This window comes from Curtobacterium sp. YR515, assembly GCF_900113095.1.
Lineage (GTDB): Bacteria > Actinomycetota > Actinomycetes > Actinomycetales > Microbacteriaceae > Curtobacterium.
Genome location: NZ_FOOD01000002.1, coordinates 169837 through 227507 on the forward strand (window position 1 = coordinate 169837; position 57671 = coordinate 227507).

Genomic DNA, 57671 nt, shown 5'->3' on the forward strand with positions numbered 1-57671 from the left:
CACGCGGACGCGACGTTCACGCCCTTCCTCGACTCCTGCCCCGAGGCAGCGGAGCTCGGGGTCACCCTGACGAGCGCGAGCAAGGCGTGGAACCTCGCGGGGACGAAGTGCGCCCTGATGGTCGGCGCCTCCGAGCGTGCCCGCGCCTGGTTCGACGGCATGCCCGGCGAGGTCGTCGAGCGCACCGGGATCCTCGGGTACACCGCGAGCGTGGCGGCGTTCAGCGAGGGCGGACCCTGGCTCGCGTCGCTGCTGACCGAGCTCGCCGCGAACCGCCGCACCCTGGCCGAGCGACTCGGTGACGTGCTGCCCGGCACCGGGTACCGGCAGCCGCAGGCGTCCTACCTGGCGTGGCTCGACCTGCGGGCGCTCCCGTGGGGTGACGACCCCGCAGCCCTGCTCGTCGACGAGGCGAAGGTCGCGCTCGGCAGCGGACCGGACTTCGGGCGCCAGGGGGTCGGGTTCGCGCGACTCAACTTCGGGTGCTCGGCGGAGACCCTCGACGACGGACTCGGCCGCCTGCACACCGCGTTCGAACGACGTGCAGGCGGCTGATCCGCGGCCCTACTCGAACAGCTGCCAGGCCGGCTTGTTCGCGTACGTGTACGTGTAGTAATCGGCGAGCTCGAGACCCGCCGCGGCTTCCTCGTCGACGACGACGGTGGCGTGCTCGTGCAGCTGCAGCGCGGACCCGGGGACGAACGACGACAGCGGCCCCTCGACCGCGGCGGCCACGGCGTCGGCCTTCGACGAGCCCTGGGCGACGAGGACGAGCTCGCGGGCCTCGAGGATGGTGCCGAGCCCCTGCGTCATGCAGTGCGTCGGGACCTGGTCGAGGCTGTCGAAGAACCGGGCGTTGGCCTCGCGCGTGGACGGGGCGAGCGTCTTGATGCGCGTGCGGGACGCGAACGACGACGTCGGCTCGTTGAACCCGATGTGCCCGTTCGCGCCGATCCCGAGGATCTGCACGTCGACCCCGCCGGCGGCACGGATCGCGGCGTCGTACTCCTTCGCCGCGAACTCGAGGTCGGACGCGCGGCCGTCCGGGACCCGGACGCGGGAGGGCTCGAACCCGAGCGGATCGATGACGTCGCGCTGGATCACCGAGGCGTACGACTCGGGGTGCTCGAGCGGGATGCCGACGTACTCGTCGAGGGCGAACGCGCGGGCCTCGGCGAACGAGATCTCCCCCGCGTCGACACGACGCTGCAGGTCGGCGTAGATGCCCTGCGGGCTGGACCCGGTGGCGACACCGACGACGGCGGACGGCTTCTTCGCGACGACGGAGGCGATCTTGGCCGCGGCGACGCGACCGACCTCAGCCGGCGTGGGCAGGATGATGATCTCCACGGTGACAGCCTACTGGTCATGACCAGTCCGCGACAGGGTCCCGTGTCGGTAGCGTGGCGGCATGCCCACGCCTGACTTCGTCCTGTCCCTCCGATCGAGGATCGGGAACGAGCCGCTCTGGCTCACCGGGGTCACCGCCGTCGTGACGCGCGGCGAGGGCCCGGACCGTGAGCTCCTCGTCGTGCGCCGGGCCGACAACCACGCGTTCACGCCGGTCACCGGCATCGTCGACCCCGGCGAGGAACCCGCGGTCGCCGCCGAACGCGAGGTCCTCGAGGAAGCCGACGTCGTCGCCGTCGCCGAGCGCCTCGCGTGGGTGCAGGTGCTGCCGGAGATGACGTACCCGAACGGCGACCGGGCGCAGTACCTCGACCTGGTGTTCGCCTGCCGGTACGTCTCCGGGGAGCCCTTCCCCGCCGACGGCGAGAACACCGAGGCCTTCTGGGCGCGGCTCGACGCGCTGCCGGAGATGCCCGCGACCATGCGGGCACGGATCGAGGCGGCCCTGTCCGACGACCCGGCCGCGCGCTTCCAGCGCTGACCCGACGGGACGGGAGGCGCGGTGCGGGCCCGCACCGCGCCTCCCGTCCGGCAGTTGGCGGCTACGCGAGCGGGGCGACCGCCACGGGCGCGCCGAGCAGGCGCACGGCGACGGCCTCGCCGGCCGCACGACGGTCGCCCACCTCGTGCTGCACCGTCACCACGGTGTCGTCGTCGAGCCGGACCGTGGTGCGCCGGATCGACCCGAGGAAGCTCGAGGCCACGACCGTGCCGCTGACGCCCTCCGAGGCGAAGGCGACGTCCTCCGGGCGGACGTAGGCGAGCACCGGGCCGTCCGGCACCGAGGCGTCGAGCGCCGGGACGCTGAACCCGTAGACGAACACGTCGCCCCCACGCAGGTCCCCGCGGAGCCGGTTCGACTGCCCGACGAAGTCCGCCGTGAACGCCGAGGACGGGGACCGGTAGAGCTCCTCGGGCGTGCCGATCTGCTCGATGTCGCCGGCGTTCATCACCGCGATGCGGTCCGAGACGGCGAGCGCCTCCTCCTGGTCGTGGGTGACGAACACGGTCGTGATGCCGAGGTCGCTCTGGATGCGGCGGATCTCGTCGCGGAGGGACACCCGCACCTTGGCGTCGAGCGCGGACAGCGGCTCGTCGAGCAGGAGCACGCGGGGGCGGGTGACCAGGGCCCGGGCGAGGGCGACGCGCTGCTGCTGGCCGCCGGAGAGCTGGTGCGGGTAGCGGTCGGCGAACTCGGCGAGGTGCACCATGTCGAGCGCGTCGATGACCTGCTCGCGGCGCGCGGCGGCGGGGACCCGGCGCATCTCCAGGCCGAACGCGACGTTCTGCCGCACCGTCATGTGCGGGAACAGCGAGTACTGCTGGAACACCATGCCGATGTCCCGCTTGTCCACCGGGGTGCCCGCGACGTCGACGCCGTCGATGCGGATGGAGCCGGCGTCGATGGCCTCGAGGCCGGCGAGCGCCCGGAGCGCGGTCGTCTTGCCGCAGCCCGAGGGCCCGAGCAGCGACACGAACTCGCCGGGCTCGATGCGGAGCGACAGGCCGGCGAGGGCACGGTGCGCGCCGTAGTGCTTCTCGACGCCGTGCAGCTCGACGGTCGCGCCGTCGGTGGCGAGCGATGCGGGGGCGGCGGGGGCGGTGACGGTCATGCGGACTCCTTCGGGGCACGGCGACGGCGGGAGCCGACCCGGCCGATGACGACGAGCAGCACGAATCCGAAGACGAGTGCGCCCAGCGAGAAGATCGCGGCGACGTAGGGGTCGGTCGACTGCACGAGCAGGAGCGCCGTCTGGAACGTCGTGCGGGAGAGGAACGAGGCGAGGGTGTACTCGCCGAGGACGACCGTGATGGTCAGGAAGCAGGCGGCGGTGATGCCGCGGCGGAGGTTCGGCAGGAGCACCCGCCACGTGACGGTCCACCACGACGCGCCGAGCGACCGGGCTGCCTCGGAGAGCACGGCCATGTCCATCGCGGTGATGGACGCGGCGATCGGTCGGAACGCGAAGGGCAGCGAGACGATGCCGATCGCGAACGACAGGGTCCACGCGCCCGAGCCGAAGACCTGGGCGACGACCTGGTACACGGGGATGAACCCGACGACGAGGACGACCACGGGGACGGTGATCGGCACGATGCACACGAACTCGAGGACCCGACGGAGCCGCGGGTACCGCAGGGCCGTGATGATCTGGGCCGGCAGCAGGACGAGCAGCACGATCCCCACGGTGATGAGCGCGATGAGCAGGGATGCCCCGAGTCCGTCGAACACCGGCTGGTAGGTCGCGGCGTTCACCGGGTCGACGAGTGCGCCGTAGTGCGCGAGCGTCAGGCTGCCGTCCGTCCCCTGGCGGAAGGTGAACTGCGCGAGGGCGACGAGCGGGACGGCGAACACGAGGCCGACCACGACGAGCACGATCGCGGCGGTGACCCGTGACGGGGCCGCGCCGAAGCGGCCGGGGCGAGCCGCGCCTCCTGGCCGACGACGGGACGACGGGCGCGACGGACGCGACTCACCCGACCCACGCGACGGACGCACCGGGGCGGCCGCGCTCATCGCTGCCACCTCGATGCCCGACGCTGCAGCAGCGAGTACGCGCCCATCACGACCGCCATGACGACGACCATGCCGAAGGCGAGCACACCGGCGACGTTCTGCAGCCCGATGATCGTCTCGCTCGTGAGCTGCGTGCGGATGGTGAGCGGCACGATCCCGCCCTGGGAGATCAGGGCCGCCGCGGTGGCGAACGACGAGAACCCGTTCGCGAAGAGGAGCAGCAGCGATCCCCAGAACGCCGGCGCGAGCACGGGCAGGCCGATGCGGCGCCAGTACGTCGCGCGGGAGGCGCCGAGGGTGGCGGCGGCTTCACCCCACTGGGTCTTGACGCCCTCGAGTGCGGGCATGAACGTGAGGACCATCAGCGGCACCTGGAAGTAGACGTAGGGGATGACGAGCCCGGGGACCGTGTAGAGGAAGGTGCCGTCGGCGTTGAGGTCGATGTGGAAGACGGACACCAACCACGTCGTGACGAGGCCCTGCGCGCCGATCGTGGCGATGAACGCGAACGCGAGCATGACGCCGCCGAACTGGGCGAGGACGCTCGCGGCGGAATCGATCACGGACCGGACGAGCCCGTCGGGTCGGAGCGCGGCGAGCGCCCAGCACACGATCGCCCCGACGACGGCACCGATCACGGCGGACACGGCCGACAGGGCGAACGAGCCGCCGAAGGCACGGATGACCGACGGGTCGGCGAACGCGGCGAGGTTGGCGAACGTGAACGCGCCGTCGCTCGTGAAGAAGCCGCTGCCGATCGCGACCACCGCGGGGACGGCCAGGAACAGCAGGACGTAGGCGGCGAACGGGGTGAGGCCGAGCCACGCGATGCCGCCGCGGCGCCGGACACGGGGTCCGGCGACGCGGCGGGCGGTGGCACCGGCCGGCTGCTCGCTCGTGACGAGCGTCGCCCCGGCGACCGGTGCCGATGCGGTCGTGCCCGCCGCGGGGGCGGGCACCCCCGGTGCCGATGCGGTGGTCATGCTGCTCAGGAGCCCATCGTCGAGGCCCACTTCGCCGACAGCACCTTCGCCGCGGCGGTGACCTGCTCGTCGGTCAGCTCGACGTAGTCCTTCGGCGCGCCACCGGCGGCGTCGAGGGCGTCCTGGTCGACCTTGCCCGACTTCTCGAGCGCGGCGAGGGTGGACGGGAAGGCGCCGGCCTGGAGGTACAGGTTCTGCACGTCCGGGCTGGCGATGTACTCCTGCCAGAGGCGCGCAGCCGCGGGGTGCGGGGCGTCCTTGTTGATCGCCTGCGAGTAGTACGAGCCGAGGGCCTGGCCCTCGGGGACGACGGTCTTCCAGTTCTTGTTCCCGCTCGCGCCGGCCGCCGGGCCCCACGCGAGGTTGTTGTAGGACCACTGGATCACGACGGGCGTCTCACCCGAGGCGACGGTCGCCTGCGACGGCAGCACGTTCTGGAAGTTGCCCGCCTGCTTCAGCTTGCCGAAGTAGTCGACGCCCTTCGTGATGTCGTCGGCCGAGCCGCCGTTCTCGAGCGCCGCGAGGTACACCGCCGACGCGGCCTGGTTCGCCTGGGTCGGGTCGCCCGCGATCGAGACCTTGCCCTTGTACTCGGAGCCGAGCAGGTCGTCCAGGTCCTTCGGGGCGTCCGTGATCTTCGACGAGTCGTAGCCGATCGACATCAGGCCCGTGTAGTCGCGGGTCCAGGCGCCGTCGGAGTCCTTCAGGTCCGAGGGGATGTCGCTCCAGTTCGCGACCTTGTAGTCGGTCAGCAGGTCGAGGTTCTGCTGCAGCACGGCGTTGCCGAGGTCGAGCACGTCCGGTGCCGTCGACTGGCCCTTCTGCGACTTCACCGCGGCGACCTCGTCGGCGCTCGAGCCGTTCGGGTTCGCGGAGGTGATCTTGATGCCGTACTTCTTGGTGAAGCCGTCGATGATCTTGCCGTAGTTGGCCCACGACGGCGGCAGCGCGATGACGTTGAGCTGCCCCTCCGCCTTGGCGGCCTTCACGAGGGCGTCCATGCCACCGGCGGACTCGGCGCTCGTGGCGGTCTTCCAGTCGGTGTCGTCCTTGGTCGTGCTGGCGGAGCTCGTGGCCGAGCAGCCGGCGAGGGTGACGATGGCGGCGGCGGCCAGGGCGATGCCGGCGAGGGTGCGCTTGTGCTGCACGGGGTGTGCCTTTCGGGTGCTGTGGTGCGTCGGGGTGGACCGGGGTCCGGGTCCTGGACGATCGTGGACGCGTCCGGTTTCCGGCCAGTGCTGCGGCGGTGAACGGCGGCGGAACAGCGGGTTCGCCTGTACGGTTTCGCTTGTCGGCACAGGCGCCGGCACCGGCGTCGGCCCGCATCGGGCCGGCCCGTCCAGCCCGGTCCAGTCCAGGAGGCACGGATGCAGTTCACGACGACCGTCCTGCAGGCGCGGAAGACGGCCACCGGCCTGCCGGTCCCGTCCGACGTGGTCGACGCGCTGGGCGCGGGGCGCCGCCCGCCCGTGGTCGTCACCCTGAACGGCGCCTACACGTACCGGTCGTCGATCGGCGTGATGAACGAGCAGTCCCTCGTCCCGCTGTCGGCGGAGCACCGTGCCGCCTCCGGGCTCGCGGCCGGCGACACCGTCGAGGTCACGATCGAGGTCGACACGCTGCCCCGCGTCGTCGACCTGCCGGAGGACCTCGCATCGGCGCTGCAGGAGGCCGGGGTCCGTGCGGCCTTCGACACGCTGTCGAACTCGCGGCAGCGGGCCCTCGCCGACCCGGTGGTGCAGGCGAAGTCCCCGGAGACCCGGCAGCGCCGCATCGACAAGGCCGTCGAGTCCCTGCGCTCCTCGACGCACTGAGGCGACCCGCGCCTCCCGGACGCAGCACGGCGCCGGACGGAACGCACCCGTGTCCCGTCCGGCGCCGCGGTCCTTCGCGCGCGAGCCCGCTGCCTCAGGCCCGACGCACCCGGAGGGTCACGATCTCGAAGGGCCGGAGCGTGAGCACGACCGGCTCCCCCGACTCCCACGAGTCCCCCAGCGGGCGTTCCAGCAGGTCCACCGCCGCCACCCCGGCGACGTCGAACCCGAAGTCGACGCCGACGTCGGCCGCGCGACCGCCCGACGCCTCGTAGAGCCGCACGACGACGTCGCCGGAGCGGTCCTCGGCGAGCTTCACCGCCTCGACGAACACCTGCGGCGACGACACCGTGACGAGCGGGTCGACCGTGGTCGTCCCCTCCACCGTGCGCACCGGCAGGTTGAGCCGGTACCCGGCATCGGCGGCGTCGAGCACCGAGGCGCCCACCCGCAGCACCGTCCGGAACACGTGGTGCCCCTGGTCGGCGTGCGGGTCCGGGAACGTCGGGGCCCGCAGCAGCGACTCCCGGACGAGCGTCGTGGTGCCGCCGTCGGCCCGGGTGCTCCGGGTGATGTCGTGTCCGTAGGTGGAGTCGTTGGCGACGGCGACGCCGAACCCCGGCTCGGCGACGTGCACCCAGCGGTGGGCGCTCGTCTCGAAGCGGGCCATGTCCCACGAGGTGTTCTGGTGGGTCGGGCGGTCGATGTGGCCGAACTGGATCTCGCTCGACGCCGACGCCGCGCGGACGTCGAGGGGGAACGCGAGCTTGAGGAGCTTCTGGCGCTCGTGCCAGTCGACCTCGGTCACGATCGTCAGCTCGGACTGGCCGGCGACGGCGGAGTACCGGGTGCTGATCGACGACGACCCGAAGGACCGCTGGACGACGAGTTCGTCGCCGGACACCTCGACCGAGGACGCCTCCAGCACCGTGCCGCTGCGCTGGTAGGCGCGGTCGATGTCCCACGCCTCCCACTGGTTCGGGGTGTCGCGGAACACGGTGTACTCCGCGGCGGCCGCACCTGGGGCGACGGCGTCGCGTCCGGACGCGTGGTCGACGAGCGACACGACGTGACCGGCCGCGTCGATGGTCGCCGTGACGACGCCGGTGTCGAACACGAAGCGGTCGCCGTTCCGGACGGGAGGCACGGCTCGCGGTTCGTCGCCGAGCGAACCACCCAGGGCGGTTGCGTCTCCCGCCGCGACCGGCGAGGCGTTGAAGCGCACGACGTTCCCGGTCGAGCCGCTGCCGCCGGCGGCGTCCGCCCCCGACGGCGCGTCCAGCAGGGCGCTGCCACCGCCGGACCGGGCGGTGGACGACGCCCCGACCCCGGCGAGCGCCGCGGCACCGCCGTTCGCGAGCGCCGTCGTGGCGTTGCCGATCAGGCCCTCGAGCACCCGGGCGACCTCGGCGTAGTTCGCCTCGGCGTTCTCGTAGACCCAGGCGATCGAGGAGCCGGGCAGGATGTCGTGGAACTGCTGCAGGAGCACGGTGTGCCAGGCCTGCTCGAGCTCCTCGTACGGGTAGTCGAGCCCGAGTCGCACGGCAGCGGTGGACGCCCAGAGCTCGGCCTCGCGGAGCAGGTGCTCGGAGCGCCGGTTGCCCTGCTTCGTGCGGATCTGGGACGTGTACGTGCCGCGGTGGAACTCGAGGTACATCTCGCCCGACCACACCGCCGGCGTCGGCAGTGCGGCCTCGATCTCCTCGAAGACCTGCGCCGGGGTGCCGAGGTCGACCCGGGGAGACCCGTCCAGGTCGTGCTGGCGTCGGGCGGCGGCGACCATCTCGCGGGTGGGTCCGCCGCCGCCGTCGCCGAAGCCGTAGAGCAGCATCGAGGTGTTCGCGACACCGCGCTCCTTGTTCTGCCGTTCGCCGCGGTGCAGGTCGGCGGGGGAGACGTCCGAGTTGTAGGTGTCCGCCGGGGGCAGGTGCGTGAGGACCCGGGAGCCGTCGATGCCCTCCCAGTGGAACGAGGTGTGCGGGATGACGTTCGTCTCGTTCCACGAGGGCTTCTGCGTGACGAACCACTTCGAGCCGGCGGCGCGGACGATCTGCGGCAGGGCTCCGGAGTACCCGAACGAGTCCGGGAGCCACGCCTCGGGGGTGTCGATGCCGAACTCCTCGAGGAAGAACCGCTTGCCGGCGACGAACTGCCGCGCGAGCGCCTCGCCACCGGGGAGGTTCGTGTCCGACTCGACCCACATGCCGCCGACCGGGATCCACCGGCCCTCGGCGACCCGTTGCTTGATGCGGGCCCAGATGGACGGGTAGCCGTCCCGGATCCAGGCGTACTGCTGCGCCGAGGAGCAGGCGAACGTGAAGTCGGGGTCGCGGTCCATCAGGTCGAGCACGTTCGAGAAGGTGCGGGCGCACTTCCGGACGGTCTCGCGCACCGGCCAGAGCCACGCCGAGTCGATGTGCGCGTGGCCGACGGCGATCGCCCGGTGCGCGGCGGCGCTGGCCGGCACGGCGAGGACGGGCGCGAGGACCGCCCGTGCGTCGGCGGCCGTCCCGGCGACGTCGTCCGGGTCGAGGGCGTCGGCGGCGCGTTCGAGCACGCGCAGGACGTCCGCGCCGCGGGTGCCGTCGGTGGGCAGCTCGGCCATCAGGCCCCGGAGGACCCAGAAGTCCTGCTGGAGCTCCCACACGGTGTCGTCCCGCTCGACGATCTCGAGCGCCTTCACCTTGTAGATCGGCTTCGTCCCGGCCGTGGAGCGCGACCCGAGCGGGGTCGCCCCCTGGAACGAGTCGCCGCCGATGTCCGGGTTCGCCGCGGCCTCGACGTAGAGCTCGAAGGACTCCCCTGGACCGACCTCGAGCGGGACGGTGTCGTTCTTCGGCTCGATGCCCTTGACGGTCGTGCCGTCCGGCCGCCACGCGAGTCCCTCGGCCTGGAACCCGGGGTGGCGCTTCGTGAAGCCGAGGTCGACCCGGAGCTCCGCCGTGGTGCCCGGCGCCGTCCCGAAGTCCTCGGGCACGGTGCCGCGGATCCGGAACCAGGTGGTCCCCCACGGTCGGCCGCCCCAGGAGCCGCCCACCGTGAACGGCTCGTAGTCGGCAGCCACCGCGACGTCGAACGGGACCGGTTCGTCCGGCACGGTCCAGGCGGCGATCTCCACCGGCGCGGACCGGCGCAGGACGGCGGGGTCGATGCGGTCCCGGACGAGCCGGGCGATGCGGGCTTCGACGAGGGGTTCGTCGTGGTGCATGGAGGTGGTTCCTTTCCAGCAGGGACGGGTGTCAGCCCTTGATGCCGCCGGCGAGGGCGTTGCCGCCGCCGAGGCCCCGGGACACGAGCACGTAGAGGGCTATGACGGGCACGGAGTACACGATCGAGAACGCGGCGAGCTGTCCGTACGCGACCGCCCCGTTCTGCCCGAAGAAGTTGAAGATGCTCACCGCGGCGGGCACCTTGTCGGGCGAGAGGAGCAGGACGAAGGGGACGAAGAAGTTCCCCCAGGCCTGGATGAACACGAAGATGAACACCACGGCGATCCCCGGGCGCATGAGCGGGATCACGATGCGGGTCAGGGTCGTCATCATCGAGGCACCGTCGGTCCACGCCGCTTCCTCGAGTGACACCGGGACCGAGTCCATGAAGTTCTTCGCCATCCAGATCGCCATCGGCAGCGAGGTGGCGGCGAGGAAGAAGATGCAGCCCCACACGTTGTCGATGAGGTTGAGCGACACGAACAGCGCGTAGACCGGCACCATCATGGCGGTGATCGGCAGACCGGTCCCGAACAGGATGGTGTACAGGAACGGCTTGTTGACCCGCATCTTGTAGCGGGACAGCGGGTAGGCGGCGAGCAGCGCGAACACCACGGTGACGACCGCGGTACCGCCGGAGAGCAGCAGGCTGTTCGCGAGCGGGATGAACGACAGCTCCGGCGTGAGCACCTTCGTGAAGTTGTCGAGCGTGAACTGCGTCGGCATCTTCACGGACAGCGACGCCTGGGTGTCGACCGAGGCGAGGACGAGCCAGAGCAGCGGGACCGCGAAGCACACCGCGATGACGAGCAGCACGACGTTCGACACCCAGCGCATCGTCCGACCCCGCGGGGAGGTCATGTGCAGCGAGCCCGGGGCGGTCACCGAACGGGTGGTGGTCTGGTCGAGGGACGGGGCAGTGATGGCCATCAGTCCACCTCCGGCTTCAGTGCCTTGATGTAGATGATCGAGAAGACCGCGCCGACCACGAGCAGGATCGTCGCGATCGCCGTCCCGAAGCCGAGCTGCGAGAACTTGAACGCCTCTTGGTAGGCGAGGATCGGCAGCGTCGACGAGTTGGTCCCGGGACCGCCGCCGGTCATGACGAAGATCAGCGTGAAGACCGACAGCGTCTGCAGCGTCGTCAGCATGAGGTTCGTCGAGATCGACCGGCGGATGACCGGCAGGGTGATGTAGACGAGGCGCTGCCAGCCGGCGGCTCCGTCCACCTCGGCGGACTCGGTGATCTCCTCGGGGACCTCCTGCACGGCGGCGGAGTAGACGAGCATCGAGAAGGCCGTACCGCGCCAGATGTTCGCCAGGATGACGGCGAGCATCGGGTACGTGTAGAGCCAGTTCGGGCCGCTGATCCCGATCGACCGCAGGAACTCGTTGAGTGTGCCCTCGTCGTTGAAGAACGCGTACGCGGCGAACGAGGCGACGATCTCGGGCAGGACCCACGCGGCGACGACGAACGTGCCCACGATCGCGCGGACGGCCTTGTTCGCCGAGCGCATGAGCAGGGCGAGCCCGAGCCCGAGCACGTTCTGGCCCACGACCGCGGACGCGAGCAGGAACACGATGGTGAGGATGACGGACTTCGGGAAGTCCGGGTCCTGGAACAGCTCGACGTAGTTCTGGAAGCCGACGAACTGCTGGTCGGCGGCGCCGACCCCGGTCAGCGCGGAGTTGGTGAACGACCCGTAGAACGACGAGATGACGGGGCCGAGCAGGAAGATGACGAGGAGGACGACGGCGGGGAGGAGCGGGACCGCTCGTCCCACGTTCCGCAGCGGCTTCCGCTTGCGCGGGACCGGCGGATCGGTGCGCTTCGGCGCACCGGGCGCCGACAGCGTCGGCGCGAGGGGAGTGCTGGACACGGTGGTTGCCTTCCGGGTGCGGAGAGGGGTTCCGAAGGTGGGTGGGGTCGGACGGGAGGCGCGGCGCACGACGCGAGCCGCGCCTCCAGTCCGTCAGGTGGTCACCGCAGCGATCAGCCGGAGACCGTGTTCTCCTTGCCGACCACCTGTTCGACGGCCTTGTCGTAGGCGGCGGCCGCCTGCTTCGGCGTCTGCTGCCCCGTCATCACCGCCTCCATCGCGACCTGGATCGCGTTGGACACCTGCGAGTAGTCACTCGTCGCCGGGCGGAAGTTGGTGTGCTCGACGAGCCCGGAGAAGAACTTGAACGTGGGGTTCGCGTCCGTGTAGGCGGTGTCCTCGGCGACGTCCTTGCGGACGGCGATCTGGCTGTTCTCGCTGTCGTACTTGAGCGACCCGTCCTTGTCGAGGAACTTCGCGATGAAGTCGAACGCGGCCTGGGGGTTCTTCGAGTTCTTGCCGACCGCGAGGGTCCAGCCACCGGACATCGAGTTGTAGCCGGGCTCCTGGCCGTTCTGGGTCGGCATCGGCGCCTGGCCCATCACGTCGTTCCACTCTGCCCACGGAGCCGTGCCGGACTTCAGCCACGTGCCGGACTGCCAGGACCCGTCGAGGTCGATGGCGAGCTTGCCCTGCGGGAGCCACGTCTGGGCGATGGTCGTCCCGACGTTCGTGTCGAGCGCCTGCTGCGGCGTGGGTCCGAGGTCACCCTGGTAGACGTCCTTGATGAACTGCAGCGAGTCCTCGAACTGCTTCGAGCCGGTGACCCACTTCTTGTCCTTGTAGAGCGTGTTGCCGGAGCCGTCCGCGCCGTACAGGAGCATCTCGAAGCCCTGCATCGTCGAGGCCTCGCCCTGCGCCTTGCCCGAGTAGATGTTGAACGGGATGATGTCGGGCTTCTTGTCCTTGATCGTCTTCGCGGCCGCGAGCACGTCGTCCCAGGTCTTGGGCTGCCACGGGACCGGCAGGCCGACCTCCTTGAAGATGTCCTTGTTGTACCAGAGGGCCCGGGTGTCGGTGCCCATCGGGACGCCGTAGATCTTGCCGTCGTCGCCCTGCCCGGCCTGCTTGGCGTTGTCGTAGAACTGGCTCCAGTCCTCCCACTTCGCCGTGTACTTGTCGAGCGGCAGGAGGTAGCCCGCCTCGGCATCGGCCTTGATGAGGAAGGTGTCCTCGTACATGACGTCCGGCGCGGTCGCCGGCGCCTTGTTCATGAGCGCGAGCTTCGTGTAGTAGTCGTTGCCCTGGGCCTGGATGGGGACGAGCGTGACCTTCTTGCCCGGGTTCTCCTTCTCGTACTCCTTCTTGACGACCTTCATCTGGGCGTCGAGCTGCTGGAAGGCACCGAACTTCTGGTACGCGATCTTGATGGTGTCGCTCGAGGCGGAGCCTGAGCTGGAACAACCAGCCAGACCGACCGCGGCGACTGCCACGGCTGCGAGTCCGGCGATGATTCGGGTGCGGCGTTTCATCGGTGCTCCTTTGCACGGGATGTTCGCGGGCTCCGTCACCCGCGCGCAGGATTACTCCACCGTATTGACTTATCCGTGTCAAGAGCTGTGGCGTGTCGATTCGGTCACGCTCGCGGACGGCTCAGACCGGAGTGGCACCGCCCGTGACCGTGATGCCGCCGGTCGCCGGGACGTCGACGAGCAGCACGCTCGGCCGTCCGACGTGGCGTCCCTGCCGGATCACCACGCGGTCGCCGGGCTGCACGGCCCCGATCTCGCGCAGGTACGCGCCGGTCGACGCCGCCGCCGAACCGGTCGCCGGGTCCTCGGTGATCCGGCCGGCCGGGAAGAGGTTGCGCGCCTCGTACTCCAGCGCGTCGGTGCGGTGCAGGACCGTGACCGTCCCCGCCCAGCCGGCATCTCGCTTCAGGGCCGCGAGGGGCTCCGGGGCGAAGCGGAACTGGTGGAACAGCTCGACGTCGGCGAGCACGACGACCGGGTGCCAGTTGCCGGCGAAGGACTCGAGCACCGGGAAGCCCGCCGCGACGTCGTCGACCGTCAGGCCGAGCAGGGCGAACAGGCGGTCGCGGAGGTCGGGGTCGAGCGGCCGGGACGCCGGCTGGACGCTCGTCATCGCGACCTGCACGCTGCCGTCCGGAGCGGTCGTGGCGTCGAGGGCGATCTCCCCCGCGGCGGTCGTGAACACCCGGCGCCCGAGGCCCTCGCGCTCGGCGAGCACCACGGCCGTGGCGATCGTGGCGTGGCCGCAGAACGGGACCTCGGCCGCCGGCGAGAAGTACCGCAGGCGCGGGCCCGTGGCGGTCTGCCCGGTGACGAAGGCGGTCTCGGGGTACCCGACCTCCTGCGCGATCGCGAGCATCTCGTCGTCGGAGAGGTCGGCCGCGTCGAGCACGATGCCGGCGGGGTTGCCGCCGCCCGGCTCGGCGGCGAAGGCGGTGTACCGGAGGATCTCGTTGTGCACCCTGCGACCGTACCGCCGCGGGCGTCGGGGCTCGCGGGCCGATCGCGGGCGCGTGGCCCGCGGGCGCCGGGGCCCGCGGGCGCGCGTTCGTGAGCAGGAATGGTCGGGTCCGCACCACGAACCCGACCATTCCTGCTCACCGGATCACTCCGAGGCGGGGGTCCCCCGGCGCCGACGGACCACGAGAACGCCCGCACCGGCAGCCAGGAGCAGGAACGCCGCCACGGCGCCGACCCCGAGCCCCTCGGCACCCGTGAACGCCAGCGCGCCGGTCACGGGGTCGATCGTGATCGTGGTCCAGCCCAGCACCGTGCCGTCCTCGGCGGTCACCACGATGCGGTGTTCGCCCGCGGGAGCGTCGGCCGGGATGGTCGCCGTGACCGTGCCGTCCGCCGCGACCGTGGCGGTCCCGAGCAGCGTCGGCGTGGAGAACATCCAGACGTGCACCTCCTGCCCGGCGTACCGGGTGCCGACGCCGATCGTGATCGTCTCGCCGGGGCGCGCCGTGGCCGGGGCGGTGAGCGTGCCGCGGTTCGCCTCGGTCAGGGACGACTCGGACGGTGCGGCGGGCGCTCCCGAGGGCGAGGCGCCCGCTCCGGGGGTGGAGCCACCGGGCGCGGTGCCACCCGGCGCGGGCGTCGACCCACCACCCGGCGTCGGCGTCGGCGTCGGCGTCGGCGTCGTGCCACCGTCGCCCGGCGTGCCGCCGTCGCCCGGCGTCCCACCGTCGCCCGGCGTCCCACCATCGCCCGGCGTCGACGAGTCGCACGGGTAGGTGCCCGTCCGGAGCGAGAACCCGTCCGTGTCGTTGTCGTCGGCGTAGAACGTCGCCCGCGAGCCACCCGTGCAGACACCCGAGATCGCGAAGCCCTCGTTCGCCAGCGTCCGGTCGGCGTTCGACGGCGCCTCGTACACGGTCGTCGCCGCGAAGGCCCCGTCGGCCACCTCGTACAGCGCCGTCCGGCCCGAGCACGCGTCGTCGCAGACCACCCAGAGCGCGTCCAGCGTCGGGTCGAACTGGACGTCCGCGACGACGGAGAACGGCGTCGCGATCGTGGCCACCCGCTGGAAGGCACCGTCGGACATCAGGGCGTACGCGTACACGCTGGCCGTGCCCTCGACGCCGACGAAGAACAGCCCGTCGCCGTGTCCGGTGTAGGTCGCCGGCGTGTACGCGGCGCCGGTGTGCTCGTCCGCGAAGCCGTGCGCGGTGAGCCAGGAGTCCGGGACCCAGGTGACGCCCTCGAGTCCCGCGTTCGCGCCGAGCCCGGCGAAGTCCGCCGCGAGGTTCCACTCGTCGGTGGCGTCCAGCGTCGACTGGGAGCCGTCGGACGTGGCGAAGCGCAGGACGGCCGGGAGGCTCGTGGACGACACGTCGTTGTTCCGCTCGGTCGAGACGTAGACCGCGCCGGGGTCGTCGGACGTGACGGTGACGCCCTCGGCATCCGGGGTGCCGGAGCCGTCGGCGTAGTGCAGTTCCGTACCGGCTTCGTTCGAGGGCGCCCAACCGCCCTCGCCGTCGGACACGAGGTGGTAGAGCAGCCCGTCCCCGTTCTGCACGGCCCAGAGCCGCCCGGCGGCCGAACCCGACGTCGAACCCGAGGTCGTCCAGTCGATGCCGCTCAGGTCACCGGTGAAGGTGTCCTCGTCGTCGAGCACCCGCTCGTCCGGACCACCGGGCCACGCCTCGGCGGTGACGACCCCGGCGAACCGGTTCGCGGTGCCCTTGGTCGGTGCCGAGGTCTCCGCGAACGCGCCGGTGCCGTCCGGGTTCCGGCCGTACGTCGTCGCGGCGTGCGCGGTCCACGTGTACGAGTCGACGACGTCGCCACGAGGATCGAAGACCCGCGCCGAGTCCGCCTTGCCCAGCCCGAACCCGAAGTCCTGCTCGTCGAGGACGGTGAAGCCACCCGGTGCGACGGTCGTCCCGTTCGGGATCGTGTACGCGTGCGTGTCGTCGCTGTCCCGGAACACGTACCCGCCGAGGTCGACCGTGGTCGTCCCGACGTTCGTCAGCTCGACCCAGTCGCCCGGGGTCCCACCGTCGGACTCCACCTCGTTGATGCGCACCGGCGAGGAGCAGTCGTTCGCCGCACCCTTCGTCGATGCCGTGGTGTCCACGAGCGCGCCGGTCCCGTCCGGGCAGCGCCCGTACGTCACCGCGGCGTGCGCCGTCCACGAGTACCGCAGCACGAGCTCGCCCGCCGGGTCGTACACCCTGGCGGTGTCGGCGCCGCCGAGCCCGAAGTCGAAGCCGGGAGCGGTCGCCGACACCTGGTCGATGACGAAGTACCCGCCGGCGGCGATGGTCGAACCGGCGGGCAGGACGTACGCCTCGTGCGAGCTGTCGTCGTCGAGGAACGCGTACCCGGACAGGTCGATCGCCGCCGACGAGGTGTTCCGCAGTTCGACCCAGTCGGTGTCGTCGCCGTTCGACTCGACCTCGTTCACGACGAGTCCGTTCGGGCTCGCGGCGCCCACGGACGGATCGTCGTCACCGACGGCAGCGGAGGCGGGCGACGTCGTCAGCACGCCGGCGGCGACGACGAGGGCGGCGGCGACGGACGCGCCGAGGCGCAGAGCACGGGGATGCATGCAGAGTCCTTCTCGGGAGTTCGGGGGGGGGACCTGCACGACTGTTCAGCATCCGGGCATCCGGCCGGTGGCGGCGAGGTGAACGACCGGTGTCGCGACCGACCCCCGTCAGCGACGGATGAGGAGGGTGCTCGCCCGCGGCGACAGCGCCGCGTCGAGGACGAGGCAGGCCGCGCCGACCGCGGCCACGTCCGCTCCGCGCCCGCTCTCGGTCACGACGACGGGGTGCTTCGGCACGAGCAGCGGCGAACCGACGATCGCCTCGCGCGCCGCGGGGAGGGCCGCGCTCGCGATCCGCGACCAGAACGGGCCGCCGAACACCACGCGGTCGATGTCGAGCAGGTTGACGATGAGGACGACGGCGTTGCCCATCACCGTCCCCGCCTCGGCCGCGAGTCCCACCGCGACCGGGTCCTCGGCGTCGATCGCCGCGCCGAGCGCATCCCAGGCACGGTCGACCGCGGCGACGTCCGCGGGCGCGCCGCCGAGCGCGAGCCCCCGGGCCTGCGCGATGTGCACGAGGCGGTCCGGTGCCACCGCCGCTCCGACCTCGCCCCGCGTGCCCTCGCCGTCCGGCGTCCCGGCGAGGGAGCCCTGGTCGACCATGATGTGCCCGGCGTCACCGGCGTTCGACCCGACCCCGCGGACGGGCTCGTGGTCGACGGCGAGGCCCACGCCGAAGCCCGTGCCGAAGTACACGAAGGCGAAGTTCCGGGCGGAGGACTCCCCGGCGAGGAACATCTCCCCCACCACGGCCGCCGTGACGTCCTTCTCGAGGAGCACCGGGTACCCGGTCGCCTCGGCGAGCGCGTCGCGCAGCGGGACGTCGCGCCACCGCGGCAGGAAGGGCGGGTCGAGCACCACGCCGGCGTCGACGTCGATGGGTCCGGGGCTGGCGATGCCGACCCCGAGCACGGCCTCGACGTCGACGCGGGCGCCCGAGACGAGCTCGTCGATCGCGGTCGCGATGGTCCGGACGACCTCGGACGGGTCGTCCGCGGTCGGGGTCGACGTGGTGCTCGACGCGACCACGGTGCCCGCGAGGTCGAGCAGCACGTACGTCACGACGGCCGGGTCGACGTGCACCCCGACGGCGTAGCGGCTGCCCGCCTCGAGCCGCAGGATCGTGCGGGGCTTGCCGCGACCGGACACGACCGTGCCGGACTCGGCGATCATCCCCGCCTCGATGAGGAACCGCGTGACGTTCGACACGGTCTGCGCGCTGAGGCCCGTGCGGGACGCGAGCTCGACGCGGCTCAGCCCGTCCGGCGAGCGGCGCACGGCGTCGAGCACCACCGTCCGGTTGAACCCGCCGATCGACGGGAGGTTCGCCCCGCGCCGATGCTCTGCCATGCCGCGACCATACCGCGCCGGTCGATCGTGCACGGTCGGCACAACGGTGCGGTATCGGTCTCCCGCCCCGCTGGCCCCCACACGGGTCGCACGGCTACCCTGAGCGGCATGACGGACCTCCGCCTCGAAGAACTCTCCGCGTCGACCGCTGCGGCGGCGAACTCCCTGACGCTCAAGCCCGGGCAGGAGCAGTTCGTGCAGCCGACGACCTACGGCGTCGCGGAGTCGGACGTGAAGCCGAGCTCGGCGTGGACGCGCGTGGTCCTCGACGGCGACGAGGTCGTCGGCATGATCATCGGCACCTTCGACGAGGACAACGCCGAGGAAGAACTGCGCAGCGCGATCTGGCGCGTCAACGTGTCCGCGACGGCCCAGGGTCGCGGCGTCGGTCGCTTCGCGGTGCACGGCCTCGCCGACGAGGCTCGCAACCGTGGGCTCGAGCGCCTCACCGTCGTGTACGAACCCGGTGGCGACGACAGCCCCGAGGCGTTCTTCCGCGCCGTCGGGTTCGAGGTCGTGCGCGAGACCCAGTACGGCGACCACTTCGCGGTCCTGCAGTTGGTGTGACCGAGACTCCCCCCGACGACTTCGGCGCAGCCGTCGCCGAGGTCGTCCGGCTCATCCCGGCAGGTCACGTGATGACCTACGGCGACGTGGCCGCGGCGCTCGGCTCCCGGGCGTCGCGTGCCGTCGGCAAGGTCATGGCGCACGAGGGCTCCGACCTGCCGTGGTGGCGCGTGGTGCGGTCCGGCGGCCTGCCCCCGGTGCACCACGAGGCCCGGGCGCACGAGCACTACCGCGCCGAGGGCACCCCGCTCGTGCAGGGGACGACGACCTGGAGGATCGACATGCGTCGGGCGCGCTGGTCACCCGCCACGGACGCGGACGACCCGTTCTGAGCGGCACCGTCACGCGTCGAAGCGTGCGCCCTTCGGGTTCGACGGCAGCAGGCACATGACGAAGAGCACGAGCGAGCCGATGCCGACCACCACGTGCAGGAACTGCCAGAAGCCGGAGAGGTTCGCGTCGTGCAGCCGTCGGGCGCCGAGGGCGAGGGACCCGATCAGCGTCGCGAGCCCCCAGAGCACGAACAGGTAGGAGCCGACCGGGTTCTCGAGCACCGGGGTGTCCGGCGTGAAGACCTGCGGCACGAGCTGCAGCACGAGGCCGATCGCGAGCGACGTGATCCACCACCACCAGAACTCGGAACGGGAGGCCCGCCCGGTGAACACGGTGTACTTCCGCCAGAACCGCCGGACGGCCTCGGTGAAGGGTGCCCCGTAGAAGGGGTCGCGCAGGGCCACGCCGCCGGGCTGCACGCTGTCGTCGCTCATGGGTCAACCCAACCACGTGGAACCACGAATCCGACGTGGAACCAGCGCGAGTGCGTGGTTCCACGTCGGATCCGTGGTTCGTCCGACAATGCCGATCGACAGCGCCGGTCGACGGTGCCGCTACACGAGCGAGTCCCGCCAGGCCGCGTGCAGCTGCGCGAACCGTCCGGTCCCGGCGATGAGGTCGTCCGGGGTGCCGTCCTCGACGATCCGGCCGTACTCCATCACGAGCACCCGGTGCGCGATCGCCACGGTCGACAGCCGGTGCGCGATGATCACCGCGGTCCGGTCGGCGAGCAGCGTCTCGAGCCCCTCCTGCACGAGCCGCTCCGACGGGATGTCGAGCGACGCCGTGGCCTCGTCGAGGATGAGCACCTTCGGGTCCGCGATGAACGCCCGGGCGAACGACAGGAGCTGCCGCTGCCCGGCCGACACCCGGCCACCGCGCTTGTTCACGTCGGTGTCGTACCCGTCGGGCAGCGCCATGATGAACTCGTGCGCGCCGACCGCCTTCGCCGCCGACTCGATCTCGGACCGTGACGCCCCCGGCTTGCCGAGCGCGATGTTGTCCGCGACGGTGCCGGAGAACAGGTACGCCTCCTGCGTGACCATGACGATCGCGCGGCGCATGTCCTTCGTGTCGAGGTCCCGCAGGTCCACGCCGTCGAGCTTCACCGAACCCTGCGACGGGTCGTAGAAGCGCGCCATGAGCTTGGCGAGCGTCGACTTGCCGGCACCGGTGGACCCGACGAGCGCGATCGTCTGCCCCGCCGGGATGTGCAGGTCGAACTCGGGCAGGACGACCTTGCCCTTGTTGTACGCGAACACGACGTCGTCGAAGTCCATCTTCCCGGTGGCGTCCGGCAGCTTCACCGGCTTCGCGGGGTCCGGCACGCTCGGCCGTTCCTCGAGCACGCCCGAGATCTTCTCCATCGCGGCCGAGGCCGACTGGTACCCGTTGTAGAACATCGCGAGTTCCTGGGCCGGGTCGAAGAAGCGCTTGGCGTACAGCGCGACGGCGAGCAGCGCGCCGACCTCGAGCGTCCCGCCGACGATCCGGAAGCCACCGACGACGACGACCGCGGCCAGCGTGACGTTGCCGATGAGCACGAGCACCGGGTCGAAGGTCCCGAACAGGTTGAACACCTTCGTGTTCGCCTGCCGGTAGTCCTCGACGTAGCCGCCGTACTCGTCGCGGTTGCGGGACTCCTTGCGGAACGCCTGCACCGCCCGGATGCCCGTCATCGTCTCGACGAAGTGCACGATCACGCGCGCCGAGGTGACACGGGTGGCGCGGAACAGCGTCTGCGAGTTGGACTGGAACCAGCGGATCAGGAACCACAGCGGCACGAGCGACACCGCGAGCACGAGCCCGGACGTCGGGTCGAGCGCCACAAGTGCGATGGCGGTGAACACCATGTACAGCACGCCCTGGATGAGCTGGTTCAGCCCGGAGTCGAGCAGCTCGCGGATCGAGTCGAGGTCACTCGTCTGGCGGGAGATGATCCGACCGGACGTGTAGGTCTCGTGGAACTCGAGCGAGAGCCGCTGCGTGTGCAGGAACACCCGCTTGCGCAGGTCGAACAGGATCGCCTGGCTGATCCGCGCCGCCAGCACCGTGTACCAGGCCGTGAGCACGGCACCGAGCACCGCCACGACGATGTACGTCGCGACGACGCCGAACGCCGGCACCCAGTCGTTCTGCTCCATCACCGCCGGCAGCGCGTTGTCGATGCCCCAGGCGATGAGCGCCGGGCCCGCGACCGTGCCCGCGGTCGAGACCACGACCACGACGGCGAGGACGACGAGCCGGGCCTTGAGCGGCGCGGCGAGCGACCCGAGCAGGGCGAGGGAGCGGCGCCGCAGGCGCCTGCTCTCCGCCTTGGTGAAGTCCTCGCGCTCCTCGCCGCGCACGCCGAGCGTGGTGATCGACGCGGTGACGGGCGCGGCAGCCTGCGTGTCGGCGATGTCGTCGACGACGGGATCCGCGCCTCCTGGACCGGCCGACGTGTCGACCGGGAGGTTCTTCTCCTGCTGGCTCATGCCATCGCCTCCTCTCGTGCGGTGGCGTCGTCGTCGTCGAGCGACGAGATGACGTAGCGGTAGTGGTCGTTGTTCGCCATCAGCTCCGAGTGGGTGCCGACGGCCGTGACGACGCCGTTCTCCATGAGCGCCACCCGGTCGGCGAGCGTCACGGTCGACGGGCGGTGCGCCACGATGAGCGACGTGGTCTCGGCGAGGACGCGGCGGAGACCGGCCTCGACCCGCGCCTCGGTGTCGACGTCGAGCGCGGACAGCGGGTCGTCGAGGACGAGCACCGACGGCCGCGCCGCGATCGCACGGGCGAGCGCCAGGCGCTGCCGCTGCCCGCCGGAGAGGGACAGGCCCTCTTCGCCGACACGGGTGTCGACCCCGTCGGGCAGGTCGTCCACGAAGGACGCCTGGGCGATGTCGAGGGCCTCGCGCATGAGGGCCTCGGCCTCGTCGCCGGACAGGTCCGGGCGACCGAGCAGCACGTTCTCGCGCACGGTCGTCGAGAACAGCGTGGCGTCCTCGAACGCGACACCGACGTGGCGCCGCAGCTCCGCACGGGTCAGCGAGCGGATGTCGACGCCGTCGATCGTCACGGAGCCGCCCGTGACGTCGTACAGCCGTGGCACGAGCGACAGCAGCGTGGTCTTGCCGCAGCCGGTCAGCCCGACGAGCGCCATGGTCTCACCGGGTCGGAGCTGCAGGTCGACCCCGTTGATGAGGTCCGGGAATTGCGGCGGGGAGTCCTGGTACCGGAAGTGCACGGCGTTGAACGACAGCGCACCGTGCGGCTCCGTGATCGTCTCCGGGTGCTCGGGGTCCGTGATCGTGTTCTCCGAGTCCATGACCTCGAAGAAGCGGTCGACCGCGGTGCGCGTGTCGAACGTCATCGAGAGCAGGAAGCCGATCGACTCGATCGGGAACCGGAGCACCGTCGCCGTCGCGAAGAACGCGAACAGCTGCCCGACGGACAGTTCCCCCTGGCTCGCGAGCCAGATGCCGGCGAGCAGGCAGAGCGCGAACGCGACGTCGGGCACGAGCAGCAGCCACAGCCAGATGCCCGCGATCGCCTTCGCCTTCTCGATCTCGGTGCCGCGGAGCGCCTCGGCCTGCTCGCTGAACTCGTCGAGCTTGTAGCGACCGCGGCCGAACGCCTTGAGCACGCGGATGCCGTGCACCGACTGCTCGACGCTCGTGGCGAGGTCGCCGACCTGGTCCTGGCTGCGGCGCGCGACGACGGAGTACCGACGTTCGAACAGCAGGCCGTTGATCCACAGCGGGATCGACGCGACGAGGAACACCAGGCCGAGCAGCCACCCGAAGGTGAACAGCACGACGAAGCCGACGACGATCGTGACGATGTTGACGACCAGCAGCACGACGCCGAAGGCCAGCCACCGGCGGATCAGCGACAGGTCGGACACGGAGCGGGACAGCAGCTGCCCGGACTCCCACCGGTCGTGGAACGCCACCGGCAGGTCCTGCAGCTTCGCGTAGAGCGCGTTCCGCATGCTCGTCTCGATGCGCGTCGACGGCCGCATCACCATCCGACGCCGGGACGCGATGAAGAACGCCTCGAGCACGCCGAGCGCGAGCACACCGAGACCCGCGGGCCAGATCTGTGCGGAGTCCTTCGAGGACAGCGGACCGTCGACGAGCCACTGCAGGACGTAGGGGATCGCGAGCGCGACCAGGGAGGCGCCCATGGCGGCGAACATGCCGCCGATGAGCCGGCCCTGGTAGGGCTTCACGTAGGGGTAGATCCGCGCGATCGCGCGGAAGGTCGAGGGGCGGTCGGTGGACGGGCGCGCCTGGTCTGGCGTCTTGGACATGGATTGCGTCCTCGTGCGTCGTGCCGAAATCCTCTGGATCGGCCGCTGCTGTCGCAGCCGTCGGTCTGGAGGCTCGGTGTCCGTTGCGTGGTGGTCGTCGGCCGAGCGGGTCGGTCGCGTCCCGGGCCGTGCCCACCCCGGTGGGGCGTGCTCGGTCCTCGTCGCGGTCGCCCGCCGCCGCGTCGCGCGCGGCGTCGGTTCGGTCGGAGTGCACCGGGAGACAGTCGTCCCCCGGGTTCAGGCGTGGGCTCGCGCTGGCCCGTGCTCGTCGTCGTCGCTGGTGTCGCGGCGGCTCGTCGCGTGCTCGTCGTCGTCGGGCGGTGCCGACGGCTCGTCGCTGGCTGTGGGAGGCAGCCCTACGCGGACAGCGGTGCCGTGACGGCGGGCGCACCCCGGTGGGGGTACGGCGCGACGGCCGCGTGTGCGGGACGTGGGCGGATGCCACGTGCCCCACCGAACGGTCGTGCGTCGGGAGCGGTCCCCACGAAGAGCACGAGACCCGCACGGGCAGCCGTCGCCACGGTTCCGGTCGTCGTGTTCATCGTCACTCCAGTCGTCGTCATCGTCACCGTTGTGTCCGCGGTGCCGCCGGCCGGTGTCTGTCGTGGACACTGGGGCCGTCGGCGTGCCTGTCGCGGAGCCTTACAGACTATTCACAGTCGAACGTGGTGCGCAAGCGTTTCCCGGAGTTGCCGGTTGTTCGACTCAGTGGAAGAAGTGCCGCTCGCCCGTGAAGTACATCGTCACGCCGGCAGCCGTGGCCGCGGCGATGACCTCGTCGTCGCGCACGCTCCCACCGGGCTGGGCGACCGCACGGACGCCCGCGTCGAGGAGCACCTGCAGCCCGTCCGCGAAGGGGAAGAAGGCGTCGGAGGCCGCGACGCTGCCGGTGGCGCGCTCACCCGCACGGTTCACCGCGAGGTGGCACGAGTCGACCCGGTTCACCTGCCCCATGCCGACGCCGACGCTCGCGCCCTGGTTCGCCAGGAGGATCGCGTTCGACTTCACCGCACGGCTCGCCTTCCACGCGAAGGCGAGGTCGGCCAGGGTCTGCTCGTCGGCCGATTCGCCCGCGACGAGGGTCCACGCGGACTGGTCGAACGCGGTGAAGCGGTCGGCGTCCTGCACGAGGAACCCGCCGGAGATCTGCTTGACCTCGCGCGGGGCGAGGGCGAAGTCGGTCGGCAGCGTGAGCAGGCGGATGTTCTTCTTCCGCGAGAGGATCTCGATCGCCTCGGGGTCGAAGGCCGGCGCGACGACGACCTCGGTGAAGATGTCGGCGACCGTCTCGGCCATCTGCTTCGTGACGGGTCGGTTGGCGGCGATGACCCCGCCGAACGCCGAGAGCGGGTCGCACGCGTGCGCAGCGGCGTGCGCGGCGGCGATCGGGTCGGCCGCGTCCGCCGGGGCGATCGCGATCCCGCACGGGTTGGCGTGCTTGATGATCGCGACGGCGGGCTCGGCGAAGTCGTAGGCCGCGCGGACGGCGGCATCGGCGTCGACGTAGTTGTTGTACGACATCTCCTTGCCGTGCAGCTGCGCCGCCTGGGCGATCCCGGTGCCACCGGCGCTCGTGTACAGCGCCGCGGCCTGGTGGGCGTTCTCGCCGTACCGGAGCGTCGCCGCGAGGTCGGCGTCCACCGTCAGGTGCTCGTCGAACGACCCCGGCGTCTCGATGTCCCCGCGCGTGGTCGGTGCCGCGGCGTCCGCCACGACGTCGCTCGCGAAGTAGCCGGCGACCGCGGTGTCGTACGCGGCGGTGTGCGCGAAGGCCTGGGCGGCGAGGCGCTTCCGCAGCTCGAGCGTGGTCCCGCCGGCACGGACGGCCTCGACCACCTCGGCGTAGGACGACGGCGACACGACGATCGCGACGTTCGGGTGGTTCTTCGCCGAGGCGCGGACCATCGCGGGGCCGCCGATGTCGACGTTCTCGACCACGGTCGCGGTGTCGGCACCCGAGGCCACCGTCTCGACGAACGGGTACAGGTTGACCACCACGAGCTCGAACGGCTCGATGCCGAGGTCGGCGAGCTGCTGCTCGTGCGACTCGAGTCGGAGGTCGGCGAGGAGCCCGGCGTGCACCGACGGGTGCAGCGTCTTCACCCGGCCGTCGAGCGACTCGGGGAAGCCCGTGACGCTCGACACGTCCGTGACGGCGTACCCGGCGTCGCGGATGGTCTGCGCCGTCGAACCGGTCGACACGATCTCGACACCGGCGTCGGCGAGGGCCCCGGCGAGCTCGAGCAGGCCGGACTTGTCGCTCACCGAGATGAGCGCCCGCCGCACGGGGACGAGGTCCCGGTCGCGGTACAGGCTGGGGTCGGCTGCGTGCACGCTCATGCGCTCGGGGTGCCCTTCAGGTCGGTGGTGCCGTTGGCGATGTCGAGGATGGTCTGGATGAGCAGGCGTCGCTCGACCGGCTTGATCCGGTCGTGCAGCGTCGACTCGGAGTCGCCGGGGAGCACGGGGACCCGCTCCTGGGCGAGGATCGGACCGCTGTCGACGCCGTCGTCGACCTGGATCACGCTCGCACCGGTCTGCTCCACGCCGGCGGCCAGGGCGTCCCGCACGCCGTGGGCGCCCGGGAACTCGGGCAGGTACGCGGGGTGCGTGTTGATCACCGCGGGGCCGAACTCGGAGACGACCGCCGGCGGCAGCAGCCGCATGAGGCCCGACAGCACGAGCAGGTCCGGCGACCACGGCCGGATCTGGGCGGCGAGCTCGCGGCCCCACTCCTCGCGCGAGTCGAACCGCGAGAACGGCACCGTGAACGTCGGGATGGAGAACTCCTCGCCCAGACCGAGCCCCTCGGCGTCGCGGTCGGCACCGATGGCGACGACCCGGGCGGGGTACTCCGCGTCGAGGGTCGCCTCGAGCAGGGCCCGGAGGTTCGAGCCGGCACCGGAGATCAGGACGACCAGTTCGAGCACGGGACAACCCTACCGGGCTGCGGTCACCGGTCGTCCTTCGGGCGGCGCCACCACGGCAGCTCGTCCTCGGGGATCTGGTCCGTGGCGTCCCACCGCTGCTGCTGCACGGTCGGCGCAGACGGCACCGAGCCGCCCTCGGCACTGGCCCGGTCCTCGTGCCGGTCGCCATGACGGTCGTCGACGTCCTCGACGTCGTCGCGACCCGCGACGAACTCCTCGGTGCTCCAGGGGAACGCGGGCTGCGGCTCCGTCCCCGGCGCACGCGGCACGGCGGTGGCGGCCTCGTCCGGCTCGCGGTCGACGTCGGATCCCGTGACCCGGTCGCGCAGGTCGCCGGCGCGCTCGCGGACGCCGTCGGCCGCTCCGCGCAGGCGGTCGCGGATCGCGCCGACTCCCCCGCGGCCGGTGGCACGCGGGCGATCGGTGACGTGGTCGGCGGGCACCCGGTCGGCGGCGACGGCGTCCGTGCGGGCCCAGTCCGGCAGTGCCACGTCGGCGTCCGGGTCGCGGTCCGGTGCGGGGTCGGGTGCCGTTCGGGAGGCGCGGCTCGACTCCGCCGGGCCGCCCGCCTCGGTCTCGGTGCGGGTCGGCTCGGTCCGCGCGCTGCTGTCGGCCCCGGTCCCCGGCCCGTTCCCGCCCTCGGTGCCGTTTCCCGACCCCTGCGGGCCGCTGCCCGGGACGCGGCCCACGGTCGCATCGTCGCGGTCGTACCGCGTGGCGGCGACGCGTGCCCGATCGCCCTGCTCGGGTCCGCCGCGCCCCGGCAGACCCCGGGCGTCGCCGCCGTGGGCACCGTCGGCGCGGCCGCCGTCGGCCTGGGCATCGTCGGCGCGTGCGGCGTCGGCCGTGGTGCCGCCGTGCGTCTCCTCGACCACGAAGCGGTGCACGTCGGTGGTCCGACCGGCACCGGCACGGTCGAGTGCGGCGAGCAGCGAGCCGTCGGCAGCGGTCTCGGCGTCCATGTCCGCAGGGCCGTCGTCCGTCTCGTGCCACTGTTCCCGGGCCCACCCGCGCTCGGGCATCCGGACGAGGTCGCTGCCGGCCGCGAGCGCCACCACGGCGGGCACACCGACCTCGAGGGCCGCGAAGGCCCCGACGACCAGCGCGTGCGGACCGACGTCTGCCAGGCGGCCCGGGCCGAACGACCCCGCCGAGAGCCACGCCACGAGCCCGGTGAGCACACCGGCGACGATCCCCGCTGCGACGCCGCCGAGCGCCCGGTGCAGGGCGGAGTTCGCACTGCCGAGGGCCTGCACGAGCCGCGGACGCAGGAGGCCGCCGGCCGCGAACCCGGCCACGACCGGCACGAGGACCCAGACCAGGCCGAACGCGTGCCCGGACGCCGGGAGCGCGCCGAACACCGGCAGGCCGGGGATCGGCCCGAGCGTCGTGCCGATCGGCGACACGCTGGAACCGGTCCCGATCGCGAAGCCTGGCCCGACGAGCCACGACGTCGCCCAGCCGACGAAGTCCGGCAGGAACGCGAGCTGGCCGACCGTCAGGGCGATCCCGCCGACCACGCCGGCGTGCGACCGCTCGTACAGGGAGATGACCTCGGCGAAGGAGGCGAAGAGGAGGAAGGCGACGACGACCCCGGCGACGGCGACGACCGCAGCCGTCGCGGCGGTGCCGGCACGGAGGCCGAACGCCGCGATCGCACGCCAGGCGGTCGGGACACGGTCGAGCTGGTCGAGCACGCGCCCGGTGACCGGGTCGGCCGGGAGCCCCCGTCGCCGTCGGCACACCTCGCTCGTGACGAGTGCGGGGATCCCGAACCAGAGCGCCGGGAGGACGATCGCCTGCCAGAGCGTCGGCACGGTCGCCGCGGACCGGGACGACAGCGCGACGAGGAGCCCGAGGACGGCGACGACGCCGGTGCCGACGAGGAGCCCGGTCGTGCGGTGCTCGGTCTCGGCGAACCGGCGCCCGGCACGTCCGGCGAGCCAGGCGGTCACGAGGGCGAACCCGAGCGCCGCGAGCGTCACGTGGATCGGGTCGGTGGCGCCGCTCACGCCGGACGACTTCGCGAGCGCCGAACCGAGCACGAACGACACGTCGACCCCGTGCCCGACGAGCCACACGCTCCCCGTGGCCTTCCAGAACACGTCCCAGTCGACCTGGAGTCCGTACTCGAAGCCCCACAGGAGCGTCAGCGGCACGAGGGCGATCCCGATGCCGACGCCGACCGTCACGACCGCCTCGATCGCGGCGAGCACTGCGGTTCCCAGGCGGTTCATCGCAGCGAGGATACGTGCCGCGACCCGCTTCGTCGGGCAGCCGCGCGGGACACCGCGCAGGATCGGCCCTTGTGCGGCGGGACCGCGTGCGGCACCATTGTCATGTGATGTATCAGGGAATCAGAAGTCGGAAGCTCCAGCGTGCAGCGACGCTGGCGCTGCGCAACCTGACCACCGCGGCGCCCGTCTTCGGCGCCGCGGACGGCCCGGCGGTGAGCCTGACGAGCCACGGCCGACGCATCGCCACCGTGCACCTGGCGATCGAGAGCATCGCGGCCGGCACGGTGTTGCCGAGCCGACTCGTCCTCTGGCTCGACGACGCCGACGCCGTGGCCGACCCGCCGAAGGGTCTCCGCCGCCTCGTCCGCCGCGGCCTCGAGCTCCGGTCGACGCCCGGCTACCGGCCGCACACCAAGTACTACCCGTACGTGCAGTCCCTCCGGACCCACGACGTCCCGCTCGTCACCGCCGACGACGACCTCATGTACCCGCGCGAGTGGCTCGCCCGACTGATGTCGGCACACGCCACCGACCCGACCACGAACACGGCGCACCGCTCGCGCGAGGTCACGTTCGCCGGCGTCGGGCTCGCCCCGTACGCATCCTGGGCCGAGGTGCAGCGCGGCCCGGCCTCCCCGCGCAACCTCGCCACCGGGACCCGGGGCCACGCGATGACCCCCGAGATGCTCGAGGCGCTGCGCGACCGCCACGGCGAGTTCATGCGACTCTCCCCGGCGGCCGACGACGTCTGGCTCCACCGGGTCGCCGTCGAGACCGGGACGGCCGCGAAGGTCACCGGCGCGTTCACCCACCGCGACTTCTTGCATCTGCCGGACGGCGGTCAGACCCTCGCCTCGGCGAACGTCGACGGCTCCGGCAACGACCGGCAGATCGCCGCCGCATGGCCCGCCCACCTCGTCGACACGATGCGCGCGAGCCCGGTGCCGCTGAACGTGCCCGCCTGACCAGCGTCGAGTCCGGGCGCCCACCGATCGACCGCCGCTCAGGCAGCGGACCCGTCACGGACCTCGATCTCCCCACGCGTGCCCCACTCCGTGCGGGCGAACGTCGCGATGGCGTACCAGCGCATGACCCGCAGCACGGTGAGTCCCCAGACCGCAGCCAGCGGCGCCGTCGCGAAGGTCAGCCACCGCTGCAGGTGCCCCTGGTCGGACCGGATCACGAACACGTAGCGGAGCACGGCGGTGACGTACAACAGGACGGCCGCGAGCGCACCGCTCACGAGCGTCTCCCACCGGAAGAGCGCTCCGTCGAGGAGCAACTGCAGGAGCGTCGCGGAGGCCAGGACGTAGAGCGTCCACTTGACGAGGTGGAGCCAGTACGCGGCGCGCCCGAGCGGCAGGTACCGCATCCGCCAGATCGACCGGATGAAGGACCCGCGCATCCAGCGGACCTGCTGACGGACGTGGTGGTCGAGGGTCGCCGGCATCAGGGTGAAGGCGAAGCAGTCCTCGCGCTGCACGGCACGGCCGCGACGGAGGGCGAACAGGGTCAGCATGCTGTCGTCGGAGAACTGGACCGGCCGGCCGAGGATCGTCTTGCCGAGGTACGTGTCGAGGTTGTCCCGGATCACAGCCGCGCGGTAGAACGAACAACCGCCCGAGTTCACCATCACGGCGCGGAAGCGGGAGAACGCCGAGCGCTCGAACAGCTGGAGCCCCAGGCAGTACACGTCCATCCACCGGGCGAGCAGGCTCTGGCGGTAGTTCGTCGTGAGGATGAGCGCCGCGACCGACTGCACCCGCGGGTCGGCGAACGGCTGGAGTCCGTTGGCGATCGCCCGGTGATCGAGGATGCTGTCGCTGTCGACCGTCACGTAGACGTCGGCTCCGGGCGTGAACCGGACCCCCTCGACCTGGGCGTGACGCTTGCCCTGGTTCACGGTGCGGTGCCACACTCCACGGACGCCGACCGCTCCCGCCTCGCGCAGGAACCACGCCCGAACGACGTCGTAGTCCGCCGCTGTCGAGCCGTCGTCGACCACCACCACGGTCTGCGGGCGGCGCGTCTGCTCGAGGAAGGAGCGGAGGCACCGCCTCAGTGCTCCGGGATCCTCGTTGTAGACCGGGACGAGGACCGCGACGTCGAGCGCTGCGTGGGTCGGATCCGTCACGACGCGTCGCCGGTGTGCTCGGTCGGGCAGCACGGCGAAGAGCAGGTGCAGCCACGCGGCGACGGCGATGACGACGAACACCGCACGGGCCGGTGTGTCGAGCCCTCGGGACGCCACCGTCACCACGACCGCCGAGGCGAACAGCATGACGCCGATCGTGCCGAGCACCCGCGCGACCGGTCCGACGCGGCGGGCGCTGGGAAGGCGCTCCTCGACGGTCACGAAGCACCTCCCCGGTCGGAGTCGCCCGACCACCGTCGGGCGAAGGCGCGGAGGACCAGAGCAGCGGCGATGACGACCACCGGGGCGGAGGCGATCAGGAGCGGGAACGTTTCTTGCACCCGGCAAATCTACGACACACAACATGTCGAATATCACCAACGCTCGTCAGGAAATGCGGGAGGCGCGGTGCCAGCCGGCACCGCGCCTCCCGTCCGTCCGTCCGGACCCGCGAGCGCTACTTGCTCGCGACCACCTCGCGCAGCAGCGCCGCCGTCTCCGACGGCGTCTTGCCGACACGCACCCCGGCAGCCTCGAGCGCCTGCTTCTTCGCCTCGGCCGTCCCGGCGGAGCCGGACACGATCGCGCCAGCGTGGCCCATCGTCTTGCCCTCCGGTGCGGTGAAGCCCGCGACGTAGCCGACGACCGGCTTGGTGACGTGCGCCTTGATGTAGTCGGCCGCACGCTCCTCGGCGTCGCCGCCGATCTCGCCGATCATGACGATCGCCTCGGTCTCGGGGTCGGCCTCGAACGCGGCGAGCGCGTCGATGTGCGTGGTACCGATGACCGGGTCGCCGCCGATGCCGATGGCGGTCGAGAAGCCCAGGTCACGCAGCTCGTACATCATCTGGTAGGTCAGCGTGCCCGACTTCGAGACGAGACCGATCGGGCCCTTGCCGGTGATCGTCGCCGGGGTGATGCCGACGAGCGACTCCCCGGGGGTGATGATGCCGGGGCAGTTCGGGCCGATGATGCGGGTCTTGCCACCGAGGGCCTTGGCGTGCGCCCAGAACTCCGCGGAGTCCTGCACGGGGATGCCCTCGGTGATGACGACCACGAGCGGGATCTCGGCGTCGATGGCCTCCGTCACGGCGTCCTTCGCGAACGCCGGCGGCACGAAGACGATGGAGACGTCGGCACCGGTGGTGTCGATGGCCTCGCGCACCGAGCCGAACACCGGCAGCTCGACGTCGCCGTGGGTCACGGTGGTGCCGGCCTTGCGGGCGTTGACGCCACCGACGACCTGCGTGCCGGCCTTGAGCATGAGCGCGGTGTGCTTGGTGCCCTCGCCGCCGGTGATGCCCTGGACGATGACCTTGGAGTCCTTGTTGAGGAAGATCGACATGGTCAGTCCCTTCAGGCCGCTGCGGCGGCGAGTTCGGCGGCCTGCTCGGCCGCGTCGTCCATGGTCGCGGCGACGGTGACGAGCGGGTGCGCTGCCTCCGCCAGGATCCGCCGACCCTCTTCCACGTTGTTGCCGTCGAGGCGCACGACGAGCGGCTTGGTGGCCGCGTCGCCGAGGATGCCCAGCGCGGCGACGATGCCGTTCGCGACGGCGTCGCAGGCGGTGATGCCACCGAAGACGTTCACGAAGACGCTCTTCACCTGGGGGTCGCCGAGGATGACGTCGAGGCCGTTGGCCATGACCTCGGCCGAGGCGCCGCCGCCGATGTCGAGGAAGTTGGCGGGCTTCACGCCGCCGTGGCGCTCACCGGCGTAGGCGACGACGTCGAGCGTCGACATGACGAGTCCCGCACCGTTGCCGATCACGCCGACCTGGCCGTCGAGCTTGACGTAGTTGAGACCGTGGGCCTTCGCCTTGGCCTCGAGCGGGTCCTCGCTCGCGGTGTCCTCGAGCGCCTTGTGGCCCTCGTGCCGGAAGTCGGCGTTCTCGTCGAGCGAGACCTTGCCGTCGAGCGCGAGGATCTGGCCGTCGCCCGTGCGGACGAGCGGGTTCACCTCGACGAGGGTCGCGTCCTCGCCCTTGTAGACGTCGTAGAGCTTGACGAAGACGTCGGCGACCTGGTCCACGAGCTCCGCCGGGAACCCGGCCTGCTCGGCGATCGCACGACCGGCTGCGGCGTCGATGCCCGTCAGGGGGTCCACCTCGACGCGGGCGAGGGCCTCGGGCTTCTCGACGGCGAGCTGCTCGATCTCCATGCCGCCCTCGACGCTCGTGAGCGAGAGGTACGAGCGGTTCGCCCGGTCGAGCAGCACCGAGAAGTAGAACTCCTCGGCGATGTCCGCGCCCTGGGCGATCATGACCCTCTTGACGGTGTGGCCCTTGATGTCGAGGCCGAGGATCGCCTGGGCGTGCTCGTAGGCCTCGTCCGGGGTCTTGGCGACCTTGACGCCGCCGGCCTTGCCGCGACCGCCGACCTTCACCTGCGCCTTGACGACGACGACTCCGCCGATCTTCTCGGCCGCCGCCCTCGCCTCGTCCGGGGTGTCGGCGATGATCCCCTGCAACACGGGGACGCCGTAGGACTCGAAGAGGTCCCTGGCCTGGTACTCGAAAAGATCCACGCTGTTCTTCTTCCCGCACGTTCCGTGCGATCGGCATCGGTTACCCGGTCGCCACACTCACCATCGAGGGTCGCTCGATGTCGAGACAACGGCCGGCAGCCAGCCTAGCGCCGGCAGGTGGACGCGCGGTGCGCGCCCGTCACGTCGTGCGCGCACCCGTCGGTCGGGAGGCGCGGATCACCTCCGCCCCGCCCGATCCGCTGGGCGCACCCGTCGAACGGTCCCCCAGCGTCCGCCCGGCAGTGTGGAACGGTGAACGACGCGCTCCGTACCCGCGCCGCCGACGTGTTCGGCTGGCGCCTCCGTCCCGACCAGGAATCCGTCATCGACGCCGTGCTCGACGGGCGTGACGCGCTCGCCGTGATGCCGACCGGATCGGGGAAGTCCGCGATCTACCAGGTCGCCGGCCTCGAGCTGGACGGCGTCGTCGTCGTGGTCTCGCCCCTCGTCGCGCTGCAGGAGGACCAGGTCGTCGGACTCGAGCACCACGAGGGCGCTCCCCGCGCCGTCGCGATGAACGCCACGAGGAAGGCCCGCGCCGTCGCCGAGGCCTGGGACGCCGTCGCCGCCGGTGCGGTCGGCTACGTGTTCCTGGCGCCCGAACAGCTCGCGAAGGACGACGTGCTCGAGCGACTCCGCGACGCCGGCGTCGTGCTGCTCGCCGTCGACGAGGCCCACTGCATCTCGTCCTGGGGCCACGACTTCCGCCCGGACTACCTGGCGCTCGGCGAGGTCGCGGAGCGTCTCGGCCGTCCGCCCGTGCTCGCACTGACCGCGACCGGCTCCGCTCCGGTGCGGGACGACATCGTCGAACGGCTCGGCATGCGCGACCCGTTCGTGCTCGCGTCGGGCTTCGACCGGCCCGGCATCCGGCTCGAGGTCGTCCGGCACGCCGAGGACGCCGAGAAGCGCGCGGCCGTGGTCGAGCAGGTGGCCGAGCTCGACGGCGCCACCGTGGTCTACGTCGCCACCCGTGCGGCGACCACGGAGTACGCGGACGCGCTCGCCGCCCGGGGTCGTCGGGTCCGGCCGTACCACGCCGGCATGCCGATCCGGGAGCGGGAGGCCGTGCACACCGGGTTCCTGGACGGCGACGTCGACGTCGTGGTGGCGACCAGCGCGTTCGGCATGGGCATCGACAAGCCGGACGTCCGGTACGTCGTGCACGCCGACGTGCCCGAGTCGATCGACGCCTACTACCAGGAGATCGGGCGTGCCGGACGGGACGCCGAACCCGCCGGCGCCACCCTGCACTACCGCGCCGAGGACTTCGGCCTGCGCACGTTCTTCGCGTCCGGGGCACCGCGCCCCGCCTCGGTCCGCGCCGTGTTCGACGCCGTCCCGGCCACCGGTTCGTCGCCCCGTTCGGCGGTGGAGGAGGCCTCGGGCCTCTCCGGCCGGACCGCGGGTCGCGCGCTCAACGCCCTGCTCGACGCCCGGGCCCTGCGCGAGGACGTGGACGGGATCGCCCGGGTGCCGGACGGTCCACGGGACGCCGGCCGTGCGGCCCGTGCCGCCGCGGACCGCGCCGCCGAGCGGGAGCGGGTCGAGGAGTCCCGGATCGCGATGATGCGCCAGCTCGCCGAGACGACCGGCTGCCGGAGGCAGTTCCTGCTCGGCTACTTCGGGGACGAGCTGCCGGAACCGTGCGGGAACTGCGACACCTGTTCGTCGGGGACGGCCTACGAGGCCGCCGCACACGTCGCCGACGGCGCCAACGACACGGCCTGGCCGCCGGACGCCCGGGTCGAGCACGCCGAGTGGGGCACCGGCGTCGTGATGAGCACGGAGGAGGACCGCATCACGGTGTTCTTCGAGTCCGCCGGCTACCGCACGCTCGCGCTGGCCGACATCGAGCGGCACGACCTGCTCGAACGGCTCTGACTCGCCGGGATCGCCCGGGCGGGAAGGCGCGGTCGCTCGACCACCCGTCGGCGACCGCGCTCCACTCCCCCGAGCACCCGCGATGCTGCCCTGGCGGCGTGACCGGCAGGTGTCCCCCGGGTGAACACGACACGAAACCGGACGCCCGTCGAGGCCTGACGGGTAGGCAGGAAGCCCGCAACGGAAAGGAACCACCATGAGCGATCCCGGCATCAGCCCCGTCGACGACTTCGAGGCCCAGCAGCGTCGCGACGACGACGTCGACCGCGAGCACGTCGGCCCGTACGAGGTGGACGAGTCCGAGGAGTCCCTCGAGACCGTCACGAACGACGCCGTCGCCGGCGAGACCGTCGAGCCGCAGCCCGGTGACGGTACCGACGACGGCCCGACCGGTGGCTCGCCGCGCGAGGGTTCCCCCGACCTGTGGGAGCACGACGACGACGAGGACCGCCCCGACCTCGGGAACGACCTCGGCACGAAGCCCCTCTGACCGACGGCCCCCACGGAGCACGGCCCAGTACGATCGGGCCGTGCTCCGTCGCGTCCAGGACAGTGTCCGCAGCATGCCCGCCGTGGCTCGGCTGCTGGCCCTCGCATCGCTCCTGCTCGTCGCGGCCGCGGCGCACACGGGTGTCCGGTCCGGTGTGACCGACTGTGGTCCGGGCACGTACGGACCGCCGTGCGGCACGAACGTGCTCTGGGTGCCGCTGGTCGTCGCCGGGGTGCTGCTCGCGGTGGTCGCCGGATCGCCGAGCCACCTCTGGCCGCTCCCGGCGATCTGGCTGGTCGCCGTCCTGGTCGCCGCCGCGACGGGGCAGGTCGGGAGCGCGGCGTTCCTCGTCGCCGCCCTGGTGGGCGGGACGCTCGCGCTCGCCGCTGCCATCGTGATCGACGTGTTCCCCCGCCTCCGCGCCGGACGGCGCGGGCCACGACCGTGAGCGGTCGCCGGACGGGAGGAACGGGGCCGGGCCCGCGCCGTCCCTCCAGTCCGTCCGTGGGCGGGGTCCCGGAACGCGACCTGCGTCGGTTCCTCGCCGACAGCACGCCCGTGGCCGCCGGAGGCCGCGCCATCCTGCTCCAGATCGCCGACCCCGTGGTCGCAGCGGGGGTCCGCCGGCACTCGGACTTCGCTCGACGGCCGCAGCAACGGCTCGCCCACACCCTCACGTTCGTGTACGCGGTGGTGGTCGGCACCGACGCCGACGCTGCCGTCGCGGCCGGCTTCGTGGACCGCGCCCACCGGCCGGTCGCCGGAGCCGACGACGTGGACCGGCAGCTCTGGGTGGCCGCGACCCTGTACGACTCCGCGATGCGCGCCCACGAGCTGTTCGGCACGCCAGCGGGACCCGCGCTGGCCGAACGCGTGCTCGACGCCTACGCCCCGATCGGCACCGCGCTGCGCGTGCCGGCGGACCGTTGGCCGGCGACCGTCGCCGACTTCGACCGCTACTGGACCGGCACACTCGCCGGGCTCCGCGTCACCGACGACGCCCGCGGCGTCGTGCGCGACCTGCTGCACCCCCGGTTCGCGCCGCTGTGGGTGCGGGCCGCGATGCCGCTCGTGCGGGTCGTCACCGTCGGGATGCTCCCGGACGCCCTCCGGTCGCAGTACGGCTTCGCGTGGGGGCCGCGCGAACAGCGGCGCTTCCGGCGGACCGTGCGCCGGGTACGGGTCGCACGGGCGATCCTGCCCGGGTGGCTGCTGCGGCTGCCGGGGCCGCTGCTCCTGCGGACGATGCGGCGGTACGCGGGCGGGGGTCAGCCGGCGAGGACCCGGACGGCGTAGTCGCCGACCATCACCACGTCACCGGGTCGGGCCACGACCTGCGCGCCACCGACGCTCGGCTCCTGCGCCCCGGACGCCCGGACCACCACCGTGCCGTTCGCGGAGCCGAGGTCCTCGACCACGAGCCCACCGTCGCCCGTCGGCCGGATCGCGGCGTGCTCGCGCGACACCGAACGACCCGGGTCGTCGAGCAGCACCGCACGCCGTCCGGGCGCCGTCTGGACCTTGCGCCCCAGGACCACCGGCTGGTCGAGCGGCACCACGTTGCCCGGTGCCACCTCGAGCACGAGCCGCGGCACCACGCCGATCGTGGGGAGCGGCTGGTCGGTGTGCACCACGGCGTCCGGCTCGCGGTCGGACACCGGTGCGCTCGGCAGCACCCACGCCCGCGACAGGTGACCGGCCTGTCGATCGCGCTCGACCTCGGCGTGGGTGACGACCGGACGCTCCGGTGTCCCCTCGTCCTTGCGACGTCGTGCCACGGTGTACCCCTCGTTCTGGTTCTTGTCCCCACCTGGTGCGAGATGCAACGGAATCAAGTATCGTCGAACCGCCGGGGGGCTCCCGGTACATCAAATACCGCATCGGGAGGGTATGCACATGGCAAACGTCAACGTCACCTACGACGATCTCCGCAACCAGGCTTCGCAGCTGCGCAACGGCCAGAAGTCCATCGAGGACCAGCTGAGCCAGCTCAAGAGCCAGATCGACAACCTCGTGTCGTCGGGCTACGTCACCGACAAGTCGTCCAAGGCGTTCGACGCGACGTACTCGGAATTCAACTCCGGCGCGACGCAGACGATCCAGGCGATCGACGGCATGGCCGGGTTCCTCGAGAGCGCGGCGAACACGCTCGAGTCGACGGACGAGCAGCTCGCTTCGAGCATCGGCTAGTCAGGACCAGCACGACGGTGGCCGGCGCCTGGGGGTGCCGGCCACCGCTCTCGCCGCAGGGGCGGCGTCGAACGACCAGCAGCAGTAGGAATCCACCGGGGGAACCGTGGCCGGCACCATCAAGCTCGATCTCGACCTGATCGGGAATCTCGCATCCGACCTCTCGAGGCTGCACGGCGACTTCCAACACGTCGCCTCTGCCGCATCCGACTACAAGACCGGCATCGGCTCGATGACGGTCGGCAGTGCGATCGACGACTTCGCCGGCAACTGGGACATCCGGCGCGGGCGCCTCCAGGAGTCGATCAAGGCCGTGGCCGAGATGGCCGAGAGCGCGCACGACGGCTTCACCCAGACCGAGGTCGAGCTCGCGAACAAGATCCTCGGGAAGGACAGCTGATGGCACGGCCCAGCGACTGGAGCGCCGTCGACATGCAGCTCGACCCGGTGCCCGGCGACCCGGCCGAGATCCGGCAGTCCGCCTCCGGTGCCCGTTCGATCGAGCAGGCCATCGCCGAGCAGGTCAACCGCCTCAACAGCCTGAAGGACGGCGAGGGCTGGGAGAGCGAGTCGGGGACGAAGTTCCGCGACTCCGCCGGAGACCTCGCCGGCGCCATCGAGAAGGCCAAGGGCCGCTACACCGAGCTCGCCGCCGCGCTCGACCAGTGGGCGGACGGGCTCGAGGGGCTCCAGCGCGAGGCCGACGCAGCCCTGCTGCAGGCGCAGGATGCGCGAGACGCGCACCGCGCTGCGGCGAACCAGACCATCACGGCCGAGGCCGACAGTCCGGAACACCAGGACCAGGTCGACGCGCAGGACCGGGCGCTGAGTGCGGCGCAGGGCGACATCGACGCGGCGAAGGCGATCATCCACCGGCTCGCCGGGCCCTTCGGCGAAGAGGGCGAGTACGGGGAGCTGGCCGGTCGGGTCGCCGATCGCATCCGACAGGGCGCGGACGACGGGCTGAAGGACGGCTGGTTCGACCACGTGAAGCAGGCCATCCACGGGGCGCGCGGCGTGCTCAACGTCATCAAGGATGCGCTCGACGCCGTCGGCGCCGTCCTCCTGGTCGTCACCGTGGTCGCGGCCATCTTCTTCCCCGTGGCGCTCCCGGTGATCGCCGCCATCGGGCTCGCTGTGGCCGGCGCGAAGCTGCTGATCACGGCAACGCAGGCGGTGGCGGGTGACGCGAGCGCGGGGGACGTCGGCAAGGACGCCCTCGGCTTCGCACTGGCCGGGGTCGGGTTCGGTGCCGCCAAGTACGCCAGCTCCGCGATGGGGCTGCTGCGGGGCGCAGTGGGAGAGACACGTGCAGCATCGGCTGCCGCTGCGGCGCGAAACGCGAACGCCGGAGTGGGCGGCGAGCTGAGTGCGTTCCTCCGGGGTGGCGATGCCGGCATCCGGGAGGCAGAAGCGGTCGGACGGAAGCCCCTCACGGCGTTGCTCGACACGTACGTGACCGGCGGTCTGATGGAGACCGCTCAGGTCCTCAAGCTCGCGCCGGATTCCGCCCTCGCACGCGAGGCAGCGACGCGCGCAGCGCTGGCCAACGGTGTCGTCGCCGGCTCCGGACTTCCCGGTCTCCCGGATCTGCCGGAACCCGTGGTGAACGTCGTCTCCGCCGCCACGGACTGGAACGGGTACTGGAAGTCGAAGAGCGAGATCCACGTCGGTTCCCTGTGACGCAGTACCGAGTCCTCTTGCCCGACGGGTGGTACCGGTACCCGGTCGACGGCGATCCGAAGCGCGCTTCGCGAGCGTTCGCCGATCGTCACCTGGTCCTCCGCGGTGGGGACGACCCGACGGCTGTGGAGGCACGGCGCCGCGCGCGCGACGACATCCGCTCCGCCTTCGGCACGATGGCGAACGCGGGGACGACAGACCTGTACTTCTTCGACGGCCAGTTCGGCGGAGTACCGATGAACATGTTGTTCACGGTCGGTGTGGTCTACCTCGGACCGACGATCGCCGATCTCGAACTCCGTGCGGTCGCTCCGGTGCTCGGTGCATCGACGACGCTCACGGAGTTGCCCGTGGGGGAAGCACTCCGGGCGCGGTCCGAAGGAGAGATCGACGGAGGAGGATCGCTGCCGGCGTCGCTCCCCGGTGACATCGCCGCGGCGTTCCTCGCTGCATCGGGATCAGGCGGGCCAGCGAGGACGACTCGCGTGGACTACCTCCTGCCGGTGCCGCAGGAGCACGGCTCCTTCGCGCTGATCTCGTTCCAGTGCGCGGGCGATCCGTTCGTGGACGAGCGCGTTGCACACTTCGACATCCTGATGACCGGCTTCGCCTGGGACGGCGGGCGATGAAGTTCACATGGCCACCGACCGACACGCTCCGTCCACTCGACCTCGAAGCGCATCGTCGTGATCCCTCGAGTGCGCCGACGATCATCAGACTCCTCAACGAAACGGATGCAGCAGCAGCCTGGACGGTCCTCGAGGACTCGCGCGAGGTCGGCTGGGTCGCCGTCCGCACGGCCCCGCTCGACGGCCGTCCCGCCGGGGTCGCCCGGGCTGGCCTCCGTGCGCCTGATCCGATCTGGCCGATCGAGGAATCGATGCTCCCCACGAGCAGCGGCGACGCGCTGCGACTGGTCCAACGCCTCGCGCTGGAACGGCCGGACGGCGCAGCCTTCGTCGTGGTCCAAGCATCGTGGTCCTGGGTCGTGGGTGACGAGCTCGTCGTCCTCTCATCGAGCAGCGCCGAACCCGCACTCGCCGAGCTGTTGATCGCACGCATCGACGCCCTCGCTGCGAAGATCGTCATCGATGCTTGAAACCCTTGCCCGCCCTGCTGCGTCGAGCGACCGGGCGGCCGCTGCGACCAGTGCCATGCGGCTCGTCATCGACGAGCGAGATCGGCTCGTCGTCCTCGACCAGGGCGGTGAACGAACGACGACGGACACCGTCGCCCGCGCCTGGTTCCTGAACGGCGACGTCCTCCCGAGGCACCTCGCGCCCACAGCCAGCAACGGCGCCGTGCTGATCGAGGACGTGAGCGGCAGCCTCTACCTCGTTCCGATCGACGATTGGTGGATGGCTCCCGTCTCCATCGTGCCGAAGGAACTCGCACTCCGCTCGAGCGGTCTCTCCGCGTTGCTCGATCGTTTCGGCACCGATGATCCACCGCCCGGCCACTTCGCCTCGGCCCACGTCCTGACACCCACGGATGAGCGGCGACGCCGCAGGAGTCAGAAGATCCTGGTCGTCGTCATCCTGCTCGGACTCGGCGCATTCCTGACGGATGCATTCGGCCCGATCGTGCTGGCGATGACCCGCACCCCCGACGCCCCGGCCTTCGGATGGATCTCGGCCGGTGCAGCCGCCGCCAACGCATTGGTGGTGCTGGTCGTCGCCGCAGGGCGCAGGCGTCGACCCAGGAGCGCCGACGCGCCGGCACTCCGGCCCGTGGCCGGCCCCTCCTGGTTCCGCAACGCGGCGTCGATCAGCGCGGACGACCAGGGTCTCGTCCTCGTCGACGGGCAGGGCATCGCGCAACGGTTGGCAACACCGGATCGGCATCTCGGGCCGGATGCCCTGGTGCGCGCGGCGTTCGTGCACGACGAGGACCCTCGAGTGCTGCTCATCGACGGAACGGACACCGTCCGCGCGCAGTTGCCGCTGCGTCTGTGGGCGCCGTCGCCGGACGAGGCACTCGTCCTCCGAGAGTTCCTGCAGCGTCTCGGTGTCCTTACCGTCGCATCCGACGATCTGCGCAACCAGCCCGCGCTCGCGCTTGACGAGATGCGCAGCAGCCGCGTCGGCCCGTCGTCGCTGATGCTGCCGAACGTCCTGGGCGCCGTACCCGCGTACCCGTTCCTCGCATCGTCGGCCTTCACGACGGTCGTGCTCGCCGGGGCTCGGTCGGCGGGCCCCGGGGACACCGCGACGATCGTCACGGCGCTGTTCGCCGCCATCGCGGTCGCAACGGTCGCCGCGGTCTTCGTCGTCGAATCGAGTTCGCGCCTCCCCGTCGCTCGCATCCGTCCGGAACAGCACGGACGTCCGGACCAGCCAGCGCTCACCCGACGCCACCTCGTCGCTGTGGGCATCCCGCTCATCGGAGCAGCTGTCGCCGTCTGGTACTTCGAGCAGGGCAACATCTTCTCTGCGACCAGCATCCTGCTCCTGGTGCTCGCCGTCCCACTGGTCTCGTGGCTGACGTTCCGTCGCCGTCGCGCAGAGCGGGGAAAGGCACCGGTCTGGCTCGGACGGTGGATCGTGATCGGAGCCCCGAGAGGAGACGAATGACTCGCCTGCTGTGGAACTACAACCGCGCGTGGACGCTGCTCGACGACGAGGGTGAGGTCGACGAGGTCACCGACGCAGCGGTGGAGCATGCGCTCGCGCAGGCGAAGCAGCGGCCGAAGCGTCGAGAACGCACGGTGCTCCGAACGGTCGTGCGTGACATCGCCGCCTTCCAGACCGCGGCGAAGGCGGAGACCTGCTTCGTGCTCTCGACCACGGCGCCGACGGTCCGAGCGATCGCGTACACGGTCGTGCACACCGTCGCCGGTGTCGACCGCGCGGACACGTTCATCGACGACGCTCGTGCACCGCGGGCGTCCGGCATCGGCGACGCCAGTGTCGGGACACTCGACCTGCCCGTCGGCCGTGCAACGCTCGTGGAGATGCGGGAACGCAGCACCGGCGGCCGGGGGCGGCCGGTGATGCAGGTCGTTCGTGCGATCATCCCCATCGTCGACGGCTTGAACGAGCTCACGGTGGTCGTGTCCTTCTTCGTCCCGGACGAGAACGACAGCGCCCTCGCTCGGCCCATGCTCGATGAGCTCCTCCGCGACCTGCGCATCGACTGGGGGTGAGCGTCATCGGCGGGGCGGAGACGGTCGCCCACGCGGCCGTGCTGAGCGACCGACGCGCCGCGCGGGGTCAGGTGGAGTCACTCGCTGTCGTGGACGACCGCTTGTACGGCGTGCGGTCGACGGGCCACCTCGCGCTCACCGGGCGGATCGTGGCCGCTTGGGCCCTCGACTGGTCGGACGTCCCGCGCTCGATCGTCGCGAGTCCCGGCAACGGAGCCGTCGCGATCCGCGACGAGCACGGACGCGAGTTCATCGTGCCGATCGACGACTGGTGGATCACGCCGTCGAGCCCGACGCTCTTGTCCACCGCACTCGATTCGAGCGGTCTCGCGTTGCTGATCCAGCGGTACGGAGCATCGGCAACGCTCAACGGAACCCCACGTCCCACGGTCATCCTTCCTCGGCCACCGGCGTTCTTCACCCGTGCCGAGCTCCTCGTGCGCGTGGCGGTCCTCGGGGGTGGTGCGCTCATCCCGCTCTCCGTCGCCTCCGCCCTCGTCGTGGCAGCGACGGCGCATCGCCTGCTCTGGGAGTTGTGGAGCCTCCCACAGATCGCGGCATCGATCGCTGTCGTCGTCGCTGCCTTCTCGGTGATCATCGGCAGGCGACGGATCACGAGGGAACCGACTGACGCGGTCCGACCACACGGACCAGCTTGGTTCACGAGTACGGCATCGCTGTCGGTCAACGGTGGTCAGCAGCTGGAGCTCACGGACGGCCAGGGCATGTGGCGCCGTCTGGAGACTCCCGGTTCGACGCTGTCCCCGATGGCGGTCAGCCGTGTGGTGTTCACCGACCACGCTCGTCGCACTGCTCTGCTGGTCGACGGCACCGGTACCGTTCGCGCAGAACTGGATGCAGCGACCTGGTACCCGGACGGACCCGACCAGCTGACGGCGCTCTTCAACGCATCCGGCATCCTGACGGCGCATCAACCGGACGTGCGGTCTTCTCCGGCGCAGCGCCTCGACACCCGATCCAGCCTGGACATCGCGAAGGGATCACTGTCGTCCTGCAACGAGCTCGGGGTCGCACGGGTGACGCCGGTCCTCGTCGCAACCATGTTGCCGGTCCTGGGTTCTGCGACGTCGTTCGCCGCGGGACTGCCCTGGGCCGGTGCACTGTGCCTCGCGCTCGCTGCGACGAACGTCGGCCTCACCTGCTGGCTGGGCTGGACGGAGACGTCTGTGCGCGTCGGCGACCCGACGAGAGTCGCGGTCGACAAGCCCAACCGGATGAGCGGACGGTCCGCAGCGCTGACGATCGTCGTGCTGGCTTCGCTGCTGACCCTGCTCTGGACCGTTCCGGCCCAGCGCTGGGACCTCGTCGTCGCAGCCGTCTTGCTCGCGATGGCCCTCCCCGGTCTCGCTTGGGTGGCGTACCGGCGTCGAGCACTGATCAACGGGAGCGGCCCACTGGCGCTCCACCGGTGGTGGCTCAGCGGCGCATCACGAGGAGAGGAATCATGAAGAACCTGCACTTCCGGCCGATCGACGCCTGGACGTTCATCGAGCCCGGGGCGCCGGATGAAGTCGGGACGGCCGCTGCCACTCGCGCGGTGAGCTTCGCGGAGACGGCCGTGTCGTCGAGGGACCGTGCCCGCCTCGTGCGCGAGTTCAGCGACCTTGCTCGGTACCGCGACACGTTCGAGGCGCCGGACTTCGCCGTCCTCACCACGAACAGACCGTCAGTGCACGTCATCGCGCACACCGCGGTGCACTACCTCGTCGGAGACGGAGCGGCCGACTTCGTGATCGACGACTCCTGGGCGGAGCGCCGCGATGGATCGCTCACTGCTGACCCCGAGATCACGACGACACGCACCGCGCTGGGCACCGCCACACGGATCCTGCTCAGACACACTTCGGAACCGAGCAGGTTCCTCCGGAGACGATCCGTCAAGACCTCGGTCCGATGGGTGCAGCCGTTCTCCGACGAATCGCTCTCCCGCACGGCCGTGCTCACATCGGTGATCGCGCACGAGAGCAACGTCGATCTCGCGCTGCCGCACGTGGACCGGCTCGCGCTCAGCCTCGAACTCCGGGAGACGTCATGAGCGGCGCCGCGGACCCGACGCCCGTCGGCCTCCCCGACCTCGAGGGCCTCGCCGGCGCGGACTGGTTGGTCGTCCCGCTGCCGGAGGACGTCCGGGGCAAGCCGAAGCGCTGGGCGAACTCGACCACCTACGGACTCTTCCCCTGGTACGTGCGACCGTTCAAGACCGTGGAGGTCATCTTGACCGCTGGGTCGCTCGAGCAGCACTGCAGGATGAGCGCGCCCGACCTCCGGTTCGCGTTCTTCCGCCCGCAAATCACATCCCCGACGGACACGACGACCGTCTCCGTCACCGCGACCGGGGACAGACTGGGCGGTACCGGCATCCCACCCTTCGAGGGCCTCCGCGCCGGCGCCCAAACGGTGTGGGAGCAGACCGCGGAGACGTGGCCGTTCGTCGATGCGACGGGAGCCGTGGTCGCGCGCTGCTGGCGTTTCCGATCCGGCACCCTGACCATCACGGTCACCGGTCTCGGCGATCATGCTGCGGCCTTCACTGCCGCTGAGACGTCCCTGGAGGCGTTCGTCCGACGCATCCACAACGCGAGGTGAGCGCTGGGGCTGGACGCGTCGCAGGTGAGCCGACCCGTTCCCCCGCACCGCGCCTCCAGTCCGACCGCCCATCCACAAGCCGGACGCAACCCGGCCTGCACGTCGCAGGAACCTGCGAGAATCGACCCATGAGCGGCAGCACGACGCTGCGGGGGGCCTCGACGGGGTGCTCCGCGACGACCAGGACCCACGACGTGGCAGGTGCCGCGTGCGCCTGACGTTCACCGCGACCCACCTGCCGACCGACGCCACCGCGGACTTCGTGGTCGAGTGCGACGAGGACACCGTCCTCGGCGAGGTCGTCGAGATCGTCGCCCGTCGCTTCGGCCTGAGCGCCGAGTCCATCGTCGAGGTCGCGGTCGACGCCGTCCCGACGACCCCGCACGCCCGGCTCGGTGACGGTGTCCTGCTCGAGGGGTCCCGCCTGACCTTCGGCGCCCCCGCGCCGGTCCTCCCGCTGCCGGCCGACCTGCCGAGCGTCCGCATCGTGGGCGGGCCCGGAGCCGGCACGGTCGTGGTGCTGGACGCGGGCATCGCACACGTCGGTTCCGCTCCGGACGCCACGGTGCACCTGCCGGACCGCACCGCCCCGGAGTACGCGGCGATCCTGCGCCTCGACCTCAACCGGCGGTTCTCGATCATCCCGACGCGCGGCTCGCGCGTCCTCCTCGACGGCACGGAGCTCGACGAGGAGACGCCCGTCGAGCCCGGCAGCGTCGTCACGATCGGCGACACGCTGCTGTCGGTCGCGGTCCCGGACGCCGACCGGGCGGCGATCACGCTGACGGCAGGTGGCGGGACGCTCGACTACACCCGGCCGCCGCGCCTGCTGCCGGAGGAGACGCCGACGGTCTTCAAGCTGCCGGCGGCGCCGGGGCAGCAGTCGCGCCGCTCCATCCCGATCATCGCGGCGCTCGCGCCGCTCGGCATGGCGGCCGTGATGATCTCGATCTTCCACAACGTCGCGTACCTGGCATTCGGCCTCATGTCGCCGATCATCATGTTCGGCAACGCCTGGTGGGACCGCCGCAACGGCAAGAAGACGCACCGGCAGCGGGTGGCCGAGTACGAGGAGACGAAGAAGGCGGTCGAGTCGGACGCCCTGGAGGCAGTGGTCCGGTACCAGCGCGAGTCACGCACCAGCGCGCCCGATCCGGCGACGGTGCTCGACATCGCCCTACGCCGTCGCGCCCGGCTGTGGGAGCGTCGGCGGACCGACCCCGACTACCTCACGCTGCGCGTCGGCACGGCGGACGTGCCGTCGGGCGTCGTGCTCGAGGACCCGGCAGCGCTGGAGCACCGGCGGGCGGTCGACAAGCTGGCCGAGGACGTGCCGGTCGTGGTCGACCTCGGCGAGCACGGCGTGGTCGGTGTCGCCGGGCGCGACGAGCACACTCGGCACCTCACGTCGTGGCTCGTGGCGCAGCTCGCGGTGCTGCAGAGCCCGCGGGACACCCAGTTCGTGGTGCTCACCGACGCGCAGTCCGCCGACGAGTGGGCGTGGCTGCGATGGGTGCCGCAGGCGCGACCGGGCTTCGGGCAGGACGCCGTCATCGCGATCGGCAACGACGCCGAGACGCTGGGCGCGCGGGTCGCCGAGATCGGGCAGCTCATCGACGCACGGCAGCGGGCGATGCGCGAGTCGAACGTGCGGGGGATCCCCGGTCCCGACGTGGTCGTGGTGCTCGACGGCGCTCGACGGCTGCGCGCACTGCCGGGCCTGATCCGCATCCTCAAGGAGGGCCCCGCGGTCGGCGTCCGGGCGATCTGCATCGAGGAAGAGGCACGCCTGCTGCCCGAGGAGTGCTCGGTCGTCGTCACGGTGGGTCCGGAGCGCATCCGTGTCGCCGCCCAGCGTCAGGCGACGGTCACCGACGTCCGACCGGACCGCATCCCGGACGGCTGGTTCGAGACCGTCGCCCGGGCGGTGGCGCCGATGGTCGACGCCGACGACGAGAGCGATGCCGGTGGGCTGCCGTCGTCGTCGCGACTGCTCGACGTGATGCTGCTGGAACCGCCGACGGCGCGGGCGATCACGGGCAAGTGGAACGTGCGTGCGCGCACCACCGAGGTGGTCGTCGGCGAGAGCCTCGACGGCCCGTTCGCGTTCGACCTCCGCAAGGACGGCCCGCACGGCCTGGTCGCCGGCACGACCGGGTCGGGGAAGTCCGAGCTCCTGCAGACGATCGTCGCGTCCCTGGCGGCGACGAACACCCCGGAGGGCATGAACTTCGTCCTCATCGACTACAAGGGCGGTGCGGCGTTCCGCGACTTCGCGCCGCTGCCGCACACGGTCGGCATGGTGACGGACCTCGACACGCACCTGGTGGAACGCGCCCTCGAGTCGCTCGGCGCCGAGCTCCGTCGCCGCGAGCACCTGCTGGCCGACGCCGCCGCGAAGGACATCGAGGACTACGTCGACCGCCTCGTCCGCGGTGAGCCGCTGCCGCCGATGCCGCGTCTGCTCATCGTCATCGACGAGTTCGCGAGTCTCGTGCGCGAACTCCCGGACTTCGTCACGGGCCTGGTCAACATCGCACAGCGGGGACGGTCGCTCGGCATCCACCTCATCCTCGCCACGCAGCGTCCGACGGGTGTCGTGTCGAACGACATCCGCGCCAACACGAACCTCCGGATCGCGCTCCGCGTCACGGACTCGAGCGAGAGCACCGACGTCATCGACGCCGGTGACGCGGCGCAGATCCAGAAGAGCACGCCCGGCCGCGGGTACATCCGGCTCGGGGCCGGCGCGCTGCTGCCGTTCCAGGCCGGTCGGGTGGGCGGCCGGCGTCCGGGGCTGTCGACCGGACGCAAGCAGGTCTGGGCCGGAGCCGTCTCGTGGTCGTCGCTCGGCACCACGCCACCGGCACCACCGAAGTCGAAGGAGCTACAGGCAGAGGAACGCACCGACCTGCAGGAGCTGGTCGGCGCGGTGGCCGAGGCGGCGACCGAGCTCGGTGGACCGGCTCCCTACCGTCCGTGGCTCGACGCCCTGCCGGAGACGCTGCTCTTCACCGACCTGAACGACCGGGCGTGGGAGCTCGACGACAGCAGCACGACCGATGCCCGGGTCGGCCCGCTGCCCTTCGCGCTGCAGGACTTCCCGGCCGAGCAGGCGCAGCGGGTCCGGAGCCTCGACCTCGACTCGGACGGGCACCTCTACGTGGTGGGTGCTCCACGGAGCGGTCGGTCGCAGGTGCTCCGCACGATCGCCGCCGCGGTCGCCCGGAACACCTCGGCAGCCGATGTCCACGTGTACGCGCTCGACTGCGGCAACGGTGCGCTGCTGCCGATCCAGGCCCTCCCGCACGCCGGCGCCGTCGTGCAGCGCGTGCAGACCGAACGCGCGCAGCGTCTCCTCACGAAGCTCACCCAGGAGCTCGCCCGCCGGCAGCAGGTCCTCGCCGACGGCGGGTTCGCGAGCATCGTCGAGCAGCGCGCGGCGGCGGTCGTGCCCGCCGACCGGCTCCCCCACATCGTGTTCATGCTCGACCGGTGGGAGGGCTTCGTGGGCTCGCTCGGCGAACTCGACCACGGTGCACCGACCGACCAGGTGATGACCCTCCTGCGCGAAGGGGCGAGCGTCGGCATCCACCTGGTGGTCACCGGGGACCGTCAGCTCCTGTCGAGCCGGATGGCGACGCTGGTCGAGGACAAGCTCGTCCTCCGGCTCTCCGACCGCGGCGACTACGGCCTCGCGTCGCTCAACCCCCGCAAGTTGCCCGAGCAGGTCCCGGACGGACGGGCGTTCGCGTCGGAGTCCGCCACCGAGACGCAGATCGCCCTGCTCGCCGCCGCCGGCACCGGCCAGTCGCAGGCCGCGGCGATCACCGCCCTCGCGACCTTCGCGACCGAGCGCGACCGCGCGGTCGAGCGTGCCCGTCGGCCGTTCCGCGTCGACCAGCTGTCCGGGCCGGTGCCGTTCGACCGGGCGTGGGAGATGCGCGACGACGACGCCGCCCTGTTCGGCCTCGTCGGCATCGGCGGGGACGACCTCACCGCCATCGGACCGGACCTCGCGGCCGCGGGTTCGTTCGTCGTGGGCGGTCCCGCGAAGTCCGGTCGGAGCTCCGTCCTGCTGTCGATCGCACGGTCGGTGCTGCGCGAGGGGGGCGAGATCGTGCTCGTCACCCCGCGGCAGTCGCCCCTGCGCGCCCTCGCGTCCGAACCCGGCGTCCTCGGCGCGCACGAGGGCGTCGACGTCACCGAGGCCGACCTCGCGCCGCTGTTCGACGGGCAACCCGGCCGCCGGGTCCTCGTCATCGACGATGCCGAGCTCGTCAAGGACGCACCCGCGAAGAGCTGGCTGCAGGGCTTCGTGAAGAGCGCGGCGGACAACGGGCAGGCCATCGTCGCGGCAGGGTTGACGGCCGAGTTCGGCGTCGGGTTCACGGGCTGGCAGGTGGACATGAAGCGACGTCGGTCGGGGGCGCTCCTCAGCCCGCAGGCGATCACCGAGGGCGACCTGCTCGGCATGCGCCTGCCGCGCAGCAGCATCGTCGAACGGGTGCAGGTCGGCTCCGCGCTGGTGCACCTCGGCGACGGCGAACTGGTGTCGGTGCAGGTTCCGGTCCCCTGATCACACCCCGGTTCTTGTCACACTGACAAATACCGTGGTACGGTCGGGTCATGGCAGTCGAACTCAGCACCCGGACCACCCGGGGCACCCAGGCGACACCGACGTTCTCCACCATGCGGTTCCCCGCCGGTGAAGCACACGTCAAGGTCGCACACGACGCCGACGCGGGGGACCTCATCGAGATCGCGACCCTGCGCGGCACGAACGGCGACGACCTCCTCATGCTCGGCATGTGGGCGGACGCCGTCCGGCAGCGCGGATCCCGGTCCGTCGCCCTCGTCCCGTACCTGCCCGGCGCCCGGCAGGACCGCGGCCTCCCCTTCGGCGCGAAGGTCTACGCGGACGTCATCAACGGCTTCGGGATCGACCAGGTCATCGCGTTCGACCCGCACTCGCCGGTGATCGTCGACCTGGTGGAGCGCCTGACCGTGGTCACGAGCGAGACCGTCGTCCGCGACCAGGTCGTCGCCGGCTCGGACTACAGCGGGATCATCGCCCCCGACAAGGGCGCGGTCGCGCGGGCCTCCGCGGTCGCCGACGCCTGTGGGTTGCCGGTGTTCCGCGCCGAGAAGCACCGCAACCCGGACACCGGCAAGCTCGACGGCTTCACGTGCGAGCCGCTGCCGGACACCGGTCGCCTGCTCGTCGTCGACGACATCTGCGACGGGGGCGGCACGTTCATGGGCCTCGCGACCGCGACGGGTCTGACGAAGGACCGCCTCGGCCTCTGGGTCTCGCACGGCGTCTTCTCCGGCCGGGCCCCGCAGCTCGCCGAGCACTTCGGGGAGATCGTCACGACGGACTCCTACCCCGCGCAGAACGCCATCGAGGGCCTGCGCACGATCGAACTCACCCCTTACCTGACGGAGCAGATCCGATGACGCAGACCGACACCACCACGACCGGCACCGACGGCACCACCGGCATCGCGCCCCGCCTCACCGGCCCGAGCCCGATCGCCCCGCTCCTCGCCGTCGACGGCTACAAGCACTCGCACCGGCAGGTCTACCCGGCCGGCACCACCCGGATCCTCATCAACTGGACGAACCGTTCGAACGCGCACATGCCCGAGTCGACGCACGCCGTGGTGTTCGGCCTGCAGGCGTTCATCCAGCGCTCCCTCGTCGAGGCGTGGGCGCCGTTCTTCGCCGCGGACGAGGACGAGGTCGCCGGCCTGTTCGAGCAGGCACTGCAGGGGTACTTCGGCCCGAACCACATCGGCACCGACCACGTCCGGGCACTCCACCGCGTCGGGTACCTCCCGCTCGAGATCCGCGCGCTCCCCGAGGGCACCCTCGCCCCGATCGGCGTCGCGACCCTCACCGTCGAGAACACCGTCGACGAGTTCTTCTGGCTGCCGAACTACATCGAGACGGCACTGTCGGCCTCGATCTGGCACCCGTCGACCGTCGCAACGAAGGCGCTCGAGTACCGCGACCTCATGGAGGACTGGGCCGCCCGCACCGGCGCCGACCCGGCCAGCATCGACTTCGCCGCGCACGACTTCTCCTTCCGAGGGCAGTCGAGCATCGAGTCGGCCGCGGCCGGTGGCGCCGGGCACCTCCTCTCGTTCCTCGGCACCGACTCGATGCCGTCGCTCGACTTCATCGACCGCTACTACCCGGGTGACAACGGCTGGGTGGCCGCGAGCGTCCCGGCCACCGAGCACAGCGTGATGTGCGTGCGCGGCGCCGAGGGCGAGCTGGCGACCTTCGAGCAGATCCTCGACGTGTACCCGACGGGCATCGTGTCGGCCGTGAGCGACGGGTTCGACCTCTTCAAGGTGATCACCGAGACGCTCCCGCAGCTCAAGGACCGCATCACGGGTCGCGACGGCAAGCTCGTCATCCGCCCGGACTCGGGCGACCCGGTGGACATCGTCACCGGCACCGTGCACGGGGTCGATGCCGCGGCACTGACCGACCCGGCCCGCAGCCACGAGGAGAAGGGCGTCGTCGAACTCCTCGACGAGATCTTCGGGCACACCGTGAACGACCAGGGCTTCAAGGTCCTCGACCAGCACATCGGCGTGATCTACGGCGACAGCATCACCCTCGACCGTGCCCGCCGCATCTACGAGCGACTCGCCGCCAAGGGCTACGCGAGTGACAACATCGTGCTCGGCATCGGCTCGTACACGTACCAGTACATGACCCGCGACAACCTCGGCAGCGCGGTCAAGGCCACCTGGGCGCTGGTGGACGGCGAGCCCGTCGACATCCAGAAGGACCCGAAGACGGGCAGCGGCAAGAAGAGCGCGAAGGGACGGATCGCCCTGCACCGCGACGAAACCGGCGAGATACGCCAGACCGACCAGGCCACCGCAGAGGACGAGGCGACGAGCCTGCTCCAGCCCGTGTGGGTCGACGGCCGGTTCCGGGTCCTGCAGTCGTTCGCGGACGTGCGGGAGACCCTCCGCCGCGAACGCACCGAGCGCGCCGACCGCGCGGCCCGTCGGGCGACGGCGTGACCGACGCCACCTCGGCGGCCCGCGACCAGCCGCTCATCGCGATCGACGTCGTCCCGATGTCGTTCACGACGAGCGACGGGTTGCGGGTCGCCACCGCGCGTCGGCAGTACGCGCCGTACGCGGGCCAGGAGGCGCTCCCCGGCGTGCTCCTGGAGGGTGCGGAACTCCTCGCCGACGGTGCACGACGCGCACTGCGCACCAAGACCGGGATCGACGCGGCGGCGGTCCGGCACCTCGCGCAGGTCGGCGCGTTCGACGGACCCGACCGCGACCCGCGGAGCGCCGCGATCAGCGTCGCCTTCCTGGCCGTGGTGGCACCGGCGGTGACGACCCCGACGCCGGCCGCGGCGGCCGCTGTGGTGGCCCCGCCCTCGGCCGCGGGACCCGCGGTCTGGCGCGTGCCCGGGGGAGACGACCCGCGCCTCCCGTTCGACCACGACGCGATCATCCGAGCCGCCCTCGACCACGTCCGCACCCGGATCTGGCGCGACCTGCCGCTCACGCGCGCGTTGCTCGGCGAGGTGTTCACCACCTCCGACGCCTCCGCGCTGCAGACCGCACTGACGGGCGTGCAGCCGGATCCCGGCAACACGAACCGGGCGCTGCGGACGAACCCGGCGCTCGTCCGGGCCGACGCGTCGGCCACGGCCGCGGTCCGTGGCGGCCGTCCCCCGGCAACCTGGACGTGGGCGGGCTGATCGCGGTTGGGTGGGGGCATGCCCTCCGCTCCGCTGTCCGGTGACACCTCGTTCGCGTTCCCGGAGTACACCGACCCGCCAGCATCACCGTTCGACGTCGCCCGCACCTGGATCGACGAGGCGCGGGACGGCGACGTGTCCGAGCCGATGTCGATGACGCTCGCCACCGCGGGGTCCGACGGCCGGGTCTCGGCGCGGACCGTGGACGTGAAGCGGCTCGACGACCGGGGGCTCGTGTTCGGGACCTCGACGCTCAGCCCGACGGGCCGGCAGCTCGACGACAACCCGTTCGCCGCGCTCCAGGTGTACTGGCGGGAGACCATGCAGCAGCTGCGGTTCGAGGGCCGGGCCGTGCAGCTCTCCGACGCCGAGTCCGACGCGCTGTTCGCCGACCGGTCGCCGAAGTCCCGCGCCGCCACCGCGATCGCCGACCAGTCCTCGGTGCTCGAGCCCCGGACGTTGCAGGACCTCATCGACGACGCGAACGCGCTGCTCGACGAGTCCGAGGACGACGTGCCCCGCCCGGAGGGCTGGGTGGCGTGGCGACTCGAGCCGGACCGCGTCGAGTTCTGGCACGGCAGCCGCGACCGGATGCACCGGCGGTTGCAGTACGTGCTCGCCGACGGCGCGTGGTCGGCGGCGCGGCTGCAGCCGTAGCGCGGCGCGGGCGGCGGGCTCCGCCCGACGTCGAACCACGGAACCGACATCGAACCAGCCGCGCGCGCTGGTTCGATGTCGGATTCCTGGTTCGTCACACCGCGCCGCCGCCGCGGCCGCGCGCGCCGCGCGCGCTACCGCGCGATCGGGTTCGGCATCGCCCCCGCCCGGATGAGCGACGACGACTGGTCCGCCAGGTCCACCATCGACAGCGTGTTCCGCAGCTGCAGCCGGTTGAGGCACGAGTGCTCGAACGCCGGCACCCGCAGGTCCAGCGGCCGCCGGCGCTCCGGGTGGGCCGCGGCGTGCGCGTCGACGCACTCCCCCACCACCTGCCAGAACCGCGACTCCGGCAGGACCCCGTCGTCGTCGAGGATCGCCGCGACGAAGCGCAGCACCCCGTCGAACACGTCGGTGAACACGGCGAGCGCCGCTTCGTCGTCGTCCACCGGGTGCACGATGCGCTCGATGTCGGCGGGCACCGGGCGGTCGGCGTGCCGCCCGAGCACCGCGACCTCTTCGCCGATGTCCTTCATCACCGCGCGCACCACGACCCCGTCACGGACGACGAGCACGAGGTTCTCGCCGTGCGGCATGAACACGAGGTCGTGCACGGTCAGGCAGTGCACCACGGGCAGCAGGTACGCGTCGAGCCAGCGCCGCACCCACTCGTCGGCCGGCAGCCCCGATGCCTCGATCAGCGCCGACACGACGGCGTCACCCGAGGCGTCCCGGTGCAGCAAGGCGGCCATCGTCAGCAGCCGCTCGCCGTCCGTCACCCGCGGCAGCGGGCTCTCCCGCCACAGCGCCGCGAGCATCTTCCGCTGCGGTGAGGACACGTCGACCCGGTGGTAGGCGTCCCCGGTGTACCCGATCGCCGCGTGCTCCCGGAGCACCGAGAACCCGGCGCCGGCCAGCGTCTCGTCCGCGGACACGAGCGCCGCGACCCAGTCGTTCACGGCCGGGGTGTTCCGCATGTACGCGGGCGACATCCCCCGCAGGAACCCCATGTTCTGCACGGCGAGCGCTGTCTTGACGTAGGAGCGCTCCGGGTGGGAGCGGTCGAACGCCGTCCGGATCGACTGCTGCGGCTGGTACTCGTCCGGCCCCTCGCCGAGGTCGACCAGGTCCTGCCGCCCGAGGTCCGGCGCGAACGTGACGGCGATCCGGTGCTGCCACTGCCACGGGTGCACGGGGATCCAGACGTAGTCGTCGGGGTCGAGTCCCCGGGACACGAGCACGGCCCGGAACCCGGCGGTGGTCTCCGGGTCGAGCTCGGCCGCCCAGTGGTCGCGCTCGGTGCGGTCCGCGGCGAGCGCGAGGTGCGTGCAGGCCCGGCGTGCGGCGAGCCAGCGGTAGCGGAACCGACCGCCGGCCTCGGGAGCGTAGGCGCGGTACTCGTCGAGCCCGAACCCGATCCGCCCGTTCGCCGCCACGAACGCCGGGTGCCCCTCGGTCATCGCCGACTCGACGTCCTGGAACGATGCGACGACGCGGTCGGACCCCTCCGTGCGCCCCCGTGCGAGCTGCGCTGCTGACGGCCCACCGCGACGGTGCTTCGCGGCGGCGCTGGCGAGGGTGGAGGCGATCTCCTCGAGGTACGTGCCGAGCAGCGCGTCGGGGATCCCGAGCACGTCGCGCAGCTCGAGGACGAGGTCCTGCGCGCTGAGCGGGGCCGCCGCACCGGCGCGGGTGCGGGTCAGCGACGCCTCGTCGATCGACCAGTGCTCGAGCACGTGCCGGCGCGCTCGGAACCGGTAGGTCGACTCCCCCGCGTCGAGCCGCCAGCCGCCGCCGTCCGGCTGCGGTTCCACGAGGCGCTCGTGCGTGAACTCGGCGATCGCCTTCGCCACGAGGTGCCGCTGGGCCGGTTCGAGGTGCTCCGGCCGGAGGTGTGCCGCGGGCCCGTCGCCCTCGGGCAGCCCGATCCGGTCGGTGTCGAGCACGGACAACAGGGCGCGCTTGCCGTCGACGTCGACCTCGCGCAGCACGCGGAACCCGACCTCGGCGTTCTTCGCGTGCACGGCGGTGTTCCGGACGTCGGGCTCGACGACGACGCGGCGTGCTCCGAGGACGTCGCGGCAGTGCTCGACGACGGTGCGCATGACGGCGCTCGTCAGTCCGTGCACCCGTCCGTCGGCGGGCGGCGGCGCGACGAGCAGGTGCATGCCGACGTCGCCGGGTTCGGCGGCGAACACGTCGGTGAGCAGGACCCGGCCCGGGTCGTACGTCTCCGCGAGGAACACCGGAACGCCGTCACGACGGCCGAGCCACGCGGCCTGCGCGGGATCCGCCTGCACGTCCGCGAGGTACGTCCGCACCGCGTCGACGTCGAGGTGTCCCATGCCCCACCACGACGACGCGGGGTGCGCGAGCCACGACTGCACGAGGGCGGCGTCACGATCCGGGTCCACGGGTTCGACGGCCAGGAGGCGCGGCTCGGCCCCGCCGACCTGGGTCACGTCCGGCAGGGTGGTCGCGTCGACGGTCATGCGGAGACCTCCGCGCGCTCGGTTGCGTGCCGGGGCGGCGCGCCGTCCGCGGTGCTGCCACGTGCCGTGGAGCGGGCCGAGGCGGGCAGGCCGAACTCCTGGAAGGCGATCCGCGCCTCCAGGCCGTAGACGGGCCGACCCGTGACGGAGCGGATGATCGACGCGTTCCGCCACGCCCCCATGCCGAGGTCGGGTGCGGTGAGGCCGTGCGTGTGCTCCTCGGCGTTCTGCACCCAGATGCGGCCGCCGAGTCGGTCGACGTGGTGGTCCCGTGCGACCGCCAGGCGCCCCTGGGAGTCGCGGGCGACGAGGTGCTCGACCGGTGCGAGGAACGCCGCGGACCGCGGTCGGTACCCGGTCGCCAGGACCAGCCGCTCGACGTCGTGCTCGTACGTCTCGCCGAGCTGCTCGTGCCGGAGCGTCAGCCGGTACGTCCCCCGGTCCGCCAGCCAGACGGCGTCGACCACGCTGGTCTCGGTGCGGAGCGTCGTCGGGACCGGTCCCGGCGCGCTGAGCCGGTACAGCTGGTCGTAGAGCGCGTCGACGAGGTCCGCGCTGATGCCCTTGTACAGCCCGCGCTGCTCGCGACCGAGGTGGTCGCGGACGTCCTCGGGCAGGGCGTGGAAGTGGTCCGTGTACTCCGGGCTCGTCATCTCGAGCGTGAGCTTGGTGTCCTCCATCGGGAAGAACCGCGGCGAGCGGGTGATCCAGTCGAGGCGGTAGCCGTCCCGCCGGACGTCCTCGAGCAGCTCGCGGTAGACCTCGGCGGCGGACTGCCCGCTGCCGATCACCGCGATCGACCCGGCACGGCGCAGGGCGTCACGGTTCGGCAGGAACTCGGCGGAGTGGATCGCCGGCCCGTCGATGCCCCGCAGGGGTGCGGGGACGGACGGCTCCGTGCCGATGCCGACGACGACGTGGCGTGCGCGGTACGTCTCGGGACCCTGATCGGTCTCGGCGTGCACCGTGAACACGTCGGTCGTCACGTCGTGCTCGACGGCCGTGACCCGGCGACCCCAGCGGAGGGTGTCGAGCCGGTCGGCGGCCCACCGGCAGTACGCGTCGTACTCGCTGCGGAGGGGGTGGAAGTCCTCGCGGATGTAGAACGGGTAGAGCCGACCGGTCTCCTTGAGCCACGCCAGGAACGAGAACGGCGAGGTCGGGTCCGCCATCGTCACGAGGTCCGCCATGAACGGCACCTGGATCGTGGCGTCGTCGAGCATCATGCCGTGGTGCCAGGCGAAGCCGTCGGCGGCGTCGAGGAACACCGCGTCGAGGTCGTCGAGCGGGTCGGTGAGGCAGGCGAGGCCGAGGTTGAACGGCCCGATGCCGATGCCGATCAGGTCGTGGACGGGACGGTCGGCGGTCTGGTCGGCGGTCCGGAGGTCGTCGGCGGTGGTCATCGCGTTGCTCCTTCCGGGGCGGAGGTGGTCGCGCGGACGCGCGCTGCCGTCGCGGCGACGTGGTCGAGCGAGGCGCGCATCTGCGCCGGGGTCGTCTCCGGGTTGAGCAGCGTCAGCTTGTTGCAGGGGCGCCCGTCGATCACGGTCTTCGCGA

General features: G+C 71.7%; 53 protein-coding genes (2 of these 53 only partly in view). 25 read left to right on the forward strand and 28 right to left on the reverse strand.

Annotated elements, in window-relative coordinates; all coding sequences use genetic code 11:
• Positions 1–555 carry the final stretch of a MalY/PatB family protein gene (locus tag BM028_RS05555; RefSeq protein WP_092385170.1) on the forward strand. The gene continues 633 nt to the left of window position 1, outside the view, so only the last 555 of its 1188 coding nucleotides appear in the window; its start codon lies beyond the left edge, outside the window; it ends in the stop codon at positions 553–555.
• A gap of 9 nt (positions 556–564) precedes the next feature.
• On the opposite strand, the gene nagB is transcribed toward BM028_RS05555, so the two are convergent.
• Positions 565–1350, reverse strand: a complete 786-nt coding sequence (gene nagB / locus BM028_RS05560) for a glucosamine-6-phosphate deaminase (protein WP_092385172.1) — start codon at positions 1348–1350, stop codon at positions 565–567.
• 61 nt (positions 1351–1411) lie between these two features.
• Between nagB and BM028_RS05565 the strand changes: the two genes are divergently transcribed.
• On the forward strand, positions 1412–1891 hold the full coding sequence (locus BM028_RS05565) for an NUDIX hydrolase (RefSeq protein ID WP_092385174.1): 480 nt from the start codon (positions 1412–1414) through the stop codon (positions 1889–1891).
• A 61-nt stretch (positions 1892–1952) separates the two neighbouring features.
• Here BM028_RS05565 and BM028_RS05570 read toward each other — a convergent pair whose 3' ends face one another.
• The 4 genes from BM028_RS05570 to BM028_RS05585 are packed head-to-tail and all read right to left on the reverse strand — an operon-like array spanning position 1953 to position 6059.
• Positions 1953–3023 carry an ABC transporter ATP-binding protein gene (locus tag BM028_RS05570; RefSeq protein ID WP_092385176.1) on the reverse strand — a complete coding sequence of 357 codons (1071 nt, stop codon included), beginning with the start codon at positions 3021–3023 and terminating at the stop codon, positions 1953–1955.
• Positions 3020–3928: an ABC transporter permease gene (locus BM028_RS05575; RefSeq protein WP_092385178.1), complete on the reverse strand. Its 909-nt coding sequence runs from the start codon at positions 3926–3928 to the stop codon at positions 3020–3022. Before BM028_RS05575 ends, BM028_RS05570 begins: the two co-directional genes overlap by 4 nt.
• The gene (locus BM028_RS05580; RefSeq protein ID WP_092385784.1) at positions 3925–4911 is read right to left on the reverse strand and encodes an ABC transporter permease; all 987 of its coding nucleotides are present in this window, start codon (positions 4909–4911) and stop codon (positions 3925–3927) included. The genes BM028_RS05575 and BM028_RS05580 overlap by 4 nt, the downstream gene beginning before the upstream one ends.
• A gap of 5 nt (positions 4912–4916) precedes the next feature.
• Positions 4917–6059, reverse strand: coding sequence for an ABC transporter substrate-binding protein (locus BM028_RS05585; protein ID WP_071294751.1), 1143 nt, complete (start codon positions 6057–6059; stop codon positions 4917–4919).
• 219 nt (positions 6060–6278) lie between these two features.
• On the opposite strand from BM028_RS05585, the gene BM028_RS05590 reads away from it, so the two are divergent.
• A complete protein-coding gene (locus BM028_RS05590; protein ID WP_071294752.1) occupies positions 6279–6725 on the forward strand; it encodes a YdeI/OmpD-associated family protein in 447 nt (148 codons plus the stop codon).
• Between the two features lie 94 nt (positions 6726–6819).
• Here the strand turns inward: BM028_RS05590 and BM028_RS05595 are convergent, their stop codons facing one another.
• The 7 genes from BM028_RS05595 to BM028_RS05625 all read right to left on the reverse strand — a co-directional run bounded on the left by BM028_RS05595 (position 6820) and on the right by BM028_RS05625 (position 18195).
• Positions 6820–9933: an alpha-mannosidase gene (locus BM028_RS05595; protein WP_092385180.1), complete on the reverse strand. Its 3114-nt coding sequence runs from the start codon at positions 9931–9933 to the stop codon at positions 6820–6822.
• 31 nt (positions 9934–9964) lie between these two features.
• Positions 9965–10795, reverse strand: coding sequence for a carbohydrate ABC transporter permease (locus BM028_RS05600; RefSeq protein WP_175496024.1), 831 nt, complete (start codon positions 10793–10795; stop codon positions 9965–9967).
• Positions 10796–10863: 68 nt separating this feature from the next.
• Positions 10864–11814 (reverse strand): carbohydrate ABC transporter permease, encoded by a 951-nt coding sequence (locus BM028_RS05605; protein WP_083295172.1) that lies wholly within the window; start codon positions 11812–11814, stop codon positions 10864–10866.
• A gap of 113 nt (positions 11815–11927) precedes the next feature.
• Complete coding sequence (locus BM028_RS05610; RefSeq protein ID WP_092385182.1) at positions 11928–13286, reverse strand: extracellular solute-binding protein; 1359 nt, start codon at positions 13284–13286, stop codon at positions 11928–11930.
• Between the two features lie 121 nt (positions 13287–13407).
• Complete coding sequence (locus BM028_RS05615; protein ID WP_092385184.1) at positions 13408–14247, reverse strand: PhzF family phenazine biosynthesis protein; 840 nt, start codon at positions 14245–14247, stop codon at positions 13408–13410.
• A gap of 144 nt (positions 14248–14391) precedes the next feature.
• The gene (locus tag BM028_RS05620) at positions 14392–16842 is read right to left on the reverse strand and encodes a lamin tail domain-containing protein (protein WP_092385186.1); all 2451 of its coding nucleotides are present in this window, start codon (positions 16840–16842) and stop codon (positions 14392–14394) included.
• Positions 16843–16950: 108 nt separating this feature from the next.
• Positions 16951–18195, reverse strand: a complete 1245-nt coding sequence (locus BM028_RS05625; RefSeq protein ID WP_070417759.1) for an ROK family transcriptional regulator — start codon at positions 18193–18195, stop codon at positions 16951–16953.
• Between the two features lie 108 nt (positions 18196–18303).
• On the opposite strand from BM028_RS05625, the gene BM028_RS05630 reads away from it, so the two are divergent.
• Positions 18304–18762: a GNAT family N-acetyltransferase gene (locus BM028_RS05630; RefSeq protein WP_070417757.1), complete on the forward strand. Its 459-nt coding sequence runs from the start codon at positions 18304–18306 to the stop codon at positions 18760–18762.
• Positions 18759–19094, forward strand: coding sequence for an MGMT family protein (locus BM028_RS05635; protein ID WP_092385188.1), 336 nt, complete (start codon positions 18759–18761; stop codon positions 19092–19094). Before BM028_RS05630 ends, BM028_RS05635 begins: the two co-directional genes overlap by 4 nt.
• A gap of 9 nt (positions 19095–19103) precedes the next feature.
• Here BM028_RS05635 and BM028_RS05640 read toward each other — a convergent pair whose 3' ends face one another.
• The 7 genes from BM028_RS05640 to BM028_RS05670 all read right to left on the reverse strand — a co-directional run bounded on the left by BM028_RS05640 (position 19104) and on the right by BM028_RS05670 (position 28559).
• Positions 19104–19529: a DUF805 domain-containing protein gene (locus BM028_RS05640; protein ID WP_070417755.1), complete on the reverse strand. Its 426-nt coding sequence runs from the start codon at positions 19527–19529 to the stop codon at positions 19104–19106.
• A 120-nt stretch (positions 19530–19649) separates the two neighbouring features.
• Positions 19650–21458 carry an ABC transporter ATP-binding protein gene (locus BM028_RS05645; RefSeq protein WP_092385788.1) on the reverse strand — a complete coding sequence of 603 codons (1809 nt, stop codon included), beginning with the start codon at positions 21456–21458 and terminating at the stop codon, positions 19650–19652.
• Between the two features lie 110 nt (positions 21459–21568).
• Positions 21569–23392 carry an ABC transporter ATP-binding protein gene (locus tag BM028_RS05650; RefSeq protein WP_092385190.1) on the reverse strand — a complete coding sequence of 608 codons (1824 nt, stop codon included), beginning with the start codon at positions 23390–23392 and terminating at the stop codon, positions 21569–21571.
• Positions 23393–23748: 356 nt separating this feature from the next.
• A complete protein-coding gene (locus BM028_RS05655) occupies positions 23749–23955 on the reverse strand; it encodes a hypothetical protein (protein WP_139199214.1) in 207 nt (68 codons plus the stop codon).
• 142 nt (positions 23956–24097) lie between these two features.
• Positions 24098–25732, reverse strand: a complete 1635-nt coding sequence (purH, locus tag BM028_RS05660; RefSeq protein WP_092385192.1) for a bifunctional phosphoribosylaminoimidazolecarboxamide formyltransferase/IMP cyclohydrolase — start codon at positions 25730–25732, stop codon at positions 24098–24100.
• On the reverse strand, positions 25729–26322 hold the full coding sequence (purN, locus tag BM028_RS05665) for a phosphoribosylglycinamide formyltransferase (protein WP_070417751.1): 594 nt from the start codon (positions 26320–26322) through the stop codon (positions 25729–25731). The genes purH and purN overlap by 4 nt, the downstream gene beginning before the upstream one ends.
• Positions 26323–26345: 23 nt before the next feature.
• Positions 26346–28559 (reverse strand): cell division protein PerM, encoded by a 2214-nt coding sequence (locus BM028_RS05670; RefSeq protein ID WP_092385194.1) that lies wholly within the window; start codon positions 28557–28559, stop codon positions 26346–26348.
• 107 nt (positions 28560–28666) lie between these two features.
• Here BM028_RS05670 and BM028_RS05675 point away from each other — a divergent pair, with 107 nt between their 5' ends.
• On the forward strand, positions 28667–29524 hold the full coding sequence (locus BM028_RS05675) for a glycosyltransferase family 2 protein (RefSeq protein WP_139219755.1): 858 nt from the start codon (positions 28667–28669) through the stop codon (positions 29522–29524).
• A 38-nt stretch (positions 29525–29562) separates the two neighbouring features.
• Here the strand turns inward: BM028_RS05675 and BM028_RS05680 are convergent, their stop codons facing one another.
• The 4 genes from BM028_RS05680 to sucC all read right to left on the reverse strand — a co-directional run bounded on the left by BM028_RS05680 (position 29563) and on the right by sucC (position 33219).
• Complete coding sequence (locus BM028_RS05680) at positions 29563–30915, reverse strand: glycosyltransferase family 2 protein (RefSeq protein WP_175496005.1); 1353 nt, start codon at positions 30913–30915, stop codon at positions 29563–29565.
• Positions 30912–31034: a hypothetical protein gene (locus tag BM028_RS18845; RefSeq protein WP_302847556.1), complete on the reverse strand. Its 123-nt coding sequence runs from the start codon at positions 31032–31034 to the stop codon at positions 30912–30914. Before BM028_RS18845 ends, BM028_RS05680 begins: the two co-directional genes overlap by 4 nt.
• A 116-nt stretch (positions 31035–31150) precedes the next feature.
• Entirely contained in the window at positions 31151–32038 is an 888-nt protein-coding gene (sucD, locus tag BM028_RS05685; protein ID WP_070417748.1) for a succinate--CoA ligase subunit alpha, read from the reverse strand.
• 11 nt (positions 32039–32049) lie between these two features.
• Positions 32050–33219 carry an ADP-forming succinate--CoA ligase subunit beta gene (sucC, locus tag BM028_RS05690; protein ID WP_070417747.1) on the reverse strand — a complete coding sequence of 390 codons (1170 nt, stop codon included), beginning with the start codon at positions 33217–33219 and terminating at the stop codon, positions 32050–32052.
• A gap of 252 nt (positions 33220–33471) precedes the next feature.
• Here sucC and BM028_RS05695 point away from each other — a divergent pair, with 252 nt between their 5' ends.
• The 4 genes from BM028_RS05695 (at position 33472) to BM028_RS05710 (ending at position 36889) form a co-directional block, all read left to right on the forward strand.
• Entirely contained in the window at positions 33472–35103 is a 1632-nt protein-coding gene (locus BM028_RS05695) for a RecQ family ATP-dependent DNA helicase (RefSeq protein ID WP_092385201.1), read from the forward strand.
• A 196-nt stretch (positions 35104–35299) separates the two neighbouring features.
• The gene (locus tag BM028_RS05700) at positions 35300–35593 is read left to right on the forward strand and encodes a hypothetical protein (protein WP_070417745.1); all 294 of its coding nucleotides are present in this window, start codon (positions 35300–35302) and stop codon (positions 35591–35593) included.
• A 40-nt stretch (positions 35594–35633) separates the two neighbouring features.
• Positions 35634–36041, forward strand: a complete 408-nt coding sequence (locus BM028_RS05705; protein WP_092385203.1) for a hypothetical protein — start codon at positions 35634–35636, stop codon at positions 36039–36041.
• Positions 36042–36097: 56 nt separating this feature from the next.
• Positions 36098–36889, forward strand: a complete 792-nt coding sequence (locus tag BM028_RS05710; RefSeq protein ID WP_092385205.1) for an oxygenase MpaB family protein — start codon at positions 36098–36100, stop codon at positions 36887–36889.
• On the opposite strand, the gene BM028_RS05715 is transcribed toward BM028_RS05710, so the two are convergent.
• Positions 36862–37419: an FHA domain-containing protein gene (locus tag BM028_RS05715; RefSeq protein ID WP_175473636.1), complete on the reverse strand. Its 558-nt coding sequence runs from the start codon at positions 37417–37419 to the stop codon at positions 36862–36864. The two genes, BM028_RS05710 and BM028_RS05715, sit on opposite strands and share 28 nt — an antisense overlap.
• Before the next feature lie 70 nt (positions 37420–37489).
• Between BM028_RS05715 and BM028_RS05720 the strand changes: the two genes are divergently transcribed.
• The 7 genes from BM028_RS05720 to BM028_RS05750 all read left to right on the forward strand — a co-directional run bounded on the left by BM028_RS05720 (position 37490) and on the right by BM028_RS05750 (position 42611).
• On the forward strand, positions 37490–37783 hold the full coding sequence (locus BM028_RS05720; RefSeq protein WP_070417742.1) for a WXG100 family type VII secretion target: 294 nt from the start codon (positions 37490–37492) through the stop codon (positions 37781–37783).
• Positions 37784–37889: 106 nt separating this feature from the next.
• Positions 37890–38183: a hypothetical protein gene (locus BM028_RS05725; protein WP_070417741.1), complete on the forward strand. Its 294-nt coding sequence runs from the start codon at positions 37890–37892 to the stop codon at positions 38181–38183.
• A complete protein-coding gene (locus BM028_RS05730) occupies positions 38183–39466 on the forward strand; it encodes a WXG100 family type VII secretion target (protein ID WP_092385207.1) in 1284 nt (427 codons plus the stop codon). The genes BM028_RS05725 and BM028_RS05730 overlap by 1 nt, the downstream gene beginning before the upstream one ends.
• A gap of 17 nt (positions 39467–39483) precedes the next feature.
• Entirely contained in the window at positions 39484–40095 is a 612-nt protein-coding gene (locus BM028_RS05735) for a hypothetical protein (RefSeq protein WP_139219757.1), read from the forward strand.
• Complete coding sequence (locus BM028_RS05740) at positions 40092–40565, forward strand: hypothetical protein (RefSeq protein ID WP_092385211.1); 474 nt, start codon at positions 40092–40094, stop codon at positions 40563–40565. The genes BM028_RS05735 and BM028_RS05740 overlap by 4 nt, the downstream gene beginning before the upstream one ends.
• Positions 40558–42039: a hypothetical protein gene (locus BM028_RS05745; RefSeq protein ID WP_139219758.1), complete on the forward strand. Its 1482-nt coding sequence runs from the start codon at positions 40558–40560 to the stop codon at positions 42037–42039. Before BM028_RS05740 ends, BM028_RS05745 begins: the two co-directional genes overlap by 8 nt.
• The gene (locus BM028_RS05750) at positions 42036–42611 is read left to right on the forward strand and encodes a hypothetical protein (protein ID WP_092385215.1); all 576 of its coding nucleotides are present in this window, start codon (positions 42036–42038) and stop codon (positions 42609–42611) included. The genes BM028_RS05745 and BM028_RS05750 overlap by 4 nt, the downstream gene beginning before the upstream one ends.
• 67 nt (positions 42612–42678) lie before the next feature.
• Here the strand turns inward: BM028_RS05750 and BM028_RS18175 are convergent, their stop codons facing one another.
• Positions 42679–42918, reverse strand: coding sequence for a hypothetical protein (locus BM028_RS18175; protein WP_139219759.1), 240 nt, complete (start codon positions 42916–42918; stop codon positions 42679–42681).
• 193 nt (positions 42919–43111) lie between these two features.
• On the opposite strand from BM028_RS18175, the gene BM028_RS05755 reads away from it, so the two are divergent.
• The 8 genes from BM028_RS05755 (at position 43112) to BM028_RS05790 (ending at position 53622) form a co-directional block, all read left to right on the forward strand.
• On the forward strand, positions 43112–44080 hold the full coding sequence (locus tag BM028_RS05755; RefSeq protein ID WP_139219760.1) for a hypothetical protein: 969 nt from the start codon (positions 43112–43114) through the stop codon (positions 44078–44080).
• A complete protein-coding gene (locus tag BM028_RS05760) occupies positions 44077–44667 on the forward strand; it encodes a hypothetical protein (protein ID WP_092385219.1) in 591 nt (196 codons plus the stop codon). The genes BM028_RS05755 and BM028_RS05760 overlap by 4 nt, the downstream gene beginning before the upstream one ends.
• Positions 44664–45218 (forward strand): hypothetical protein, encoded by a 555-nt coding sequence (locus BM028_RS05765; RefSeq protein WP_092385221.1) that lies wholly within the window; start codon positions 44664–44666, stop codon positions 45216–45218. Before BM028_RS05760 ends, BM028_RS05765 begins: the two co-directional genes overlap by 4 nt.
• Before the next feature lie 208 nt (positions 45219–45426).
• A complete protein-coding gene (locus tag BM028_RS05770; protein ID WP_092385223.1) occupies positions 45427–49797 on the forward strand; it encodes an FtsK/SpoIIIE domain-containing protein in 4371 nt (1456 codons plus the stop codon).
• 50 nt (positions 49798–49847) lie between these two features.
• The gene (locus BM028_RS05775) at positions 49848–50678 is read left to right on the forward strand and encodes a phosphoribosyltransferase family protein (protein ID WP_070417730.1); all 831 of its coding nucleotides are present in this window, start codon (positions 49848–49850) and stop codon (positions 50676–50678) included.
• Positions 50675–52267, forward strand: a complete 1593-nt coding sequence (locus tag BM028_RS05780) for a nicotinate phosphoribosyltransferase (protein WP_092385225.1) — start codon at positions 50675–50677, stop codon at positions 52265–52267. Before BM028_RS05775 ends, BM028_RS05780 begins: the two co-directional genes overlap by 4 nt.
• Positions 52264–52965 (forward strand): NUDIX domain-containing protein, encoded by a 702-nt coding sequence (locus BM028_RS05785; protein ID WP_092385227.1) that lies wholly within the window; start codon positions 52264–52266, stop codon positions 52963–52965. Before BM028_RS05780 ends, BM028_RS05785 begins: the two co-directional genes overlap by 4 nt.
• A gap of 18 nt (positions 52966–52983) precedes the next feature.
• Positions 52984–53622 carry a pyridoxine/pyridoxamine 5'-phosphate oxidase gene (locus BM028_RS05790; RefSeq protein ID WP_071294778.1) on the forward strand — a complete coding sequence of 213 codons (639 nt, stop codon included), beginning with the start codon at positions 52984–52986 and terminating at the stop codon, positions 53620–53622.
• Positions 53623–53756: 134 nt separating this feature from the next.
• Here the strand turns inward: BM028_RS05790 and BM028_RS05795 are convergent, their stop codons facing one another.
• The 3 genes in view from BM028_RS05795 to BM028_RS05805 are tightly spaced (each overlapping or abutting the next) and all read right to left on the reverse strand, a layout consistent with a single transcriptional unit that may run on beyond the window.
• Positions 53757–56114 carry a GNAT family N-acetyltransferase gene (locus BM028_RS05795; RefSeq protein WP_092385229.1) on the reverse strand — a complete coding sequence of 786 codons (2358 nt, stop codon included), beginning with the start codon at positions 56112–56114 and terminating at the stop codon, positions 53757–53759.
• The gene (locus tag BM028_RS05800; protein ID WP_092385231.1) at positions 56111–57517 is read right to left on the reverse strand and encodes a lysine N(6)-hydroxylase/L-ornithine N(5)-oxygenase family protein; all 1407 of its coding nucleotides are present in this window, start codon (positions 57515–57517) and stop codon (positions 56111–56113) included. The genes BM028_RS05795 and BM028_RS05800 overlap by 4 nt, the downstream gene beginning before the upstream one ends.
• Positions 57514–57671, reverse strand: partial view of a pyridoxal phosphate-dependent decarboxylase family protein gene (locus tag BM028_RS05805; protein WP_254789469.1) — the final stretch only. It continues 1276 nt past the right edge of the window; only the last 158 of its 1434 coding nucleotides appear in the window; its start codon lies off the right edge, out of view — the gene reads right to left on this strand; its stop codon occupies positions 57514–57516. Before BM028_RS05805 ends, BM028_RS05800 begins: the two co-directional genes overlap by 4 nt.

Excerpts from the sequence above, each read along its gene's own strand:
- BM028_RS05600 (WP_175496024.1), bottom strand. The coding sequence starts at position 10,795 with ATGACCTCCCCGCGGGGTCGGACGATGCGCTGGGTGTCGAACGTCGTG.
- BM028_RS05750 (WP_092385215.1), top strand. The coding sequence starts at position 42,036 with ATGACTCGCCTGCTGTGGAACTACAACCGCGCGTGGACGCTGCTCGAC.
- BM028_RS05565 (WP_092385174.1), top strand. The coding sequence starts at position 1,412 with ATGCCCACGCCTGACTTCGTCCTGTCCCTCCGATCGAGGATCGGGAAC.
- BM028_RS05580 (WP_092385784.1), bottom strand. The coding sequence starts at position 4,911 with ATGACCACCGCATCGGCACCGGGGGTGCCCGCCCCCGCGGCGGGCACG.
- BM028_RS05745 (WP_139219758.1), top strand. The coding sequence starts at position 40,558 with ATGCTTGAAACCCTTGCCCGCCCTGCTGCGTCGAGCGACCGGGCGGCC.
- BM028_RS05730 (WP_092385207.1), top strand. The coding sequence starts at position 38,183 with ATGGCACGGCCCAGCGACTGGAGCGCCGTCGACATGCAGCTCGACCCG.
- BM028_RS05640 (WP_070417755.1), bottom strand. The coding sequence starts at position 19,529 with ATGAGCGACGACAGCGTGCAGCCCGGCGGCGTGGCCCTGCGCGACCCC.
- BM028_RS05760 (WP_092385219.1), top strand. The coding sequence starts at position 44,077 with ATGAAGAACCTGCACTTCCGGCCGATCGACGCCTGGACGTTCATCGAG.
- BM028_RS05650 (WP_092385190.1), bottom strand. The coding sequence starts at position 23,392 with ATGTCCAAGACGCCAGACCAGGCGCGCCCGTCCACCGACCGCCCCTCG.
- BM028_RS05775 (WP_070417730.1), top strand. The coding sequence starts at position 49,848 with ATGGCAGTCGAACTCAGCACCCGGACCACCCGGGGCACCCAGGCGACA.
- BM028_RS05570 (WP_092385176.1), bottom strand. The coding sequence starts at position 3,023 with ATGACCGTCACCGCCCCCGCCGCCCCCGCATCGCTCGCCACCGACGGC.
- BM028_RS05610 (WP_092385182.1), bottom strand. The coding sequence starts at position 13,286 with ATGAAACGCCGCACCCGAATCATCGCCGGACTCGCAGCCGTGGCAGTC.
- BM028_RS05595 (WP_092385180.1), bottom strand. The coding sequence starts at position 9,933 with ATGCACCACGACGAACCCCTCGTCGAAGCCCGCATCGCCCGGCTCGTC.
- BM028_RS05670 (WP_092385194.1), bottom strand. The coding sequence starts at position 28,559 with ATGAACCGCCTGGGAACCGCAGTGCTCGCCGCGATCGAGGCGGTCGTG.
- BM028_RS05630 (WP_070417757.1), top strand. The coding sequence starts at position 18,304 with ATGACGGACCTCCGCCTCGAAGAACTCTCCGCGTCGACCGCTGCGGCG.
- BM028_RS05790 (WP_071294778.1), top strand. The coding sequence starts at position 52,984 with ATGCCCTCCGCTCCGCTGTCCGGTGACACCTCGTTCGCGTTCCCGGAG.
- BM028_RS05800 (WP_092385231.1), bottom strand. The coding sequence starts at position 57,517 with ATGACCACCGCCGACGACCTCCGGACCGCCGACCAGACCGCCGACCGT.
- BM028_RS05625 (WP_070417759.1), bottom strand. The coding sequence starts at position 18,195 with ATGGCAGAGCATCGGCGCGGGGCGAACCTCCCGTCGATCGGCGGGTTC.
- BM028_RS05575 (WP_092385178.1), bottom strand. The coding sequence starts at position 3,928 with ATGAGCGCGGCCGCCCCGGTGCGTCCGTCGCGTGGGTCGGGTGAGTCG.
- BM028_RS05675 (WP_139219755.1), top strand. The coding sequence starts at position 28,667 with ATGTATCAGGGAATCAGAAGTCGGAAGCTCCAGCGTGCAGCGACGCTG.
- BM028_RS05655 (WP_139199214.1), bottom strand. The coding sequence starts at position 23,955 with ATGACGACGACTGGAGTGACGATGAACACGACGACCGGAACCGTGGCG.
- BM028_RS05620 (WP_092385186.1), bottom strand. The coding sequence starts at position 16,842 with ATGCATCCCCGTGCTCTGCGCCTCGGCGCGTCCGTCGCCGCCGCCCTC.
- BM028_RS05795 (WP_092385229.1), bottom strand. The coding sequence starts at position 56,114 with ATGACCGTCGACGCGACCACCCTGCCGGACGTGACCCAGGTCGGCGGG.
- BM028_RS05700 (WP_070417745.1), top strand. The coding sequence starts at position 35,300 with ATGAGCGATCCCGGCATCAGCCCCGTCGACGACTTCGAGGCCCAGCAG.
- BM028_RS05780 (WP_092385225.1), top strand. The coding sequence starts at position 50,675 with ATGACGCAGACCGACACCACCACGACCGGCACCGACGGCACCACCGGC.
- BM028_RS05590 (WP_071294752.1), top strand. The coding sequence starts at position 6,279 with ATGCAGTTCACGACGACCGTCCTGCAGGCGCGGAAGACGGCCACCGGC.
- BM028_RS05740 (WP_092385211.1), top strand. The coding sequence starts at position 40,092 with ATGAAGTTCACATGGCCACCGACCGACACGCTCCGTCCACTCGACCTC.
- sucD (WP_070417748.1), bottom strand. The coding sequence starts at position 32,038 with ATGTCGATCTTCCTCAACAAGGACTCCAAGGTCATCGTCCAGGGCATC.
- purH (WP_092385192.1), bottom strand. The coding sequence starts at position 25,732 with ATGAGCGTGCACGCAGCCGACCCCAGCCTGTACCGCGACCGGGACCTC.
- BM028_RS05765 (WP_092385221.1), top strand. The coding sequence starts at position 44,664 with ATGAGCGGCGCCGCGGACCCGACGCCCGTCGGCCTCCCCGACCTCGAG.
- BM028_RS05720 (WP_070417742.1), top strand. The coding sequence starts at position 37,490 with ATGGCAAACGTCAACGTCACCTACGACGATCTCCGCAACCAGGCTTCG.